This window comes from Actinomyces massiliensis 4401292 (assembly GCF_000269805.1).
In the GTDB taxonomy this organism is placed as follows: Bacteria; Actinomycetota; Actinomycetes; order Actinomycetales; family Actinomycetaceae; genus Actinomyces; species Actinomyces massiliensis.
Window position 1 is genome coordinate 510156 of sequence record NZ_JH711483.1, and the last position, 52168, is coordinate 562323.

General features: G+C 69.0%; 30 protein-coding genes and 1 CRISPR repeat array. Of the genes, 18 read left to right on the forward strand and 12 right to left on the reverse strand.

Annotated elements, in window-relative coordinates; translation table 11 throughout:
• Positions 1-163: 163 nt before the first annotated feature.
• Both W5W_RS0113885 and W5W_RS0113890 read left to right on the forward strand, forming a co-directional pair.
• Positions 164-1174 (forward strand): DUF8094 domain-containing protein, encoded by a 1011-nt coding sequence (locus W5W_RS0113885; RefSeq protein ID WP_017195840.1) that lies wholly within the window; start codon positions 164-166, stop codon positions 1172-1174.
• Positions 1175-1261: 87 nt separating this feature from the next.
• Entirely contained in the window at positions 1262-2233 is a 972-nt protein-coding gene (locus tag W5W_RS0113890) for a tetratricopeptide repeat protein (protein ID WP_029574351.1), read from the forward strand.
• 105 nt (positions 2234-2338) lie between these two features.
• Here W5W_RS0113890 and W5W_RS0113895 read toward each other — a convergent pair whose 3' ends face one another.
• From W5W_RS0113895 to W5W_RS0113930, 8 genes are all read right to left on the reverse strand, one after another.
• Entirely contained in the window at positions 2339-4702 is a 2364-nt protein-coding gene (locus W5W_RS0113895) for a glycogen/starch/alpha-glucan phosphorylase (protein WP_017195842.1), read from the reverse strand.
• A gap of 431 nt (positions 4703-5133) precedes the next feature.
• A complete protein-coding gene (glgB, locus tag W5W_RS0113900) occupies positions 5134-7353 on the reverse strand; it encodes a 1,4-alpha-glucan branching protein GlgB (RefSeq protein ID WP_193760093.1) in 2220 nt (739 codons plus the stop codon).
• Between the two features lie 103 nt (positions 7354-7456).
• Positions 7457-8992, reverse strand: a complete 1536-nt coding sequence (locus W5W_RS15140) for a hypothetical protein (RefSeq protein WP_017195844.1) — start codon at positions 8990-8992, stop codon at positions 7457-7459.
• A complete protein-coding gene (gene treS, locus W5W_RS0113910) occupies positions 8989-10860 on the reverse strand; it encodes a maltose alpha-D-glucosyltransferase (protein WP_017195845.1) in 1872 nt (623 codons plus the stop codon). The genes W5W_RS15140 and treS overlap by 4 nt, the downstream gene beginning before the upstream one ends.
• A gap of 85 nt (positions 10861-10945) precedes the next feature.
• On the reverse strand, positions 10946-13030 hold the full coding sequence (locus W5W_RS0113915; protein ID WP_017195846.1) for an alpha-1,4-glucan--maltose-1-phosphate maltosyltransferase: 2085 nt from the start codon (positions 13028-13030) through the stop codon (positions 10946-10948).
• A gap of 134 nt (positions 13031-13164) precedes the next feature.
• A complete protein-coding gene (locus tag W5W_RS0113920; protein WP_008731346.1) occupies positions 13165-13662 on the reverse strand; it encodes a GNAT family N-acetyltransferase in 498 nt (165 codons plus the stop codon).
• 11 nt (positions 13663-13673) lie between these two features.
• The gene (trpS, locus tag W5W_RS0113925; RefSeq protein WP_008731368.1) at positions 13674-14786 is read right to left on the reverse strand and encodes a tryptophan--tRNA ligase; all 1113 of its coding nucleotides are present in this window, start codon (positions 14784-14786) and stop codon (positions 13674-13676) included.
• Between the two features lie 120 nt (positions 14787-14906).
• Entirely contained in the window at positions 14907-16652 is a 1746-nt protein-coding gene (locus W5W_RS0113930; RefSeq protein ID WP_017195847.1) for an alpha/beta hydrolase, read from the reverse strand.
• A 129-nt stretch (positions 16653-16781) separates the two neighbouring features.
• On the opposite strand from W5W_RS0113930, the gene W5W_RS0113935 reads away from it, so the two are divergent.
• From W5W_RS0113935 to W5W_RS0113945, 3 genes are read left to right on the forward strand one after another with little or no spacing between them, the layout of a single operon-like run.
• The gene (locus tag W5W_RS0113935) at positions 16782-17690 is read left to right on the forward strand and encodes an ABC transporter ATP-binding protein (RefSeq protein ID WP_017195848.1); all 909 of its coding nucleotides are present in this window, start codon (positions 16782-16784) and stop codon (positions 17688-17690) included.
• Entirely contained in the window at positions 17687-20263 is a 2577-nt protein-coding gene (locus tag W5W_RS0113940) for an ABC transporter permease (protein WP_017195849.1), read from the forward strand. Before W5W_RS0113935 ends, W5W_RS0113940 begins: the two co-directional genes overlap by 4 nt.
• Before the next feature lie 42 nt (positions 20264-20305).
• The gene (locus W5W_RS0113945) at positions 20306-21217 is read left to right on the forward strand and encodes an MBL fold metallo-hydrolase (RefSeq protein ID WP_017195850.1); all 912 of its coding nucleotides are present in this window, start codon (positions 20306-20308) and stop codon (positions 21215-21217) included.
• 155 nt (positions 21218-21372) lie between these two features.
• Here W5W_RS0113945 and glgX read toward each other — a convergent pair whose 3' ends face one another.
• The gene (gene glgX / locus W5W_RS0113950) at positions 21373-23694 is read right to left on the reverse strand and encodes a glycogen debranching protein GlgX (RefSeq protein WP_029574352.1); all 2322 of its coding nucleotides are present in this window, start codon (positions 23692-23694) and stop codon (positions 21373-21375) included.
• Between the two features lie 246 nt (positions 23695-23940).
• Here glgX and W5W_RS0113955 point away from each other — a divergent pair, with 246 nt between their 5' ends.
• From W5W_RS0113955 to W5W_RS15145, 6 genes are all read left to right on the forward strand, one after another.
• Positions 23941-24699: an electron transfer flavoprotein subunit beta/FixA family protein gene (locus W5W_RS0113955; protein ID WP_017195852.1), complete on the forward strand. Its 759-nt coding sequence runs from the start codon at positions 23941-23943 to the stop codon at positions 24697-24699.
• A gap of 81 nt (positions 24700-24780) precedes the next feature.
• Positions 24781-25791, forward strand: a complete 1011-nt coding sequence (locus W5W_RS0113960) for an electron transfer flavoprotein subunit alpha/FixB family protein (RefSeq protein ID WP_017195853.1) — start codon at positions 24781-24783, stop codon at positions 25789-25791.
• Positions 25792-25870: 79 nt separating this feature from the next.
• On the forward strand, positions 25871-27052 hold the full coding sequence (locus W5W_RS0113965; protein ID WP_017195854.1) for an ATP-binding protein: 1182 nt from the start codon (positions 25871-25873) through the stop codon (positions 27050-27052).
• A 95-nt stretch (positions 27053-27147) separates the two neighbouring features.
• A complete protein-coding gene (locus tag W5W_RS0113970) occupies positions 27148-29640 on the forward strand; it encodes a DUF5682 family protein (protein ID WP_238533366.1) in 2493 nt (830 codons plus the stop codon).
• On the forward strand, positions 29637-30839 hold the full coding sequence (locus W5W_RS0113975; protein ID WP_017195856.1) for a VWA domain-containing protein: 1203 nt from the start codon (positions 29637-29639) through the stop codon (positions 30837-30839). The genes W5W_RS0113970 and W5W_RS0113975 overlap by 4 nt, the downstream gene beginning before the upstream one ends.
• The gene (locus W5W_RS15145) at positions 30836-33067 is read left to right on the forward strand and encodes a hypothetical protein (protein ID WP_193760094.1); all 2232 of its coding nucleotides are present in this window, start codon (positions 30836-30838) and stop codon (positions 33065-33067) included. The genes W5W_RS0113975 and W5W_RS15145 overlap by 4 nt, the downstream gene beginning before the upstream one ends.
• A 77-nt stretch (positions 33068-33144) precedes the next feature.
• On the opposite strand, the gene W5W_RS0113985 is transcribed toward W5W_RS15145, so the two are convergent.
• Entirely contained in the window at positions 33145-35475 is a 2331-nt protein-coding gene (locus W5W_RS0113985; RefSeq protein WP_238533367.1) for a PQQ-like beta-propeller repeat protein, read from the reverse strand.
• 303 nt (positions 35476-35778) lie between these two features.
• On the opposite strand from W5W_RS0113985, the gene W5W_RS0113990 reads away from it, so the two are divergent.
• The 4 genes from W5W_RS0113990 (at position 35779) to W5W_RS15150 (ending at position 47072) form a co-directional block, all read left to right on the forward strand.
• Positions 35779-39279 (forward strand): DUF4132 domain-containing protein, encoded by a 3501-nt coding sequence (locus W5W_RS0113990; RefSeq protein ID WP_017195858.1) that lies wholly within the window; start codon positions 35779-35781, stop codon positions 39277-39279.
• 154 nt (positions 39280-39433) lie between these two features.
• The gene (locus W5W_RS0113995) at positions 39434-43138 is read left to right on the forward strand and encodes a DUF4132 domain-containing protein (RefSeq protein ID WP_238533368.1); all 3705 of its coding nucleotides are present in this window, start codon (positions 39434-39436) and stop codon (positions 43136-43138) included.
• The gene (locus tag W5W_RS0114000) at positions 43135-46074 is read left to right on the forward strand and encodes a DUF4132 domain-containing protein (protein WP_034499144.1); all 2940 of its coding nucleotides are present in this window, start codon (positions 43135-43137) and stop codon (positions 46072-46074) included. Before W5W_RS0113995 ends, W5W_RS0114000 begins: the two co-directional genes overlap by 4 nt.
• A 116-nt stretch (positions 46075-46190) precedes the next feature.
• Positions 46191-47072 carry a hypothetical protein gene (locus tag W5W_RS15150; RefSeq protein ID WP_017195861.1) on the forward strand — a complete coding sequence of 294 codons (882 nt, stop codon included), beginning with the start codon at positions 46191-46193 and terminating at the stop codon, positions 47070-47072.
• A gap of 149 nt (positions 47073-47221) precedes the next feature.
• Here W5W_RS15150 and W5W_RS0114020 read toward each other — a convergent pair whose 3' ends face one another.
• Positions 47222-47503: a DUF1540 domain-containing protein gene (locus W5W_RS0114020; RefSeq protein ID WP_017195862.1), complete on the reverse strand. Its 282-nt coding sequence runs from the start codon at positions 47501-47503 to the stop codon at positions 47222-47224.
• A 457-nt stretch (positions 47504-47960) separates the two neighbouring features.
• On the opposite strand from W5W_RS0114020, the gene W5W_RS0114025 reads away from it, so the two are divergent.
• The 3 genes from W5W_RS0114025 to W5W_RS0114035 are packed head-to-tail and all read left to right on the forward strand — an operon-like array spanning position 47961 to position 49941.
• Positions 47961-48347, forward strand: a complete 387-nt coding sequence (locus tag W5W_RS0114025) for a GntR family transcriptional regulator (protein ID WP_008731344.1) — start codon at positions 47961-47963, stop codon at positions 48345-48347.
• Positions 48344-49120: an ABC transporter ATP-binding protein gene (locus tag W5W_RS0114030; protein ID WP_017195863.1), complete on the forward strand. Its 777-nt coding sequence runs from the start codon at positions 48344-48346 to the stop codon at positions 49118-49120. Before W5W_RS0114025 ends, W5W_RS0114030 begins: the two co-directional genes overlap by 4 nt.
• Complete coding sequence (locus W5W_RS0114035) at positions 49120-49941, forward strand: hypothetical protein (protein WP_008731347.1); 822 nt, start codon at positions 49120-49122, stop codon at positions 49939-49941. Before W5W_RS0114030 ends, W5W_RS0114035 begins: the two co-directional genes overlap by 1 nt.
• 141 nt (positions 49942-50082) lie before the next feature.
• Here W5W_RS0114035 and mnmA read toward each other — a convergent pair whose 3' ends face one another.
• A complete protein-coding gene (mnmA, locus tag W5W_RS0114040) occupies positions 50083-51204 on the reverse strand; it encodes a tRNA 2-thiouridine(34) synthase MnmA (protein ID WP_017195864.1) in 1122 nt (373 codons plus the stop codon).
• A gap of 415 nt (positions 51205-51619) precedes the next feature.
• Positions 51620-52135: a CRISPR direct-repeat array (repeat unit 28 nt; unit sequence GGATCATCCCCGCTTACGCGGGGTTAAC).
• Positions 52136-52168 lie beyond the last annotated feature (33 nt).

Below are 52168 nucleotides of genomic sequence, written 5' to 3' on the forward strand. Positions count from 1 at the left end.
TGCAGGGCTACTCGGGCGAGGGCTACGTCGATTATGCGGGTCAGGCTGAGACGCAATCCTTCTCCTTCCCGGCACAGGCATGGCCGGCGGAGCACCGTCGGCCTCGCCGCGCCGACCGCAATGCCGACGCCCCCAGCGGTCCCGAGTCTGACGAGGAGCACGCATGATGACCAGCCGCCGAGTTTTTCTCACGTCCACCGCCGCTACCGCCGTCGGCCTGACCCTAGCGGCATGCTCACAGGATCTCCCGCCGGAGCCTGCGTCCAATGGGACGCCCTCGGCCTACCCGGTTCTGGACGACGAGCGCCTCACCAAGGCGCTCGACCGGATCCAGACGGGCTTGGACGATGCCGATGCCCAGAAGAACTCCGATCTCTTGTCCGGTTACCTCACCGGGCCCGCCTTGCGCGTGCGCACCGAGGAGTACGCCCTGGCCTCGGCAGCTCAGGACGACAGCAAGATCGAGCATTTCACGACCACGAGTGAGGCTGGGACTGCGGGACGGGAAACAGAATTCCCGCGCGTTGCCCTGACAGTCACCGGAATCGCCGAGGGCGACGACGTTCCCTATCTGCTGGCGATGTCCCAGGACTCCGCGCGGGACAACTTCGAGCTGTGGGCGTGGGTCCGGCCATTCGCAGGGGTGGAGGTCCCCGCGACCGCGACCGCGACAGTAGGCAGCGACCAAGTGGATGCCGACAGCGATGGGTTGGTCTCCACGCCGCAGGAAGTCCTGGACGCCTATGTTGATGCGTTGAACAACCCTGACGGAGACAACGGGAAGGCCTTCGCCGACGACCTTCTGCGCCAGCAGCTGGCGTCGCTGCGCAGCAAGGACGTCTCCGCAGCCGGTGAGATCAAGGTGAGCGCTCGCAGCGGGTCCGACGGTTTCCGCGGATTGCGCAGCTCCAACAATGGCGCGATCGTCTTCACGACACTCTCCTACGATGTCGTGTACAAGCGCACAGTCGCCAAATCCACTCTCAAGATGCTCCCGGAGGTCGCCTCCCTGCTGGGAAGCGGCCCCGAGATCACCGGTGAGGTCACATCGACCTACGACGTCATGGTGGCCTTCTCAATACCTCCTGTTGATTCCAATTCCCAGGCTGTCGTGCTGGGACGGAGCGCCGTCCTGGCCTCGGCCTCCAAAGACGACTCGCAGTCACCCGGCTAGCAGCAGGGCGACTGCACCCCGTCTCCGGCTGCACCCCTTCGTATCAGTTCGACCCATTAGCGGGCTCAGCCCGGGAAAGGCTTCTCCATGAGCATGTTCGGCGCCGTGGACCTGTCCACTCTCGCATCCCGACAAGATGCTCCTACCACAGGCGGTCCGGCGAGTCCCGGAGCGTCCGCGAATCGTGCGGCCGGCCCTGCGGGCGCGGTTGCGGGCTCTGCCGGCCCTGCGGGTTCTACGGTGGCGGCACCACTGGTTGTGGATGTCGATGCCGCCTCCCTGCGCGGTGTCGCCGAGCTCTCCATGCAGGTGCCAGTGGTGATCATCCTCCACACCGCACGCTCCCAGGCATCCGCAGAGCTCGCCGGCCAGCTCGAAGCACTGGCCCAGGAGCACGGCGGTCGATTCCAGCTGGCGCGTGTGGATATCGACGCAGCCCCGGAGGTCGCCCAGGCACTGCAGGCCACCAGCGTGCCCACCGTCGTTGCTCTGATCGGCGGACAACCGGTGCCCATGCTCCAGGGGGCGATCCCGGTCGACCAGTTGCGCGGGCTGCTCGACCAACTGCTCGAGCTGGCGGCGCGCAACGGTGTCACAGGGCGTCTAGCGCCGCCGGACGCGAATACCGAGCCGGTTGAGCCCGAGGAGACCGAGGTGGAGCGTCAGGCGCGCGAGGCCATGGAGCGCGGCGACTACGCGGCTGCCGAGAAGGTCTACGACCATGCCATCGCTCAGAGCCCGGGGGATGCCGAACTCAAAGCGGCACGGGACCAGATCCGGTTGCTGAAGCGGATGGACGGCAAGGACCCTCACGCTCTGCTGGCCGCGGCCGACGCCCCGGGAGCGAGTGTGGAGGACCAGTTGGCCGGCGCGGATGCCGCTGTGGCGCTGGGGGACATCAGTGTTGCGCTGGGCCGTGGACTCGAGGCGGTTCGTTCTCATACCGGGCAGGAGCGGGAGGACGCACGGCTGCGGCTGCTCGAACTCTTCGATGTCATCGGCTCCTCATCCCCTGAGGTGGCCCGCGCTCGCCGCCAGCTGGCCGCACTGCTCTTCTGACACCGCATCTGGACTCACCGAGATATCCGGCCCGCTGCGGTCAGCCATGAGGCTGGACGCAGCGGGCCGGATTCTTACCCGATGACGGGGCGGGAGGGCGGGCGATCAGGCGATCGGCTGGGGCTGGATGTTCCAGACTTTGGCGTAGTCGCTGATCGTACGGTCCGATGAGAAGCGGCCGGATCCGGTGATGTTGACCCACACCTTGCGCTGCCAGGCGCGCTGGTCCGCATAATCAGCGGCCATGCGGTCCTTCGTCTCGCGGTAGGCGGCGAAATCGCCCAGCACGTAGTAGACGTCGGCGGGCTCGTAGGAGGCCTCGAGGAGGCTGCGTCGCAGGTCGGCGAACCAGCCGAAGCCGTTGTCGTTCAAAGTGCCGTCGATGAAGGCGTCGAGAACACGCTTCAGGCCGGGGACGGTCTCGTAGGTCGCGTGCGGATCGTAGGTCTCGCGCAGAACAGGGAGCTCCTCCTCGGTGGCGCCGAAGATGTAGGCGTTGTCATCTCCCACCGAGTCCAGGATCTCCACGTTCGCGCCGTCCAGCGTGCCCAGGGTCAGGGCTCCGTTCATCATGAACTTCATGTTGGACGTGCCCGAGGCCTCCTTGCCCGCCATCGAGATCTGCTCGGAGACGTCGGCGGCCGGGATGATGTGCTCTGCGGGGGAGACGTTGTAGTTGTGGACGAAGACGACCTTGAGCGTCTTGGAGATGACGGGGTCATTGTTGACCAGCTCGGCGATGGCGTTGATGAGCTTGATGACTCCCTTGGCCCGGATGTAGCCCGGGGCTGCCTTCGCGCCGAAGATGAAGACCCGCTTGGGCACCTGCAGCGAGGGGTCCTCCTTCATACGGAAGTACAGGTCCAGGATGTAGAGCGCGTTGAGCAGCTGGCGCTTGTACTCGTGAAGGCGCTTGATCTGGACGTCGAAGATGGCGTCGGGGTCGATCTCGACGCCCTCGCGGGCGGAGATCCAGGCGGCGAAGTCGGCCTTGTTGGAGTGCTTGATCTCGGCCAGACGATCGAGAACGGCGTTGTCCGCGGCATCGGCGTAGCCCTCAAGGAGGGACAGGTCCTTCACCCAGGCGTCGGACCCGGTGACATCGTCCAGGAGGGCGGACAGGCGCGGATTGCACTGGCGCAGCCAGCGGCGCGGGGTGACTCCGTTGGTCTTGTTGTTGAAGCGCTCCGGCCAAATCGCATACCAGTCCTTGAGCGTGTCGCGCTTGAGGATGTCGGTGTGCAGAGCGGCGACGCCGTTGATGGCGTAAGAGGCGTAACAGGCGATCCAGGCCATGCGAACGCTGGAGCCCGAGATCGGCGCGATGTAGTCGATGACGTCCTGGCTGATTCCGCGCGAGGCCAGATCCTCGCGGAAGCGGCGATCGATCTCCCGGACGATCTCCATAATGCGCGGGAAGAGCTGCTCGAAGATCGAGGACTCCCAGGTCTCCAGGGCTTCGGCGAGCACCGTGTGGTTGGTGTAGGCGAACGTCTTGGACACGACGGCCCAGGCGTCCTCCCACCCCAGGTGGTGCTCGTCCATGAGCAGTCGCATGAGCTCGGGGATGGCCAGAACGGGGTGGGTGTCGTTGAGCTGAATGGAGTTGAAATCGGCGAAGCCGGTGAGGTCGTCCCCGTGGTGGGTCACGTAGTTGTCGACGATCTCCTGAAGGGAGGCCGAGCAGAAGAAGTACTGCTGGCGCACGCGCAGGACCTTGCCCTCGTAGCTGGTGTCGTTGGGGTAGAGGACGCGCGAGATGTCCGCTGTGCGCTCGCGCTCGACGATCGCATCGGTGAAGCGCTGGGAATTGAAGGCGTCGTAGTCGAACTCCTCCAGGCTTTCCGCCCGCCACAGGCGCAGCGTGTTGACGTTCTTCGTGCCGTAGCCGACGATCGGCATGTCATAGGGGACGGCGCGCACGACCAGGTCGTTGTAGCGCACCACCCGCTGCGCCTCTTCACGGCGGATGACGAAGGGATAGCCCTCCTCCATCCACGGATCCGGGTGCTCGGTCTGGAAACCGTCGGAGAAGAGCTGCTTGAACAGGCCGTAACGGTAGAGGATGCCGTATCCGGCGACCGGGAGATCGAGAGTTGCGCAGGAATCGAGGAAACAGGCGGCGAGGCGTCCAAGGCCTCCGTTGCCCAGGGCGGCGTCGGGCTCCTGCTCGAGGATGTCGGAGAGGTTCTGACCGAAGGCGCCCACCGCCTTCTCCGCATCTTTGACCAGACCGAGGTTGGTCAGGTTGTTCAGGAGCGCGCGACCCATGAGGAACTCGGCGGAGAAATAATGCTCCATCCTGCCGGCGCGGTACTTCTGCTCGGTCGCATGCCAATTGTCCGCAATGGCGTCGACGACGGCGGCGGACAGGCCCTGCCACACCTCCATCTGAGTCGATGCGGCGGCGGGGTGACCCGAGACTGACCGCACCTGGGACGGCACGGTCTGGACCAGGTTCTGCGTCATCTTTCTTCCCTTGTCTGACTGCATGAGGATCCTGCTGCAGCTGAACTGCAACGACTGCAAAGTTGTACATCGAGGGAATTGGGTCGAGCGGCGCAGGAGCACCACTGGCCGAGCTCCTTCGCGAACTCTTCGAGTCTAGCCGCCCGGCTGTGGACCCGCTCGTTGAGGCAGTGTCATTCCGGACACGGACGGACCTAAGGCTCATGTGCAGAGCGATGGTGGGGATTTTGATGCTTTGCTGACTGAACCTGGACCGATCTCGGGGCGGAGGTGGACCGATCTCGGGGCGGAGGTGGACCGATCTCGGGGCGGAGGTGGACCGATCTCGGGGCGGAGGTGGACCGATCTCGGGGCGGGAAGGTGAGGGGGGCGGCACCGGATGATCCGGTGCCGCCCCCCTCAAGCCGCGTCGTCTCGGCTCCGCGTCCGCCTTAGTTCTGCGACGGGCGCAGGAACACCGCGCCGAGCGGGGGAACGCGCAGCCGCACCGAGGCGGGGCGTCCGTTCCACGGCAGTTCCTCGGCCTCGACATGCCCCAGGTTGTCCACCCCGGAGCCGCCGTACTCGGGAGCGTCGGTGTTGATGACCTCGTCCCAGTCGCCCGCGAAGGGTAGACCGACCCGGTAGTCCTCGTGCGGGGTGCCGGCGAAGTTGACGATGCAGACCACCAGGTCGGCGCGGCCGTCGGGGCCGGTGCCCTTGCGCAGGTAGGACAGGACGTTGTGGTCGCCGTCGCCCGCCTCGATCCACTCGAAGCCGCGGTGGGAGAAGTCATCCGCCCACAGTGCGGGGGAGTCGGTGTAGAAGCGGTTGAGGTCGCTGACCAGGTGCAGCAGGCCCTGGTGCCCCGGGTCGTCCAGGATCCACCAGTCCAGCGAGTTCTCCGCGTTCCACTCGGCGCCCTGACCGAACTCCTGGCCCATGAAGAGCAGCTGCTTGCCGGGGTGCGACCACTGGTAGGCGAACAGGGCGCGCATGCCGGCCAGCTCCTGCCAGGGGTCGCCGGGCATCTTGGACAGCAGGGAGCCCTTGCCGTGGACGACCTCGTCGTGGCTCATCGGCAGGACGAACTGCTCGGAGAAGGCGTAGACCAGCGAGAAGGTCAGCTCTCCGTGGTGGTAGCGCCGGTTGATGGGCTCCTCGTCCAGGTAGCGCAGAGTGTCGTTCATCCACCCCATGTTCCACTTCAGCCCGAAGCCGAGCCCGCCGTACTCGGTGGGGGCGGTGACGCCGGGCCATGCGGTGGACTCCTCGGCGATCATGACCGTACCGGGGTTCTTCCGGTAGGCCGTCGCCGTGGCCTCCTGGAGGAAATTGATCGCCTCGAGGTTCTCCCGGCCCCCGAACTGGTTGGGGTGCCACTGCCCTTCCTTGCGCGAGTAGTCCAGGTACAGCATCGAGGCCACCGCGTCCACGCGCAGACCATCGATGTGGAAGTCCTCCAGCCAGTACAGGGCATTGGCGACCAGGAAGTTGCGCACCTCGTTGCGGCCGAAGTTGAAGACGTAGGTGCCCCAGTCCGGGTGCTCGCCGCGCTGGGGGTCCGGGTCCTCGTAGAGCGCCGTGCCGTCGAAGCGGGCCAGCGCCCACTCGTCCTTGGGGAAGTGGGCCGGCACCCAGTCCAGGATGACCCCGATGCCCGCCTGGTGGAGCTGGTCGACCAGGTAGCGGAAGTCATCCGGAGTCCCGAAGCGCGCGGTGGGCGCGTAGTAGCCGGTCACCTGGTAGCCCCACGACCCGCCGAAGGGGTGCTCGGCGACGGGCAGGAACTCCACGTGAGTGAAGCCGGCCTCCTTGACATAGGGGACGAGCTCCTCGGCCAGGCCGCGGTAGCCGAGCCCCTGACGCCAGGAGCCGATGTGCACCTCGTAGATGCTCATGGGGCCCGCGTGGGGGTCGGACGTGGCGCGCTTGGCCATCCAGTCGTCGTCGCCCCACTCGTGGAAGCGGTCGGTGACGACGCTCGCCGTGGCCGGGGGCACCTCGGTGGCGCGGGCCAGCGGGTCGGCCTTCTGGTGCCAGGAGCCGTCCCCGAAGCACAGCTCGAACTTGTAGCGCGCGCCGATGCCCACGCCAGGAATGAAGAGCTCCCACACGCCGGAGGAGCCCAGCGAGCGCATGGCCGAGGCGGTGCCGTCCCAGTAGTTGAAGTCGCCGACGACGCGCACGGCGCGGGCGTTGGGGGCCCATACGGCGAAGGCGACGCCTTCAACATCGCCCATGGGGCCGGAGTAGTGCTTCACATGGGCGCCCAGGACATCCCACAGGCCTTCATGGCGGCCCTCGGAGATGAGGTAGGTGTCCATATCCCCCAGGGTGGGCAGGTAGCGGTACGGGTCATCGACCGTGGTGGTCTCCTCCCCGTAGGTCACTTTGACGCGGTAGTCGGGCACGGAATCCCCCGGCACCACGGCCACCCATACCCCTTCCTGCTCGTGCTCGGCGGGGTAGGCGCCTTCGGCGGTGACGATGGAGACAGCATCGGCCAGGTGCCGCACCGTGCGGATAGTGACGCCCTCGTCGCCCACGTGCGCACCTAGGACTTCGTGCGGATTGTAGTAACGCGCATAGGCGACATCCGCGAGGACCCAGGGGTCGACTTGGACGGGAGTACGGGCGGGGACGGGCTCGGGTGCAGTGACGTCGGTCATGGTCACACTCTTCCATGTGGGAGGCCGGTGAGGGGAGACTTTGTGCAGGGATTTATCGGGACGTGTCGGGATGAGATGGTGACCTCTCCCTCGGCTCATGCTCTCATGTCGGGGCGGGCCCGTTGAGAAGGCGCTGCAGCCCCCGCAGGGGGATCTCGAGCCAGTCGGGGCGGTTGCGGGCCTCGTAGACCGCCTCGTAGAGGGCCTTGTCCAGCTCGAGCGCGGTCAGCAGGGTGGTCGCGACGCGCCGACCGGTTCCATCGCGCTCGGGGGATGACTCCTCGTAGGCGCTGAGATAGGCCGCGCGCACGGCGTCGAGCCAGCCGCGGTCGGCGACCCCGCCGACCGCGGCCGCGTAGTCGAAGGACCTCAGCATTCCGGCGACGTCGCGCAACGGCTGATCCGCACGGCTGCGCTCGGCCAGGGGGCGCAGCGGCTCCCCCTCGAAGTCCAGGACGAACCAGCGGCCCTCGCCGGCCTCGGGGCCCGCGACCTCGTGAAGGACCTGCCCGAGGTGGTAGTCGCCGTGGATGCGGGTGGGTGGATCGAGCCGGTCGAGTCCGGCCACCCGGGCCGGGACCTCATCGACCGCCTCATGAAGGCCGGGCAGGCGCTCGGCCAGTGCCGGGACCTCCTGGAGCGCCCAGGCGGCGCGTCGGCGCAGGGCTCGTGCCAGCTCGGCCGGCGGCTGCGGCGCGCCCGCGCCCAGGGCCGCGGCGAGGTGCCGGTGCATCTGGGCGGTGGTCGTCCCCAGATCCGCCGCCAGGGCCAGTGCCCTGGCGCGCACCGGGCCGTGCGGCCCGTCGTCATCGGCGGCCAGGGAGCAGAACAGCTCGAAGCCGTCGTCGGCGCGGGGGATGAAGGTGCAGGCCACCGCCGAGTCGGTCGAGTTGCGGGCGCCGGTGGCCGGATCGTGCCACTCGAAGGCGGACCAGGCCACCGGCGCGGGCACCCGGTCCCAGCCGTCTCCGGCCAGCGCCACCGAGACCTCCACGTCGGGGTTGCGACCCGGAGCCAGCACCCGGAAGAGCTTGACGATGAGTCCGCCCGTCGCGGCGTCCTCCGGGCCGCCCGCGTCCCGGTCGGATGCCGGGGCGGGCAGCACGACGCTGGTGTTCGACTGCTCGCCGGTGATCACCCGTAGTCGTTCGGCGCGCTGGGCGATGGCGCGCGCGCCGGTGCCGTCCAGGATGGTTCCCGCCTCCAGGACGGCCTGCGCCCAGGCCCGCCAGAAGGCGGGGTGGTGGGGGCCGTCGATGAGGGAGGTCTCGGCGCCGTCGGGCCCCGTGACGGTCAGCCCCTCGCCGCCGGGGGCCTCCCCGTCGACCCGGTAGCGGGCCAGCGCTTCGCCGGTCTCGAGCACCAGCGGCACGTGGACGAGCACGGACGGGGCCCCGGCGCGGGGAACGGCCACCAGCAGATCGCGCACACCCGGGGCCAGCTCTCGGTCGCCGATCAGGGTCAGGTCGCGGGGCTCGGGCGAGGAGCCCCCCTTGAGCGGGTACCAGCGCCGCCGCGCCATCCACGGGGCCAGCGCCGCCAGGAGCGACGCGTCGGCGGGCCAGACCGGGGCCGGGCCGGCTCCGCGCCGGACTGGTTGGGTGAGTTCAGGGGGATCAGTCGATTCGGTGGGTGTCATCGTCCATTGCCTCCTTGCGTTTCGGGATCGACAGTCAACCAGTAGTAGCCGCGGGCGCCCAGCGTGAGTGTCAGGCGGCCGTCCGACCCGACCGCCGGGAACGCCGCCCCGCCCAGGACGTCGGTGGTGGTCCGGCCCGCCAGATCGGGCAGCGCGATGATCGCGCAGCGCGGGGAGTCGGCCAGGTTGGCCACGCACAGCAGGGTCTCCCCGGGCTCTCCGCTGGGGCCCTCCTCCTCGTGGCGCGTGTGGGCCAGCACGGCGTCGTCGGAGACGTCCCGCATGAGGAACTTCCCGCGCCCCAGCACGGGGTGGGCGCGGCGCACGTGGAGCATGCGGCGGGTCCAGTGCAGCAGCGAGTCGGGTCGCCGCAGCTCGGTGGACACGGTCATGTGCCGGTAACCCGGCACCTGGATGATCGGCAGGGTGAGCGCGCCGGGGTCGGGGGCCGAGGAGAAGCCCATGTTGGGCGACTCGTCCCACTGCATGGGCGTGCGCACCGCGTCGCGGTCCTCCAGCCAGATGTTCTCGCCCATCCCGATCTCGTCGCCGTAGTACAGGCACGGCGAGCCCGGCAGCGACAGCAGCAGCGCCATGGCGAGCTCGGTCTCGGCCCGCGAGGCGTCCAGCAGGGGCGCCAGGCGCCGGCGGATGCCGATGTTGGCGCGCATGCGGTCCTCGGGGGCGTACCACTGGTACATCATGGTGCGCTCCTCGTCGGTGACCATCTCCAGGGTCAGCTCGTCGTGGTTGCGCAGGAAGGTGCCCCACTGGCCATGGGCCGGGATGTCCGGGGTGGCTGCCAGGACGTCGCGCACCGCCCGGGAGGACCCCTCTCTCAAGGCGTAGTAGATCCGCGGCATGACCGGGAAGTGGAAGCACATGGTGCACTCCGGGGCCTCGGGGGTGCCGAAGTACTCCACGACATCGACCGGCCACTGGTTGGCCTCCGCGAGTGTGATCGTGCCGGGGAACTCGTGGTCGAGCATCTGCCGGATCCCCGCCACGACGGTGTGCGTGTCCGGCAGGTTCTCGCAATTCGTGCCCTCGCGCTCGGCCAGGTAGGGGACGGCGTCCAGGCGGAAGCCATCGACCCCGGTGCGGGCCCAGAAGCGGATGATGTCGTGCACGGCCTCAATGACGGCCGGGTTGTCGTAGTTGAGGTCGGGCTGGTGGGAGAAGAACCGGTGCCAGAAGAACTGGCCGCGCTCGACGTCGTAGGACCAGTTCGACTCCTCGGTGTCGATGAAGATGATCCGGGTGTTGGCGTAGCCGGAGTCGTCATCGGCCCATACGTAGAAATCACCGAAAGGACCCTCGGGGTCGCTGCGCGAGGCCTGGAACCAGGGATGGGCGTCCGAGGTGTGGTTGAGGACGATGTCGATGACGATGCGAATGCCGCGCTCATGGGCCTGGTGCACCAGGTCGCGGAAGTCCTCCATGGTGCCGTAGCGCGGGTCGATCTCCGTGTAGTCGGAGATGTCGTAGCCTCCATCGCGCATGGGGGAGGGGTAGAAGGGCGGGATCCAGATCGCATCCACACCCAGCCATGCCAGATAGTCCAGACGGGAGGCCAGTCCCCGGAAATCGCCGACGCCGTCACCATCGGAGTCCGCGAAGGACCGCAGCAGCGCCTCGTAGAAAACGGCCGTGCGGAACCACTCCGGGTCCGGTGACAGGCCCGGTCTGGGCGGGGCCGGCAGGTCGGGGACGCCGGGGATGAACGCCGGGGGCGCGAAGGCCCGCCCCGTCATGGCGGACGCACTCGATATGCCGGCGGCGGGTGTTGCGGCGGGTGCGGGATGAAGGGCGTGATGCGCGCCGAGAGCGGAAGCGATGCCTGGTGCCGGAGTGACGGGAACGGACACGATGACCTTTCAAGGATGGACGGCGATCTGGGCTGTCCAGTGGCGTGCGGCCGGGGAGGCGCCATTGCCGACCACACGCCGGGACTCAGAGAGGTTCGACGCGCAGGACGTGCGCGACCCGGCCTGCGAAGGGGTCGAGACGCACATAGTTCGTGCCGCTCCACTCGTAGGCGGCGCCGGTGAGCTCGTCGGTCACCCGCAGGCAGGGGAACGAGCCGTCGGTGTCCCCGGGCAGCCCCAATTGGACCAGGTTGAGATAGACCTCGCCCTCGCGGACGTTGCTCGGATCAAGACTGACCACGGTCAGCACGACATCGTCCTCGCCCGTGGGCGAGTGTGCGGCATCGATGCGCTTGGAGTAGGCGATGAGGGCGTCATCGCTGGTGGGGTGGAACCAGATGTCGCGCAGCTGCTGCAGGGCGGGATGCGCGGCACGGGCGGCGTTCAGGCGCGTGAGCAGATCTTCAATGCCGTTGGCGCGGGCGGCGACGAAGTCGCGCGGCTTGTACTCGTACTTCTCGTTGTCGATCTGCTCCTCGAAGCCCGGGCGCGGGGTCGACTCGGCCAGCTCATAACCGGAGTAGATCCCCCAGGTCGGGGACAGGGTGGCGGCCAGGACGGCGCGCAGCTTGAAGGCCGGCACCTTTCCATTGGTCATGAAGGGGGTGAGGATGTCGTGGGTGGTCGGCCAGAATGCGGGGCGCAGGACGTGGGCGGTGTCCTGGGAGAGCTCGACCATGTAGTCGATGAGCTCCTGCTTGGTGTTGCGCCACGCGAAGTAGGTGTAGGACTGGTGGAAGCCGATCTTGCCCAGGGTGCGCATCATGGCCGGCCGGGTGAATGCCTCGGCCAGGAAGAGCACCTCGGGGTTGGTGGAACGGACCTCCCGGATGAGGCGCTGCCAGAAGTTCAGCGGCTTGGTGTGCGGGTTGTCCACGCGGAAGATCGTCACGCCGTGGCTGATCCAGGTGCGCACGACCTCCAGGATCGCGGTGTAGATGCCCTCGGGGTCGTTGTCGAAGTTCAGGGGGTAGATGTCCTGGTACTTCTTGGGCGGATTCTCCGCATAGGCGATCGAGCCGTCGGCCAGGACCGTGAACCATTCGGGGTGCTCACTGACCCACGGGTGGTCCGGCGAGCACTGGAGGGCCAGGTCCAGGGCGACCTCCATGCCGAGCTCACCGGCACGGGCCACCAGGGCGTCGAAGTCGTCGAATGTGCCCAGGTCGGGGTGGATGACATCGTGCCCGCCATCGGGCGAGCCGATGCCGTAGGGCGAGCCCGGGTCATCCGGACGCGCATCGAGGGTGTTGTTGCGGCCCTTGCGATTGGTGGCGCCGATGGGGGAGATCGGGGTGAGGTAGAGGACATCGAACCCCATGGCGGCGATGCGGTCGAGCCGTTCGGCGGCGGTGCGCAGAGTGCCGGTGTACCAGTTGCCCTGCTCGTCGGAGCCGCTGCCGAGTGAGCGCGGGAAGATCTCGTACCAGGATCCGGCCAGGGCGCGGCTGCGGTCCACCTGCAGTGGATAGGTGGCGGAGGGGGAGACGTGATCGCGCAGCGGCAGACGATCCAGGGCCCCGACCACGGGAGCCGCCAGGCCGGCGCTCAGGCGCTCGCCGTCGGTGAGGGCCTCGTTGCGCAGCTGCTCGGCGGCCGCCGTCAAGGCGGCCGCATCCCCGGAATCGCGACCGGGAACGGCGGCGGCGCGGTCCAGGACGCGGGCGCCCTCCTCCAGCATGAGAGGGACGTCGATGCCCGCGGGAACCTTGATGCCGGCATCGTGGGCCCATGTGGCGTAGGGGTCGGACCAGCCCTCGACCCGCAGACCCCAATCGCCGGGGGCGTCGGCGGCCAGGCGGGCCTCGTAACGGTCCAGGCCGGGCAGGATCTCAACCATGCGCGCGCTGGGCCCGTCGGTGCCGTCGGGGCGCACGAGGACGGCGGTGGCGCCGAAGCGATCATGGCCCTCTCGGAAGACGGTGGCCCGGATCGGGATCACCTCGCCGGGTACGGCCTTGGCCGGCCAGCGCCCGTCCTCGACGACGGGGAAGACCTCGGTCACTGGAATACGGCCGATCGGCGCGTACGGAGCCGGCTGCGGAGCGGCTGTGTCGGTGGCTGGGGCAGGGGGCTGAGGCGCGGCGTCGCGCGTGGTGTTCGCGGTCACAGGCCAAGCCTACGGGCTCCCGCCCGTTGCGTCATTTTCAGACGCGCCTGTCCTTCCGCCGAGATCAGTTGTATTCCATCCTGAGATCGGCCCGTATCGGGATCGGTCGGGTCGGGGCGAGTGCGTCGCGGGCGTCAGAGTGCGTCGAGGACGTCGAGGACGCAGTCGTAGCGCCGCCTCTCCGGCCAGCGCGGGTCCCGCGGGGCAGGATGATCGAGGAAGCCCAATGCGCGGTAGAAGCCGATCGCATCGTCATCAGTGCTCGCCCGCAGGACGGCGCGCGGGTGGCGGCGACGGATCTCCGCGATGAGCGCTCGCGCGGTACCGGTCCGCTGGTGCGTGGGGGACGTGGCGATGTACTCGATGGTCGTCGAGGGCGATGGCCGCGGCTCCTGGGGTCCTGCTTCAGGCTCTCGAACCGCCTGGCCGCCCGGAGGCGCGTAGGCGGCCAGGGCGATGGGGGTGCGACCGGCGTCGTCGTCCATTGCCGCCAGAACTGTGAGCCGGGGCAGTACCTCGCTCACGAGACGGTCCAGGGCGCCGTCATCGAAATCGGTGGCCAGACGGAGCAGCTCACGCACCTCGGGGCCTGTCAGCTCGGAGGCGGACAGGTTGCGCAGAACCGGCGGCATGGCGAGCAGGCTCAGTAGTCCATGTGCATGGCGGTGCGCACGTCCGCCAGGGTCCGCTCGGCCACCTCGTTGGCGCGCTCGTTCCCGCCGCGCAGGACCTGGAGCAGGTGGTCCTCGTCTGCCGCCAGCTCCGCCCGGCGGGCCCGGATGGGGGCGAAGAACTCGTTGACCGCCTCGGTGGCCACCTTCTTGAGCGTGCCCGCGCCGCCGTCGCCGATGCGATCGGCGATCTCCTCCGGCGCCCCGGCCCCGCACAGGGAGGCCAGCATGAGCAGGTTGGAGACCTCGGGGCGGGCGGCCGGGTCGTAGGTGATGACGCGATCTGAGTCCGTCTTGGCCTTCTTGAGGGCCTTGGCCGTCTCGTCCGCGCTCATGCGCAGCTCGATGGTGTTGCCGCGCGACTTGCTCATCTTCTCCCCGTCCAGGCCCAGCAGCAGGGGGGCCTCGCTCAGCAGCGCCTCAGGACGGCGGAAGACCGGGTGCTCCTTGACGGCCCGCCCGTAGCGCTTGTCGAAGCGCTGGGCGATGAGACGGGCCTGCTCCAGGTGGGGGAGCTGGTCCTTGCCCACCGGCACCAGGTTCGCCTGGCAGAAGAGGATGTCGGCCGCCTGGTGGACCGGGTAGGTCAGCAGCAGGCCGCTCATGGCGCGCCCATCGGTGGCCTCCAGCTCCGACTTCACCGTGGGGTTGCGGTGGAGCTCGGCCTCGGTCACCAGGGACAGGAAGGGCAGCATGAGCTGGTTCTGGGCCGGCACCGCCGAGTGCGTGAAGATCGTCGAGCGCTGCGGGTCCACGCCCACGGCCAGGGCGTCGGCCACCAGTGATAGGACGCGCTCGCGGATGGGGCCCACGGCGTCGCGGTCGGTGATGACCTGGTAGTCGGCCACGAGGATCCAGGTGTCCACCCCCGCGTCCTGGATCGTGGCCCAGGAGTGCATGGTGCCGAAGTAGTGGCCCAGGTGCATGTTGCCGGTGGGGCGCACGCCGGTGAGCATCCGGTAGCGGCCCGGGTTGACGGCGATGTCCGCCTCGATCTCGGCGGATCGGGCCTTCGAGCGGGCCAGGGAGGCGTCGTCGGCGGAGTTGGCCAGGGCCTCCTCGGCCATGGAGGGGGGCTGTGTCATGGGCACATCCTAGGTGCAGATCAAGGCGCCCCACGCCGCCCCGCCCCGCGTTCGCCCCATTCGTCCCCGAGCTCGCCCTGAGATGGGCGGGGAGGCGACGCCGAGCCGCCGCCCTGCCTCTCAGTCGTCGCTGGGCTGAGCGGCCAGGGCCAACTCCAGCTCGTGGTGCGCCTGGGTGATGCGCTCGGCGGTGAAGGCGTCGTCGCAGATCAGGGCGAGTCCGTCCAGGATCTCGGTGCCGTAGTGGTGCCCGTGGCCGTGGGGGACATTCGTGGCCCGTGGCAGGTCGGTGCTGACCTGGAAGAAGGTGATGTAGGGCATCCAGTGCATGGCGGGGGAGCGGTCGGCGCCCGCCGTCTCCCGCAGCCAATCGGGCTGAGGGGCGCGAATGAGCCGGGGGGACCACCACACCACCGGATCGCTGGGGTGCTGGATGTAGAGGATGCGGCTGTCGCCCCAGGTGTCGTCCCCGACGAAGGACTGCAGTTGACTGCTGTCCTGGGCGAAGCGGACTGTCATCCCCGCCGAGTAGGTGGGGTCCGCCTCCCTGGTGCCCGGGTCGCGACGGGCGACCAGATCGTGCCACAGTCGAGAGGAGTTGGGCGGCCCCACCCAGAGGACGCCGTCGACGCTGTCCACGACGTCGCCCAGGTCGGAGAAGGCCGCCTCGCCCGCGATCACGCCGAGCGATTCCCCGTACAGCAGGAGTCGGGGGCGGTCGTCCTCGGGGAGGGTCTTCCACCAGGCGACGACGGCTCTCACCAGCGCCCTGCCCGAGGCCCGCGCCTTGTCGGTGTCGGCGATGAACTGCACGCCCGAGGGCAGGTAGGAGTACTGGGCGGCGGCGATGGCGGTGTCGCCGTCGTAGAGGAGCTCCAGGGACAGGGCCGCGATCGGGTTCACCCAGCCGGTTCCGGTGGTGGGGGCGATCATGACGGCGGAGCGCGAGGCCGCGCCGGTGCGCTTGAGCTCCTCCACCACCAGGGCGGCCCGCGCCTCGTCGGTGTCCGCGCTCTTCAGGCCCGCGTAGACGCGGATCGGCTCGACGGCCGGACGGGAGGTGATCTCCTGCAGCCCCTGGGCGCTCAGGCCGCGTCCCACGAAGCGCTTGCCGTATGCCCCCAGGGTCTCCCACGGCACCGATGAATCCGACGAGCCCGACCGCTCGGCGGCCATCGGCCGGGCTGTGTTGGGAGGGTCGGCGTCGTTGCGCATGGAGAAGGCCGATTCCGCGCCGCTGATGATGAGGCCCGGAATCGCATGGTTGACCAGGGCGAAGATCAGGACGATCACGATGATCCAGGCCGACATGGAGCGCACCGGCATCGGCAGGCGCTGCGGCAGGTGGCGGCGCAGCCAGTCCTCCAGGCGCAGGAAGCCGCGGCCGACCATGACCAGCAGCATCCACAGACCGAATCCCACTGGGAAGACCATCAAGTACTGGGCGGGGGTGTAGGCCCGCGAATCGGTCAGTGCGGCCACCTCCTGCTGCCAATGCACCGCGCCCAGCAGGATCCCGTTGAGCAGGAGGACCACGACCAGGCTGAGGACTATCTCCACGCGCCGCTTCCAGCGGGGCCACCACGCCGGCAGGCTCCATCCGCTGGAGGCCCACAGGGCTCGAACCGCTGTGCGGATCCAGGTGCGCCAGTTCCAGGACAGCCAGACCCCCAGCAGGTAGCCGGTTCCCGCGCACAGCCCGCAGGCGACCCCCTGGACGAGCAGATCGCGGGGGAGCAGCGAAGGGGTCAGGGCGAGTACGAAGAAGACCGCGCCCAGCAGGAGTCCCGCCGGATCCGGGCCAAGCCGATCCCAGATGCGCTCGAGGAGAAGCGGCTTGATCGGCGATGATGTCGAGCGCGTCACGGCTTGAGATCCTCAGAGGATAGACGGCTGAGGCAGTGCTGAGGCTGAGGGACTGGCGTCGTAGACTCAGGTGTCACTCCGGGAGGTCCCCGATTCGGCTCAGGGTAATCCCCATGAAAAACTCGCGCCATGACTAAGCACGTACGACAGGGCAATGGCGACTCCCTCCCACGGACCCCCGGAGGGCCCGGCTCCCCGGGGCGCGAGGAGGGACGCCCGCCCGGCGGCGGGGGCTCCGGTCTGGTCGCGCACAGTCCGGTTGAGGACCCGGTCGTCACGGCACGCGCTTTGTCCAAGATCTTCGGTCGCGGGGAGAACGCCGTGACTGCGCTGGATGCGGTGGACGTCTCCATCGCGCGCGCCCGCTTCACCGCGATCATGGGCCCGTCGGGATCGGGCAAGTCCACCCTCATGCACTGCCTGGCCGGCCTGGAGTCCGCCACGTCCGGGACGATCACCCTGGACGGGCAGGAGATCACCTCCATGAGCCAGCGCCGCCTGACCAAACTGCGGCGCGAGCGCATCGGCTTCATCTTCCAGTCCTTCAACCTGGTGCCCTCCCTGACGGCGGGGGAGAACATCACCCTGCCCCTGGATATCGCCCGCCGGAAGGTCGACTCCAGCCGCTTCGACCAGGTCGTCGACGCGGTGGGGCTGTCCGACCGCCTCTCCCACCGGCCCGCCGAGCTCTCCGGCGGGCAGGTCCAGCGCACGGCCTGCGCCCGCTCGCTCGTGGGGCGCCCCGCCGTCGTCTTCGCCGATGAGCCCACCGGGAACCTCGACTCCCGCGCCACCCAGCAGGTCCTGAAGGTACTGCGCTCCAGTGTCGACGACTTCGCCCAGAGCATCGTCATGGTCACCCATGAGGCCGAGGCGGCGGCATGGGCCGACACCGTGCTCTTCCTGCGCGACGGCAGGGTCGTGGCGCAGATGGACGAGCCGGACCAGGACCGGGTGCTGGAGGCCCTGCACGACCTGGGCCGTTCAGAGGGCGGGTCCATCCCCGAGCCCACCGGCGAGCGGGAGCCGGCGCTATGATCCGGGTCGCTCTGCGCTCGGTGCGCACTCATGCCGGGCAGTTCCTGCTGACAGTCCTCGCCGTGGTCCTCGGCGTGACCTTCCTATCGGGCACCCTCGCTCTGCGCGGCGTCCTGTCCGACACCTTCAAAGCGCTGACGTCCTCCACCTTGACGGCCGACCTCTACGTGACGGGGCAGCCGTTCGAGGACACGAAGTCCAGTGGAAACAGCGGCGCCCTGTCGGAGAAGGTCGATGGCGCGCCCGCTGAGCAGATCGCGCAGATCGACGGCGTCAGCGCCGCTCATGCGGCCTCCTCACTGTCCGGGACGCTCGTCGGAGCGGACGGCGCGCCCGTGACCTCGATCGGCGCTCCGACCGTCATCGCCCCCATCTTCCCCGATGACCCGGGGCATCGCATGGTCGCGGGTCGGGAGCCCTTCGGGGCCGAGGAGATCAGCTTGGAGTCGGACGCCTTGAAGCGCTCTGGCCTGGCCATCGGAGACCGCACGCACCTGGTCATCAACGGCACCCCCTCGGAGGTGACGGTGGTCGGGGAATTCACCTTCGACACTTCCTTGGCCGGGGCCACGCTCGTGGGCGGCGACCCCTCCTGGGTGATGGGGATGGCCGCTCCGGACGGGAAGGTCTCCCAGATCGAGATCACCCTGGAGGACGGCGCCGATACCGCCACCGTCCGCCAGCAGATCACCGACCTGCTCCCCGACTCGGCGCGCCTGCAGACGCGCGCCGAGCGCATCGATGAGCAGAACGCCTACGTCGAGTCCATACTCGGCTATATCCAGACCTTCCTGCTCGTCTTCGTGGTCCTGGCGATGTTCGTCGGCTCGTTCATCATCATGAACACCTTCGCCATGAGTGTGCGTCAGCGCCAGAAGGAGTTCGCCCTGCTGCGAGCGGTCGGGGCCTCACCCGGCTCCGTGTTCGGGACGGTGCTGTTCCAGGCGATCATCATCGGCATTGTCGGATCGCTCATCGGGGTCGCGGGCGGGGTCGGCCTGACCCGCCTCCTCGTCGTCGTTCTGGAGGCCTACGGCATGCCTCTGCCCGGTGGGGGAGTGCCCATGACGAGCAGCGTCATCGCCACATCCATTGTCATCGGTCTGCTGGTGACCGTCGTCGGCGCCCTCCTGCCCGCGCGCGACGCCGCCCTCACCCCGCCGGTGGAGGCCATGCGCGGCACCGCGGGGGCGCGTGAGAAGTCCCTGTGGGCGCGCGGCATCATCGGCGCCCTCCTGATGGCCGCGGGCCTGGCGGGCGTGATCGCCGCTTGGACCAATGAGGACCTGTCCCACCGGACGGTCGTGCTGGGCGCGGGAGCAGGCGCTCTCGCTCTCGGACTGCTCGTCTGCTCCCCGGTCCTCGCCCGTCAGACCATCGCGGTTCTCGCCATGCCGCTGCGCCTTCTGCGCCCCGTCGGGCGCCTGGCGGCCCGCAACCTCGCTGCGGCGCCCCGCCGGACGGCCGCGACCTCGGCCGCGCTGGTCATCGGCATGGCGCTCGTGAGCGCCGGGACGATCATCGCCTCCTCCATGCAGGCCTCGATCGGCCAGATCGTCAACGACTCCATGCGGGCCGACCTCCTGGTGCGGGCGCCCGCCACGTCGGGCCAGCTCACTCCTCTGCCCTCCGAGATGACCGAGCAGATCAATGCGCTCGACGGCGTCAAGGAGACCACCGGTTACGCCGTCTCCTCGGTCACCACCACCATGCCGGATGAGAATCAGGACATGGGCTACATGGTCGCCATCGACCCGCAGCGCTACACCGACTTCTACGACCCGGGCGTGACCGCCGGTTCCATGGGCTCCCTCGACGACACGCATGTGGCTGCCTTCGCAGAATCCGGCCTCGAGCTGGGCGACGAGGTCACGGTCACGGGGCCGACGGGCTCGGTGAGTGCCACCGTCTCCGCGATCGCCGATTCCAAAGGGCTCACCGGTACGCTCTACGCCACGCCCGACGTCGCTGCTGCCGTGGGCTCGTGGATCATTCCGATCGCGTCCGACCCGGATGAGGTCCTGGACTCTCCGCAGGGGCTGTTCGTCACCCTGGACGACGGGGCCGACACGAGCGCCGTGCAATCAGAGATCCAGGACATCGTCAAGCCGGCGTACGTCTTCGAGGCCCTCGATGCCAGCCAGCTCTCCGACCAGACCGGCCAGATGGCCAACCGGATGCTCTCCGTGCTCTACGCACTGCTGGGCCTGTCCCTGGTCATCGCCGTCCTCGGCATCGTCAACACCCTCGTCCTGTCGGTCAGTGAGAGAACCCGGGAGATCGGGCTCATGCGCGCCGTCGGTCTGGGGCGGGCCCAGGTGGCCGGCGAGATCATGTGCGAGTCCGTCCTCACCGCCGTCTACGGTACCGTCCTGGGCGGCGCCATGGGTGTGCTGCTGGCGGGTGCGCTGCGCTCGGTCCTGGCCGACCAGGGCCTGACAGAGCTGTCCATCCCATGGCTCCAGTTGGCGATCATGCTCGCGGTCGCGATCCTCGTCGGAGTCCTCGCGGCATTGTGGCCGGCAGTGCGGGCCGTGCGAATGCCGGTCCTCAAGGCCATCGCCACCGAGTGATCGAGTGATACCGAGTGATCGCCGTTTGGAAAAGATGAGCCCATGAGTGAGCGCGAGCTGATCGCCCTAGGCACCGGCAGCCTCGTGCCCACCAGGGAACGCAACCAGAGCGGCTGTTTTCTGCGCTGGGGCCCCACCGGTATTCTCTTCGATCCCGGTGAGGGCACCCAGCGGCAGATGACTCTCGCCGGCATCTCGGCGCATCGCATTCAGATCATCTGCCTGACCCATCTTCATGGCGATCACTGCCTGGGGCTGCCCGGGGTCCTTCAGAGGATCAGCCTGGATCAGGTGCCCCATCCGGTGACCCTCGTCTATCCGGCCAGCGGCCAGGAGTATGTCGATCGTCTGCGCGCCGCCAGCATCTACCACGATCGGACCGACCTGCGTCTGCTGCCGGTCGAGGTCGGGGCTGAGCCGACCGAGATACTGCGGTTGTCCGGTCTCATCCTGCATGCCGCTGCCCTGGACCACCGGGTGGACGCCATCGGATATCGGGTCCAGGACGCGCCCGGTCGAGTATTCGATACCGGGGCCCTGGCTGCGCGCGGCATTGCCGGGCCCCTGGTGGGGCGACTGCACCGGGAGGGCCGGGTGAGCGTCGACGGGGTCATCACTCGCCTGGAGGAGGTCACCCGCGAACGCACTCCCGCCTCCTTCGCCCTGGTCCAGGACACCCGGCCCTGCCGGGGCGCCGAGCTGCTGGCCGACGGCGTCGATCTTCTGATGATGGAGGCGACCTACCTGTCCGATCTGGCGGGCAAGGCCCGCGAGTACGGGCACTCCACAGCTCTGGACGCCGGGCGGGTTGCTGCGGCGGCGGGCGTGCGCAGGCTAGCTCTCACGCATTTCTCCTCGCGCTACGGCTCGACCGAGCCTCACGTGGCCGAGGCGGGCAGCATGCACGACGACGTCGTCGCACTCGCCGACCTGGACCGTCTGCGGATCCGCTGAATTCCTGCAAGCGCCGTTCCGGACCGATCTCGGCGCGGATTGCGACCGATCTCGAGCCGGAACTCGACCGATCTCGGCGCGGAGTGCGACCGATCTCGATGCGGAGGTGGACCGATCTCGGTGGTTGCCGCCACCGCGGCATCCCGACCGGCGGGTCAGCTCGACCGGGGCTCGAGTACCTCGCCGGACATGTAGATCCGCATGCTCAACGCGTCCAGGGTCGTGGTGTCCCCGGGTCGGTCGTGCCGGCACTCGGCCGAGCGCTGGGGTCGGTCCTTCGTGGGCCTGATCACGCGGGTGCGGGCCGCTCCACGACTGACCCGGCGGGCCAGGGCGAAGGCCGAGGTGTGGGGGCGCGGAACCGCCCAGGTGGAGTCCCAAGACAGATGCCAATCCGTGCCGTGGCCGTCAGGCAGTGTGACATCGACCTGGTCGAGCCAGCCATTGATGATCACCAGCAGGTCGTTGTCCTGAAGAGGTCCGCCGTTGCGCAGCATCTGGATCACGCGGGTCCACGGATCGTGCCAGGCGTCGGTGTCCATGGGGACGCCGTCGGCCCGGTACCAGGAGAGGTCGGGCAGCGTGTCCCCCTCCGGCGCGGAGCCGGTGGCGAAGCTCTCCGGCCGCAGGACGGGATGGGATTCGCGCAGTTCGACGAGGAAGCTGGCGGTGGCCAGCAGGTCGCGCTGCCATGGCGCCAGATCCCAGTCGTACCAGGAGATCGAGGAGTCCTGGCAGTAGGAGTTGTTGTTGCCCTCCTGGGTGCGGCCCATCTCGTCGCCGCCCAGCAGCATCGGCATGCCGGCGCTGATGAACAGGGTGCCCAGCACATTGCGGGAGGAGCGGCGCCGCAGCATCTCGATCGGGCCCCCGCCCATGCCCTCGGCCAGCGGCCCCTCGAAGCCGTGGTTCCAGGAGCGGTTGTCATCGGTGCCGTCCCGGTTGTCCTCGCCGTTGGCGAGGTTGTGCTTGTAGTCGTAGGAGACCAGATCGCGCAGGGTGAAGCCGTCATGGGCGGTGACGAAGTTGACGCTGCCCAGCGGTCCGCGCCCGCCGGGACACTCCCCGTAGCTGAACGTGTCGGCACTGCCCGACAGGCGCGTTGCCAGGTCGCGCAGATCGGAGCCCGGGCGTCCCTTGGACATCTCCGAGGCGTCGTGCAGCCAGAAGGAGCGCACCGTACCGCGGTAGCGGTCGTTCCAGTCGTGGAAGGGCAGAGGGAAGTCACCGGTGCGCCAACCGCCCGGCCCGATGTCCCAGGGCTCGGCGATGAGCTTGACGCCGCTCAGGACCGGGTCGGTGGCCATCCCGACCAGCAGGGGGTGACGGGCGTGGAACTCTGAGGCGTTTCGTCCCAGGGTCACGGCCAGGTCGAAGCGGAAGCCGTCGATGCCGACCTCTCCGGCCCAGTAGCGCAGCGAGTCCAGCGCCAGCTGGACCGCCCGAGTGGAGCGGAAGTCCACCGTATTGCCGGTGCCCGTGACATCGAAGTACTGGGCAGGACGATGCGGGGAGTGGAGGTAGTACTCCAGATTGCCCAGGCCGCGCAGGGACAGGCTCGGGCCATCGACGCCCGACTCGCAGGTGTGGTTGTAGACCACGTCCATGATCACTTCGAGGCCGGCCTTGTGCAGCAGTGAGACCATGCCGCGCAACTCGTCCAGAACCGCTTGGGGCCCGGCGGCCTGTGATGCGGCGGTGGCGTAGGAGGGCTCGGGTGCGAAGTAGGACAGCGTCGAATAGCCCCAGTAGTTGGTGCGCCCGCGCTTCAGGAGGAAGGCCTCGGAGAAGGCGGCGTGGATGGGCAGCAGCTCGACCGCGGTCACCCCCAGCGAGAGCAGGTGCTCGATCGCGGCGGGATGGGCCATGCCCGCGTAAGTGCCTCGCAGCTCGGGGGGCACGTCGGGCATGTCGTGGGTGAAGCCCTTGACGTGGGTCTCGTAGACGACGGTTCGGCCCTCGGGCACTTTGGGCCCGGGCACGATGGGGAACTGCTCGCCGGTGACCACGCCGAGGGCGACATTCCCGGCGGAGTCGAGTTCCGAGGGGATGAAGGGCATGCACGTGGGGGAGAGGTCCTCGTCGACGGCGTGCGCGTACAGCTCGGGACCCAGGACCGGCTTGCCGTCCAGTGCCCGCGCGTAGGGGTCGAGCAGGAGTTTGCGGGGGTTGAACAGCAGCCCCCCGGAGGGATTCCACGGCCCGTGGGCCCGGTAGCCGTATCGCTGGCCGGCCTGCACATCGGGCACATGCGCGTCCCACACGCCGAGTCGCGGGCCGTGCAGGCCGACCCGGCGCTCTGAGACGACGGCGCCGTCCTCGTCAGTGTCGATCAGGCACAGATCGACCGCGCTCGCGTGCGGTGCGACGACGGCGAAGTCTGCCCCGTCCTCGGTCAGGGTAGCGCCCAGACGGGTGCGGTCCGATGCATTGGAGAGCGCTCGGGCGGCCGGCTGGGGCTCTGACGAGGGGGACATGGCTCCATTGTCGAGGTACAGCCGCGCAGCGGCCACTCGAGGCAGACGTGGTACATGCCTCGTACATGCCGCTGCCCGCCTCGGGTTTCGGTTTGTGATCCGTGACATTTCGGGAGGTTAGGGTGAGCCCGCCTCGCCCGCTCTGGGCCGAGGAGTGCGGCAAGGCGGGGCGGGTCGAGTCGCGTGATCCAGTGCTCACTGGTGCGGATATCCAAATCGGATATCCAATATGGCAATCTTGGACGCATGAAAATCGTGGTCTGCATCAAGCACGTTCCCGACGTGCAGTCGGAGCGACGCATTGAGGATGCCCGCCTCGTCCGGGGCGAGGACGATGTCCTCAACGAGCTCGACGAGAACGCCGTCGAGGCCGCCGTCAGCCTCGTCGAAGAGCTCGACGGAGAGGTCGTGGCCCTGACGATGGGGCCGGAGGACGCCGAGGACGCCATCCGTCGCGCCCTGCAGATGGGGGCCGACTCCGGGGTCGTCGTCAGTGATGACGAGCTGGTCGGGGCGGACGTGGTGGCCACCGCCCGCGTGCTGGCCGCCGCCATCGAGCGCATCGGCGACGTGGATCTGGTGGTCACCGGCATGGCCTCCCTGGACGCCCTGACCTCCATGCTGCCGGGAGCCCTGGCCGCGGCTCTGGGCATGCCTGCCCTGACCCTGGCGAGCTCTCTGGAGGCGAGCGCCGAGGGCGTCACCATCACCCGTACGACCGGCACGCTGAGCGAGGTCCTGTCCGCCCCGCTGCCCGCACTCGTGTCCGTGACCGACCAGGCCAACGAGCCGCGCTACCCGAACTTCGCCGCCATGCGCGCCGCCAAGAAGAAGCCCGTGGACACCTGGGACCTGGAGGATCTGGGGCTGGAGCCGCGTCCCGCCGCTGTTCGCGTCATCGACGCCGAGCAGCGGCCCGCCCGCCAGGCCGGCACCATCCGCACCGACGCCGGGGAGGCCGGGCGCGAGCTCGCCGCCTGGCTCGTGGACTCCAAGCTCGTCTGAGCGCGCGTTATTAAGACGCATATAACGCATATAAGACGTATGGCCCCGCGCGTGCGGGGATGATCCCCCAAGGAGAAGATCATGTCTGAGGCCCTCGGGACTCTCGATGCCCCCGTCCTCGTACTCGCCGATCTCGACGGCACTCGTCCGACCGATCCCGCCCTCGAGCTGGTCGCCGCTGCCCGGACGCTGACCGGCGGCGGTGGCGATGTCGTGGCGCTGACCCTGGGCCCGGTCGAGGCGGAGGCGTCCGCCGCCCTGGCCGCTGCGGGCGCGAACCGTCTGCTGGTCGCCGACCTGGGCGGGGAGCGGGCTCAGGCCGCGGCTGGGGCCGACGCCGTCGTCGCTGCCGTGCACGAGGTCGCTCCCGGCGCGGTCCTGGTCAGCAGCGACTACCGCGGCAAGGAGACCGCCGGCCGCGCGGCCGTCCTCCTGGATTCCGCCTGCGTCAGCGACGTCGCCGATCTGCGCGTGGTGGATGGGGCGCTGCACGCTGATCGACTCGTGCTGTCCGGCTCCTGGTCCACCACCATGTCGGCGAATGCCCATACCGTGCACCCGCCGATCCTCGCCGTGCGCCCCGGGTCCGTCGAGGTGCCCGATGCGTCTGTCGACGATGCTGCGCCGCTGCCGGCCGTGGCGCTGGAGGTCGCGGTGAGCCGTGAGGCGGCCGCGGTCCGGCTCGTCTCGCGCGAGAGCACCGCGGCGGCGGCCGGACCCGATCTGGCCGGGGCGCGCACCGTCGTCGTCGGCGGGCGCGGTGTGGACGGCGACTTCGACCTCGTGCGCTCCCTGGCCGAGCCGCTGGGCGCGGCCGTCGGCGCCACCCGTGTGGCCTGCGACGAGGAGTGGATCGAGCGGTCCGCCCAGATCGGCCAGACCGGCGTCTCGATCGCCCCGCGTCTTTACATCGGCCTGGGCGTATCCGGGGCGATTCACCACACCAGTGGTATTCAGGGCGCCGGTACCATTGTGGCGGTGTGCGACGACTCCGAGGCCCCGATCTTCGAGATGGCCGACTTCGGGGTCGTGGGGGATGTGACCGAGGTCGTGCCGCAGTTGGTCGCCGAACTCGATCGGCTGCGCGGCTGAGCACCTGGCGGTTCAGCCGATCGCATCACCGATCGGCTGGTTCTCGGCCGGCTCAACTCCGTGTCCGAAGGAGAACAAGATGACTGCCAGATCCGCCGCCTCCCGCTCCGCCGCGTCCGATGCTCCTGATGCCGCCGACTCCGAGCCCGTCGAGCCCGTCGAGTCCGACGGCTCGGCGGGGGAGCTGCGCCCGCCCGCCGAGGAGCGCTGGGCCCACGAGCTCGCCGCCCTGGCCGCCGCCGATGCCGACTCCGGAGCCGAGATTCCCGCCGGCTGGCGGCTGTCACCCCGCTCGGTGCGCGCCTTCATCGTCGGTGACGAGGCACTGGGGGTCACCCGCAAGTTCTACGGCGATGACCCCCTGGTCGACCGCGCCGTCGTCACGCTGCTGGGGCGCCAGGGACTCATGCTCGTCGGGGAGCCGGGCACCGCGAAGTCGATGCTCTCCGAACTGCTGAGCGCGGCGGTCTCGGGGATCTCGACCCTGACGATCCAGGGCTCCGCAGGCACGACTGAGGACCACATCCGCTACTCGTGGAACTACGCGCTCCTCATCGCCGAGGGCCCCTCGCGCCGCGCCCTGGTGCCCTCCCCGGTCTACCAGGCCATGGAGTCGGGTCGCCTGGTCCGCTTCGAGGAGATCACCCGCTGCCCACCCGAGATTCAGGACACTCTGGTGTCGGTGCTGTCCGAGAAGCAGCTCATGGTGCCCGAGCTGGGCGACGGCTTCCGCGTCTCGGCATCGCAGGGCTTCAACGTCATCGCCACCGCGAACCTGCGCGACCGCGGCGTCCACGAGATGTCCGCCGCGCTGAAGCGCCGCTTCAACTTCGAGACCGTGCGTCCTCTGACCGATCGGGCCTTCGAGGCCCAGCTCATCACCAGGGCGCTGGAGGCCGAGCTCGGTCCGCAGCGCGCCCCCATGAGTCCGGAGGTGCTCGACGTGCTGGTCACCGCCTTCGCGGACCTGCGCACCGGCTCCACCGCCTCGGGGGTCCCGGTCAAGCGCCCCGATGCGGTCATGTCCACCGCCGAGGCCGTCAACGTCGGCGTGGCCGCCTCCATGAGCGCCCGCTACCTCGGCGACGGCCGCGTTCGCGCCGCCGACATCGCCCGGCAACTCATCGGCGTCGTCCTCAAGGGGGAGGCGGAGGATGCCCGTCGCATGAACTTCTACGTCGACTCCGTGGTGCGCGAGCGTGCCCGCACCTCCGCGCACTGGAAGGACTTCTTCAGCGCTGCGCAGGGGTTGTGGGAGTGAACGTCCGCATGGCGGAAACCGGGGCTTCGGGGGCTTCAGGCGCTTCGGGGGCTTCAGACCCCGCGGCGACGGCCGTGCGATCCGGCTGCGCCCCCGTGGCGTCCGCCACCCCGCTCCCGCCCCGGCTGCGGCGCGCACTGGAGGCTCAGCGCACCTGGGCCGACCGCGGAGTCCACCTCGTCCCGATCCGCCACCACTCGCCGGCCTGCGCCCTGGCCCTGAGCGCGCTCCTGGAGCAGGTGCGGCCCGGAAGAGTCCTCATCGAGGGGCCGGCCGAGTACACACCCCTTCTGCCGGCTCTTCAAGATCCGGCCACCGTCCCCCCGATCGCGGTGCTCTCGCTGACCGGTCGCACCGCCTCCTACTACCCGCTCGCCGAGTTCTCCCCGGAATGGGTCGCCCTGCGCTGGGCCGGCGAGCACGCCGCCGAGGTCGCCTTCATCGACCGCAATCCCGGCTCGCGCGGCACTTCCGCCACTGCCGCCGGGGGAAGCGCCGCCCGCACCCTGCAGGCCGAGTACCACCTGGCCCACTCCACCACCTTGGACGCCCTGGCCAGGCGCCTGGGCTGCCGCGACCACGACGAGGTCTGGGAGCAGCTCTTCGAGAACCGCGGCACATCCGACATCCGCGCCTGGCAGGGCTTCTTCGCCGACACCCTGGCCTGGGCGGCCCTGGCCCGTCTGGACGCCGAGCGGGAGGTCCTCGACGCGGACTCCACCCACGCTCGCGAGGCCGTCATGGCCGCGGCTCTGCGCGAGCGCCTGCCGGAGCCGGAAAGCGGTGGCAGTGGATCCGGCGCCCCGATCGTCGTCGTCACCGGGGCCTTTCACACCATGGCGCTTCTCGACGCTCTCGATTCCACTCCCGAGGCCGCCTGGCTGCCCGAGCCCGAGGCGCGGCCCGACGGGGAGAGCTGGCTCATCCGCTATGACTTCGCCCGCTTGGACTCTCTGCGCGGTTACGGGGCCGGCATGCCCTCCCCGGGTCTGTGGCAGCGCGCCTGGCGCGCCCGCATCTCGCAGTCCTCCGGGAGGGCCGACGCGCCCACCGGCCCGCACGGCTTCGCCACCACGGTGATCCTCGACGTCGTCAACGCTTTGCGCGAGACGGGAGAGCCTCTGGGCACGGCCCAGGCGCGCGTCGCCGTCGAGCAGGCCCTGGGCCTGGCCGCGCTGCGCGGGCGCGCCTGGCCCGGACGCACCGATCTCCTGGACGCCCTGACCAGCTGCCTGGTCAAGGACGACACCGGTCTGTCGGGCAATCTGGGGGCTGCTGTCGCCACTGTCTTCGCCGCCTCCGATCTCGGGCGAGTCCCGGCGGGCACCGCCAGTCCGCCGCTGGTGGCCGAGGTGCGCGCCAGACTCCGCGCCCTGCGCTTCACGCTCGACGATGCCGCGGAGCGCCGCGTCAGCCTGGACACGGCCCGCAAGCCCCGCCACCGCGAGCGCCGCGAGCTGCTCGCCCGCCTGCGCTTCGTCGGGGTGGGCCTGGCCCGCCAGGTCGGTGGCGCCGACCTCGTGGCCGGCACGGGCCTGGGGCAGTTCGTCGAGGAGTGGGCCTACGCCTGGACCCCCATGGTGGAGGCGTCCCTGGTGCGCGCCGCCCAGGAGGCGCCCACTGTCGACATCCTGGTCCGCCTGCGTCTGGCCGAGCGCCTGAGCGGCGAGATCGGAGCCGCCGCCCTCGCCGGGATACTCACCGAGCTCGCGCTCATGGGAATGGACGAGGCCGCGGAGCAGGTGTGCGACGCCCTCGAGGCCGCCTTGACCGACCTGAGCGATCTTGGCGAGCTCGCCGAGGTCCTGCATCGTCTGGTCGCCCTCGTGGAGGGCTCGGGGCGTCTGCGTCTGGACCGTGCCCGCCCCCGATTGCGGATCATGCTTCGCCGGGGCACTGCCGCAGTCGCCCGCCTGGTGGCCGAACTGGCCGGGCTGGCGGATGACGAGGCGGCGGAGGCGGTGGACGCGCTCGTCGCGGTGCGCGACCTGCTCGTTCGACTGGCCCGGGCCGATGACAGCGACGGGGCCAACGAATCCGACGCCCTTGGAGCGTGCGGAACCGCCGAGGTTGTTGATCCCGGACGGGAAGCCGTTCTGCGCGAGATCGACGCCCTGCGCCGTGCCCGGGCCACTGCGCCGGTGCTCGCGGGCTGCGCCACCGGCATTGCCGCGACCATCGGAACCCTGACTCGCCAGGAGGTGACCGCCGCCGTCGTCGCCCGCCTGAATCCTGGGGCGGACCCGGCCGTCCTGGCCGATTTCCTCGTGGGATTGGTGCGCACGTCGCCGGACGTGATCCTTCGCGCCCCCGATACCCTGAGAACGATCACCCGCGTTCTGACCGGCTTGGATGAATCCGGCTTCCTGGCCGTCCTGCCGGATCTGAGACGCGCCTTCACCGCCTTGCGCCCCACCGAGACCCATCGTCTGGCTGAGCAGATCGCCTCGCTGACGGGCGCCGATGCCGCCCGGATCGACGTGGTGTGGAACGTGGACTCCTCCCAGGCGGCGGTGGGGCGGCAGGTCGAGCGGGACCTCGTCGCCTCACTGGTGCGCGACGGCCTGGAGGAGTGGGTGGGCCGATGACGACGCCCTCGGCTCCTCAGGAAGGTTCCGAGTACGGCCCGCAGGCCGATCTGGATCACGATCTGGCCGTGCGCCGCTGGCGCATGGTCCTGGGGCGATACGCGCAGTCCGCTCTGCCCCGCCATCCCGAGGACGCCGATCTGGATGGCACGCTGGGATACCTTTACGACCGCGAGTACACCGAGCGCGGACACCGTCTGAGCGATTCGGGGGCGGCGAATCGGGATGGAGCCGGCCGAGGCGGAGGACTGGAGGCCTCCGCGCTGCGGGCCGTCGACTGGCTGGACGGCGCCCGCCGACTGTTCCCCGCCTCCACCATCGAGCGCCTTGAGCGCGACGCCCTGACCCGCTACGGGCTCAGCGATCTGCTGGCCGACCCCGACGCGGTGGACTCCATTCGAACCAGTCCCGAGCTCGGTGCTGCCCTCCTGCGCATCAAGGGCACGATCTCACCCGCTCTGGCCGATGGGTTGCGGACACTCATCGCCCGCATTGTCGCCGACGTCCTCGAGCGTCTGCGCCGCCCCATGACCACGGCCCTGACGGGCGCGCGTCAGCGCCACCGCCGCAGCCCTCACGCCTCGGCGCGCAACTTCGACTGGCGCCGCACCATTGCCGCGAATCTGGGGCATGCGGATCCGCGGACCGGGCGCCTGCTCGTGGAGGAGGTGCGCTTCATGTCTCGACAGAGGCGCCACAACGTGGCCTGGGACATCATCATCGTGGTCGACCAATCCGCCTCCATGTCCTCCTCCCTCCTGCACAGCGCCGTCATGGCCTCGATCCTGGCCGCTCTGCCGGGCATGTCAGTGCGCCTGATCCTCTTCGACACCTCCGTGGTGGACGTCAGCCATCTGGTCCACGACCCCGTCGAGATCCTCATGACCTCCCAGCTCGGCGGCGGCACGGATATCGCCAATGCCGTCGGCTACGCCGCCGCCCAGGTCACCCAGCCCACCCGGACGGTGCTGGCGCTCGTCAGCGATTTCGAGGAGGGAGGATCGGTCTCCTCCCTTGTGACGCGGGTGCGGGGCCTGGCCGACTCGGGGGTGACCATGCTGGGGCTGGCGTCTTTGACCGACGATGGTGCGCCCTGGTTCGATCGGACGGTCGCCGACAAGCTCGCCGCAGTCGGCATGCGGATCGCGGCGATGACCCCGGACCGCTTCGCCGACTGGCTGGCGGAGGCGACCGCATGAACCGTATGAGTGGCCTGCCCGCCTGGAGCGCGGTCTACGCCGCCTTCGACGACGTCGCCCTGGAGGCCTTGGCCAATCGCGGGCTGGTGCGGCGCGGACGCGCCGAGGTCGCCGCCGGGCGCGTCGGGGTCCAGGAGGCGGGGCGACCGACCGGGAGCGCTAACGAGATGGTCGCTGAATCCGCTGAATCCGCTGAATCCGCTGAGACGCTCACCGTCGCGGTCGGGAGGCCGGCGGTCCCGGTGGTGCTGACGGCCGGTGGCCCGCAGGATGCGCGCTGCCCCTGCCCGGTCGCCGGGGTATGCGTTCATGTGGTTGCGGCCTGCCTGTGGATGCGCGAGGCCGTGGCGGCCGAGGCGTCTGCAGAGCCTGATCCCGGCGGGCCCGCTGCCGCTGTCCCCGGGACCGGCGGCGCGGCTGAGGACGAGCAGTTGGTCGGTCCTTCGGAATCCCGCGCATTCTCGGGGGAGGGCGTCGGTACAGCCGGTACAGCCGATGCGGAAGACGCTGAAGACGCAGAAAATGCAGAAGATGCAGAAGATGCAGCCAACACAGCTGCCGATGGGGATGATGAGGATCCGGTCCTGGCGGAGGTTCTCGCCTGGGAACCGGCCGTCGTCGAGAAGGCTCTCGGTGTGGCCGCACTGCGTCGCGTCACCGCCGCGCTGGCGGGTACCGACCCGGATATCCTCGCCGCCGACACTCTGGTCACCCGCGCACCGGGGCGCCTGAGCGTCACCTGGCCGAACGCTCCCGAGGTGGTCGTCATCGCCGGCCTGGGGCCCAGGGGAATGATCGTCGCCGGCCGCCACGCCCAGGTGACTCATGCCGCCTGGCGTCTCCAGGCCGTTGTGCGTCTCTTCGCCCGGGCGGGCAGGGCCTGGCCCTGGCCGACCCGAAAGATTGTCCTGTCCGCCGATCAGCGCCGATTGCTCGCCTCCGCCGCAGACGCGGTCGAGGGCCTTATCGCCGCCGGTATCTCTCATGCCGGCCCCCGCAGTGCCGATGAGCTCGATCGCCTCGCCCAGGCCGCCCGACTCGAGGAGATCCCGCGTCTGGCCCGGCTCCTGACCTCCACTGCAGCTGCAGTACACGCGGTGGCCCGCCGCGATGATGCGATGGACGAGTCGGCCGCGCTCAGCGCCCTGGCCGCCGCCTGGTCCCTGACACGGGCGCTGGAGACGACCAGCGCCGCTCCCGACCCCGCCCTGCTCGGTCGCGCCGATGCTGAGCGGGTCCAGCCCGGCCTGCTCATGCCGTTGTCGGCCACCTGGTGGCTCGCCCCCTCGGGCAGCCGTGGTCTGACCGCCCGCTTCTGGGACGTGGAGAATTGCCGGCTGGAATCGGTCACCACGGGCCGGGCGGCCGGCACCGACCCGACTTTCCAGCGCGCTGACAACATCCCGCTGGTATGGGGAGCCTCCGTCAGGGCGCTGCTGTCCGGCCCGCTCCGCCTGACGGGGGCCACCCGCCGCACCGATGGCGCTCTCGCCCCGTCCGCCCGCACCACGGTGAGGCACTGCGGTGGTTATGACGATATCGACCTGGCTGCCATCGCCCACGAACTCCGGGCTCTGCAACGCGGCCCCGGAGCCGCGAGCTTCGAGGCTCCGCTCCCACCAGTCAGGCTTCTGCTGCCCGATCCGTCCGGGCTGGGCAGGATCGATCTCGATGAGATCCACCAGCAGTACGTGTGGCCGGTGTGCGACATGGCGGGCGAGGAGCATCTGCTCCGGCTGGTTCCCGACAGTACTGAGGCCGCCCTGATCGCTGCTGTCCTGACTCGCGATCTGCCCGTGGTCGCCATGACCGTGGAGGGAGATCGTCCCGCTGGGATCTATGTGCGCCGCGAGGGCGGCCTGGCTCTGCTGTCACCCTCCATCTCCTCGATCCGAGCGGGCAGGCTCGGCTTCTACCACCGTCTTGCCGAGCGTCTGGAGCGGCTGCGCGCCGAGACTGCTGCGCCGACACCGCCGCCTTCCGTCTCGGGACTGATCGAGTCCTTGTGCGAGGACCTGCACGAGGCCTTGACGGCATTGGCGGCCTCCGGGGCCCTGCGCGCGCAGGGGCGGACCGCGCATGTTCTGACCAGCCGCGCGCGTCGGGCCCGCGAACTCCAGTTGGAGACCCTGGCGGCGGCCCTGACCCGAGTCGAGGACGAGCCCGGGCCGCAGGCGATTCTGCGCGCCTGCGCCGTGGTGGATCGGATTCGGGCGCTGACGCGCTGATCGGGCCGCGCACAGGCGGGCTCCCTCACTGAGTCGGCGCTGGTGCGCGGTTGTACGGGCGAGCAGTGTGCGGCGCCTCAGGCGATGGTGCGGCCGATGCCGATGACTTTGTAGTGGCCGCGCTCGTCGGCGTGCAGGATGAGCCAGGATGCGTAGGTCCGCCTGCCGTACTGATCCGGTTTGGGGTGCAGCCAGGGCTTGGTCGGGTCGTCCGTGGTGACCGGGCAGGCGATCGTGCCCGCTGATACGGCTTGGCCGTTGCCGCTCATGCTGTACGGAGTCCCGTCGGGGCCGGCCAGTTCGCATCCCACGACCCTGCCGCCCGTGGGGAACTGCACGGCTCGCACCGTGGAGGCGGGGTCCTGGCCCAGGCCGAGGTGCTGGTCGAGTTCATTGAGGACTGATTGCTCGACCAGGTCCTCGGCCGTCGCCTCGTCGTCCGAGGCGATGGCGTCGTAGGCGACCTGGACGTCCTGGGTCGCGGGTATCCGAACCGCTCCCGAGGGCAGGCGGTAGAGGACGTCGGCCACCTCGAGGGAGTCCCCGTCCCATTGGGCGGTGACCGTGGCCTCGGCGCCTCCCGCGCACGCATGGCAGGCGGTGTCGCCCGCCACTTTGATGCCGGGCACGCTGTAGATCACGGTGTTGCCCACGGAGCGCAGGTTCTCGATGACCAGGTCCGGGGTCTCGCCGATGTCGTCCTGCATCACATGGTCCACGCTCCCGATGAGCGCCTTGTCGGAGTCGTACACGGCGATCGCGTCGAAGGCCGTATTGCCTCCTCCGTAGCACCTCAGGACGGCGATCATCACCGGCGAGCCGTCGAAGACTCCCGGCTGCAGCGCTCTCATGGTGGCGCTGGGCGGCGCCGCACCCGGGGCGGTCCCGGTGGCCGTGCCGTCGACGAAAGCGGCCAGGGTCTTCCCGGTGGCCGGGTCCTGGGATCCGGCGGACTTGCAGAGGTCGGGGACCTCGAGCGTGGAGTTCTTCAGGTCCTCCTGGTCGGGCGCGGAAGCGGTGGTCGGGGCCGACGACGGCAGAGCGGTGGCGGTGGCGGAGTTCTTGCCGAAGGACAGCAGGGACGCGGTTGAGCCGTTGAAGACCACCAGCGCGTCGCCGGAGGCGGACCAGGAGATCACCGGCCCGGCGACCCGCCACACGGTGCTGCCGTCCACGGGATCGAGGGCCACGATCCCGTCAGGGTGCGCCATGACGATCGCGCCCTGGTGGACCAGCCACCTCGGCGGATCCTGAACGCCCAGGCTGTTGAGCTCCGCGGCGCCCTGGGGCAGTGGAGAGGACCACAACAGGGTGGAGCCGTCGATCGCCGCCATGGTCGTGCCGTCGCTGACCACCCACACCCGGCGGGTCATGGGCATGGCGATGCCGATGAGCGTACGGGGCACCTCAAGGTGGGCCGCCCACACCGGTGCGGCGCCGTTGAGCTCAAGTCCCTTCACCGTCGCTCCGTCGGCGGTGAGAACACCGTCCGGGCTCACGGCCAAGGGCGTCGGGTCGGAGGTTGAGCCGGCGTCGGAGTCGTTCAGTCGCACTGAGCGTGCCGAGCGCGCCGAAGTGGTCGAGGCAGTCGGGGCAGTCGAGGTGGTCGAGGTCGAGCTGGCGGCGGGGGAGCGGCTGCCGTCAGCCGAGGGATCGGGTGAGGCGTCCGGGGCTGAGGTCTGAGAGTCTCCGGAGGATGCCGGACCGGGGACGGAGGCCGACAATGCGCTGGGCTCGGAGGCCCGATTCACGCCGGTTGCCAGGTCGATGCTGAGCAGGTCGCCGCAGTCGAGGACGTCCTGCGCGAGGTCGCAGTTCAGCGCCTGCCCGACGAGTTCGTCCGGCACGGGAGCCTGCCATGCCGGGTAGCCCGATGCCGAGGCGAGGTCGATGCCGACCAGTGCCTCGCGGCCGTCCTGAGCGACGCGCAGTACTCGCGTCTGCCCGGAGGCGAGGACGACGGTCTCTTCTGAGTCCTCTGAGTCCGGGGAGTCCTGGGAGTTCTTACGGCTCTCAGGACCTTCAGGGCCGATGGGGACGGGTGTCGGGCTGTCGCCGAGGTTCGACAGGTCGAGGGCGGCCTGGACGGTCGGCGGCGTCCTGTGGGTCTGGATGCTCCTGGCGCGCACCGCTCCCCAAGCGGTGCCGCCGACGAGGGCGAGCACGATGACCACGGTGACCACGACGACGGCGCCGCCGGTGCGTCCGAACCTGCGCAACCTGTTGAGGGGGCGACGACGAACGCGCGGCGGGGGTGGCGGTGGCGGAATGGGAGGGCCCGGGGAAGCACTGGTGACGGTGGGAGTCGGCGGGGCCGGTGCTGCGGAGGGAGCGGTCTCGTCGGGCGGGGGCGGTGGCGGCTGCGATCCAGTTCCGACGGGCGCTGACGACGGAGACTCGGTGGACATGGGGCAAGCGTAAGACTGTTCCGAGGTTGCCGATGGCGGCGAGGCTCCGGTGGTCCGGTGCTCTGGTGAGCCGCCCGCCGGCGGGCTGCGGGGCGGACGTGCTCGATGCCTGGGAGCTATTTGGGGAGCTCTGGGGGAGCTCTACCCCACGGATGAAGGGCGTTCCGGACAGGTGGGAGGTTATTCTCCGATGAGTTCGATCGGCCTGATCGGGTCGAATTCATGTCGCACCCGCTCCCTACCCTTCATGGGAGCCGCCGTCGCCGGTGGCGAGTCGGCGATGACTGAAGCAAGGAGACCGCCATGACCGATCCCGTTGTCCGTGAGATCCGTGACCTCGTCAATCGAGCGCTGTTGCCGCTCAAGGCGGTTGACGAGGGCCTATACACCTGCGCGGTCGGCTACGTCGTCGAGGGTACGAATCCGGAGGTTCTGCGGGCGGTCGCCTCTTTCGGAGATGATCCGGACAAGTGCCTTCTGCCCGCGAGCCCAGGTGCTTCCTCTCCTCTCTTCGAGCTGGAGGAGGAGCGGTCTGCGCGTCTTCAGGCGGTGGGCATCACGTGGACGATCGAGAAGTATGCGGGGCGCTCGATCGTCGTGCTGCGCGACTCCCTTTACCGCAGCAATGCGGTCGGCTCTGCTCAATGGGTGCGCCTCGGTCGGCTCTTGGACGCCGTTCTTCAGACTGGAGCCAGCCGTGGCGCGCCCGTTCCCGACAGTTCCGACAATTCTGACAAGGTGCCCGGCTGGTTCGGTGCTCTCCTGACCGATGTTGTCTGGACTATTGAGCGAGAGCGGCTTGTTGGTCTCGCCGAGCGACTGGTCGAGGAGCGACCGGCCTGGGATGCCCGACGTCTGGTGTCGCTGCTGGAGGGCGAGGGCGTGGAGGGCGCGGATATTCCTTCCATCCTCTTCCTGGCCTCCTATTCCGACGTCACCGACAGATCATCGTGGGTGAAACATGCGGCACCCGCAGACCTGCCGGGTGTTACCGAGTATCTCACTCGGAATGCGAGTGCCCTGCCCGGTTCTCTCATGCAGGCGCTGAGCCTGGACGAGCAGCGCAATGTGCTTAGGCACATGGCGGCCAGCGCACCGTGGGCAGCTGCGGGAGCCCACCTGATTGCGGTCCTGAGTGTGGGGACTTCCAAGCAGCTGCGCCGGAAGGCGATCGACATGCTCGGCGACCTCGAGCCGGCCGTGAGAGCAGAGGGGCTCGCCCCGGTCCTGGCCAAGGCCCCGGCGTACCGCTCCTCGGAGCTGGTGGAGTTCCTGACCTCGGCCTCCGGCGGTGATGATCTGCTTGTTCAGGCTGCCGCGGTGAATCGAAAACTGGCCGATCTGATCACCCGCACCCGGGCCCGCCATCATGCGATCAGCCCAGGAGCTGAGGAGCCGATTGAGCTGCCGCCTTTCCCGCCTCTGGAGATGGGGCCGAGCGCCGCTCCTATCAAGGCCGAGTTGCGTCCTGTCCTGGAACGCATGGCCAACCGCGCCGATGGGCGCCGGTACTCATGGATTCATGGGCAGATGAGAGAACTTCTCGAGGTCATGGATGACCTCCTGGATGTGCTGGTGTCCGTCGCCGATGGCAAGAGCGATCGGCCTCCCGTGCTCCTGAACCTGTTCAATACCTTCTGGTTCGTCCAGCATGCTCCGAGCCTCACCCTGGCGCATGCGTTGCGGCTCCACGCCGTGGAGAAGAGGGCCTGGTGCTGGCGGACGCTGGAGCACTATGCGGGGTCGCGGACCGATCCTCGGGCCATTGAGGATCTCATGGCGCGCCTGGGCTTGGCCGCCGATGCGGCTGAGCGCCTCGGCGGTTTCCACGGATACATCTTCAATGCCGTTGATCCTGAGGTGTCCTGGCCGTGGTATGCCGAGCACCTCGAAGTGCTGCGCAAATCCCTGACAGACACCGAAACAGCCCCGCGCGCTCTGGAGATCATCGAGGCCTTCCCTCGAATTCCTACCGAACTGCTGCCCGTGATCGCTGAGATCGCCGTGGGCTCCTCAAAGGTGAACCGTCCGCTGGCCCAGGCAGCGCTGCGCTCCCATCCACGTGTGCGCGAGCTGGCCGAGCAGGGTCTTGCCGCCAGAACCGTGGAGGGGCGGGTCTCGGCCGCCGCCTGGGTGGGCTCGTTGGGGCGGGCGGCCTCGGTGCCGGCTGTGCGCACGGCGCTGGCCAAGGAGAAGAAGGAGGTCGTGCGGGCCGCTCTGCTGAGCGCCCTGGGCCGCTGCGGCGGTGATGCCAGGGAGCTCCTGTCCCCTGAAGTGCTGGGGGCCGAGGCTGTCAAAGGCTTGACGGGCGGCATTCCGGCGTCATTGACCTGGTTCGACATGGAGGCGCTGCCGGCCGCGACATGGGCTGACGGATCAAGGGTTGATCCGCGCATTATTCAGTGGTGGGTGGTACTGGCGGACAAGTTGAAGAACCCGTCCGGCCGCGGGCTCATCGACCTGTACCTGTCTCTCCTGGAGCCGGCGGACGCCGCTGCGCTCGCCGCGCATGTGACCCGTTCCTGGATGGTGAAGGACACTCATTTGCCGAGTGCGGCGCATCGGCGGACCTATACGAGTTCGGCCATGGCCGACAAGGGGCTGCTGGCCTTCGCGGTGCGTATGGAGGGCGGCGAGCTGGCGGGGCTGGTGCGCTCCTACATGCGGGACAATCCGAGCCGCCGGGCCCAGTTCGAGGCGCTGGTGCACGCTCTGCATGCCAACTCGAGCCCTGAGGCGCTCCAGGTGCTTCTCAGCATTGCGCGCCGCCACAAGATGTCCAGCGTTCAGCGGACCGCTGAGGCTCTGGCGCAGGAGGTGGCCGAGGAGCGGGGCTGGAGCGCGGAGGAACTGGCGGACCGGACGATCCCGACCGCAGGATTCTCCGACGACGGTCTGCTGCACGTGTCCTACGGTCCGCGTGAGTTCATGGGCCGACTCACCCCGGACTTCAGGATCGAGCTGGCCGATTCCGCCGGGAAGACTCTCAAGTCCCTGCCTGCTGCCCGTTCCGGTGAGGACGGGGACGCGGTCAAGGCGGCGAAGAAGCAGCTGACGGCCGCGCGCAAGGAGGCCAGGGCGGTCCTGACTCTGCAGTCCGGGCGGCTGTATGAGGCCATGTGCGCCGGCCGCACCTGGCCGGTCCCAGAATGGCGCCGTCACCTGGTCTCGCACCCTCTCGTCGGCCGGCTCGTCACTCGGCTCGTGTGGCTCATGATTCCTGCCGATGGCGGCGAGCAGGTGGCCTTCCGCCCCGCCGAGGACGGAGCGCTCATCGGAATCGACGATGCCGAGCTCGACCTGAGCGATGACGCAGCCGTCGCCCTCGCCCACCGCACCGCCGTCAGCGCGGACCAGGCGGCGGCGTGGCAGGCGCACATGGCCGACTACGAAGTGACGCCTCTGTTCGACCAGTTGAGCGCGACCCTCCCGAATACTGCCAGGGGGCAGAAGGTGCTCATCGACCTCCAGGGCCATGTGACAGACACCTTGACTCTCCGGGGTGCGGCAACCACACGCGGCTACCGGCGCGGAGCCGTCATGGACGGGGGCACCTTCGACACATACATCAAGGACTTCGCCTCCGCGAACGTGACCGCGGTCTTGAGTTTCACCGGCTCCTGGGTTCCCGAGGGGAACATGGCCTGCGCCATCATCGGCCTGTCCTTCGCCTGCCAGGGTCAAGAGATTGAGCTCGCCGCCGTGCCGTCCGTGCTGCTGGCCGAGTGCTACGCCGACTACAAGGCCATGGCGGCTCTGGGGCCATTCGACCCTCAATGGCAGAAGAATGCCAGTCCGTGGTGAGGAGACGCGCGGTGGATGTCATGCTGAACCCCTACCGCCCCTGCGGCGATAGTCCTGAGTCCTGTGCGGCGCCCGTTCAAGCTCCGCATCCGGGAGATCGGCAGAAGGTTGGCAGGCGGAATTAACAGATGGACAGGTGGAATGGGGAATGCAGATGACTGACACGACGCCCGCCCGCGAGCTCGTCGGACGTGCGCTCCTGCCCCTGCGCGCCGTCAGCGACGACCTGCATGCCTCCGCCGTCGCCTACGTGCTGGACAGCACCGATCCGCAGGCGCTCCCGCACATCCCGGCGCAGAGCGATGTCCGCAGACTCTTGAACAACCCCGGCAGGATCGAACCGGACGTAGAGCTGAGCGCCCAGATGCGTCGGCGCCTGCACGCGGCCGGCGTAAGTGCTCCGGAAAGGCATGCTGGACCCGAGCCCGGGGAACCCGAGGAAGAGAGCCTTGTGCGCTCTCTGCGAGCCCTGCTCTACCTGCGTGGTTCCCTCACGCCCGAGCAGTGGGAGCGCTTCGGCCGGCTCCTCATCGCCCTCGGCGACGCTCCCAACCGGTGTGCTGCAGGTGTGCCCGAATGGCTGTGCGCGCTACTCAACGACGTCGCCGTGACCGCTGCCTATGCCAGATACATGCTCCCGCCGGGTGAGAGCGAGAAGAGGAGCGCTCAGGAGCTGCGGGAGCGTTGGAGCCCGACGGCGGTCGCGGCTCTGTTTGAGGCCACGGGCGCGCCCGCCGAGCAGGTTCCCGCCGTCATTCTCCTCGCCTGGATCGCCGAGGCGAATGGGGGTTACGTATATGCGTCGGCCGAGGAGCCCAAGTACTGTCTCCCGGGCATCGAGGACTACCTGGCCGCGCACGATGGTCAGATCCCGGCCGACGCACTGACCGCACTGTCCGCCAGGGCGAGGGCGGACATCGCCAAGCGCCTGGGTGCCCACCCGCAGGCCGCTGCGGGCTGCCCACGTTTCCTGGCGATGCTGGCAGTGGATAGCGCCGCCACCGTACGGCGCGCGGCGATCACTGTGCTCGACGAGCTGCCCGCCCGGGCGCGGGATGCTGCCCTGGTCGAGCAGCTTGCCACCACCAGAACGCCACGCCTCAAAGAGGCCGTCACCTGGCTCGCCTCGACGCCAGCGGGCGAGCGGATTCTCGAGGAGGTCGTCGCCGTCAACCCCGCAGCGGCTCGTCTGGCGCGCTCGTTGACCGAACGCCGCGACACGCTCCTGACCAATGCGGAGTCGGATCGGGCTCCCGACGTGCCTCCCTTCGAGTCGGCTCTGGACGTGCCCTCGGCCGCGTCCGCAAAAGCAGTGCTGCGCAGGCGGATCGCTGCCAGAATCCAGGAATTGACGGGCGCCGATGCCCTCTACCTCAAGTCCCAGCGGTACGAGCTGGAGAAGATCACAGACGACATCCTCGACCGCATTGTGGCGATCGCCGACGGCACGAGCGATGAGCCCCTGGGCATCTCCGGTGGTCACGCGATCTGGGACGAGCTGCTCACATGCCCCGAGCTGCGCCTGCTGCACCTGTGCCGGCTCCAGGCCCACGCCGACGACCCGAGCGTCACACGGCTGCTGTACGGCGATGTCGCGCGCCGCCTCGACCCGCGCACCGTCGAACAGGCTCTGCTCGAGGCGGGCATTCCCATCGGCACGGACTTCGTGCAGTGGGTGTGGCAGTGGCACGATCCCGAGCAGATCTGGGCATGGGCGGCCACCCATCCCGACCTGGTCGGTGAGCGCCTGCGCGATACCTCCGATGCGGTCGATGCCCTGAAGGCTCTGGAGTTCTTCCCCGTCCTGCCCGCCCAGCTACTGCCGGCGGTGGCGGACGCGGCCGTGGGCGCCGCGGCCACCAACCGGCGCTTGGCGCAAAGGGTTCTGCGCACCCACCCCGGTGCGCGCGAGCTGGCGGAGCGGTCGCTGACCGGTACCGCCTCCACCCGTGAGGCCGCGGCGCAGTGGCTCGCAGATCTTGCCGACCCGGCGGCGATCCCCGCCCTGCGCAGGGCGGCCGCCAAGGAGAGGACTCCGGCGGCCCGGGCGGCAATCCTGCACGCGCTGGTGGCCTGCGGCGAGGACGCCGGCGATCTGCTGTCACCCGAGGTCTTAGGAGCCGAGGCCGCCAAAGGGCTCAGGAGCAAGCCGCCGGCTTCGCTGGACTGGTTCGACTTCGATGCCCTGCCACCACTGCGGTGGCGCGACGGGGGCGCCGTCACCCCCGAGATCGTGCGCTGGTGGGTGATCATGGCCGACAAGCTCAAAGATCCGAGCGGTCGCGGCCTATGGGAGCTCTACCTGGACCGGCTCGAGCCCGCCGACGCCGCGGCACTTGGCTCTCACATCCTGCAGGCCTGGATCGCGCAGGACACGCGAGGCCTCAGCGAGGACGAGTGCCGCACCCGCGCCCAGACCGCGGGACGCCAGGAGTACGACGCCTGCCAGCGCTACCTCGCCAGAACGAAGGAGCCGGAGTGGCTTGTGGAGCGTGCGCGCCAGGAGGCCGCGGTTCCTCTGGAGGAGCACGTTGCTCGCGCCCTGCGCCACTACCGGGGGCTATTCGTGGGCTCCGCCATTGCCGACAAGGGACTGTTGGCTCTGACCGTGCGCATGGACGGCACTGAACTGGCGGTTGCGGTCTCCGCCTACATGCGTCAGGCGCAGCGTCCCCAAGGCGGGCACCGCGCCCAGCTCGCAGCTCTTCTGGCAGCCTTGGCGGCCAACGGGCATCCCGATGCTCTCGCCCTGCTGCAGGCCACTGCCAGCAGGCACAAGATGCGCACCATTCAGAAGACCGCTGTCGGCCTGGTCGAGCAGGTTGCGCAGTGGCGCGGCTGGAGCGCTGAGGAGCTTGCGGATCGGACCGTTCCCACCGGTGGCCTCGATCCTGACGGCCTGCTGCGCCTGAGCTACGGGGAGCGCGAGTTCACCGGGCGGCTCACTCCCGAGCTCAGGATCGTGCTGACCGATTCCTCCGGGAAGACCCTCAAGACCCTGCCCGAAGCGCGCGTATCCGAGAGCAGTCTCAACGCTGATGCGGCTAAGAAGCAGCTGCGCGCAGCGCGCAAAGACGCTAAATCGGTCCTGACCCTCCAGTCCGCCCGGTTGTATGAGGCCATGTGCGGTGGACGGACCTGGACCGGTGCCGACTGGCGGACGCTGCTGCGCGGACACCCTCTGGTGGGCCGGCTCGTCACTCGGCTCGTGTGGCTCATGGCTCCTCCCGGTGGCGGCGAGCAGGTGGCTTTCCGGCCCGTCGAGGACGGAGCACTGCTGGATGCCGATGACGCCATCGTCGAGCTGAGCGATGAGGCTGTCATCCGCCTGGCTCACGGAACCCTCATGGGCAGCCGGGAAGTAGCCGCATGGCGGAGCCATCTGGCTGACTACGAGGTGGCCCCGCTGTTCGACCAGTTGACCGCCACCGCACCCCGGGTGGAGACGGGCGTGAGTCGGCTCGACGACTTCAGCGGGCGGCAGACCACGGCCCTCGTCCTGAGGCGGGCGGCGACCGGGCGCGGCTACCGGCACGGCCAAACCGTCAGTGGCCCCTGGTTCGTGGACTACACCAAGGACTTCACCTCCCTGGGCCTGACGGCAGTCCTGGGATTCTCCGGTGCGGATCTGCCGGAAGGGGAGACTCGCTGCACCCTGGGCGGTCTGAGCTTCCGTCGCGGTCACCGCGAGACGCTTCCGGCCGAGGTGCCGCCCGCCCTGCTGGCCGAGTGCCATGCCGACTACCGCGCTGTGGCGGATGCGGCCGCGGAGGCCGACCCGAGCCGTCGTCGCAGCGATCCCAGCAATCACAGCGATCCCAGCAATCACAGCGAGCACAGCGGAAAGGTCCCCGCATGAGCCTGTCATCCCGTCCCTGGGGCGTCACCGACCGAATGACGCGTGCCCTGGAAGCCCTGGACGACCTGGACGACGGCCTGCGTCAGGTGGTGAGCGGCTACCTGGTGGATCCGTCGGACTCGCCCACGCCCACCATCGGGGACAGGCTCGCTCTTGTCCGCACCGCTCAGGAGACCCTTCCGAGCGCCCCCGACCTGGTCCTGGTCCTGACTGCGCTCAGTGTCGACCGGGCGCAGGAGGTGCGCCGTGCTGCGGCTCAGGCGCTGGGCGAGGTCGGGTCCGCTGCGCCCTCCACGCCCGATATCTGCCGCCGGGGACTCCTCAACGCACTTCGAGCGAGCCCGCTGATCCGGGCCGACGAGGCGATCACCCTCCTCCTTCACTGCGACGGTGGGGAAGAGAACCTCGTCCGCCTCGGCGCCGAGCGCCCCGACCTGGTGGCGCTCGCCGACGAGCTGCGCGGGCGCGAGAGCATTCTGTCCGCGCTTGCCGAGGACGCGCCGGTCCCTCTCCCGCCCTTCACGCCCTTTCCCGTCACGAGTGCGGCGCCGGCGGCCGATGAGCTGCGCGCGGCCCTGGAGGGACGGGGCGGTGCCGGGTCGCCGAGCCGCTGGGGGCAGGAGTCGGCCATGACGTCGCAGGACATCAGTGATTCGGACCTGGACGGATTCGTCGCCGTGGCCGAGGGGCGTGCCAGTGAGCCGCCCGCATCGATACGCGCTCTCGGAGTCTGGTGGATCGCCCGTGAGGCTCCCAGCCTCGACCTCATCCACCTCACCCGCCTGTTTGCAGCCTGTGGTGAGCGCGTGGAGCGGCACCTCCTGGAGTCTCGTTCGGGCTGTGACACCGATCCGCGCGCCGTCGTGGACGCACTGGAGCGCGGCGGGCTGCCGCTCGACCAGGCTCAGGAGACGACTGCCGATTGGGCCCTGACATGCGCTGAGCCCGAGGTTGCCTGGCCGTGGGTCCTCCAGAGCCCCGAGTCGGTTCTGGAGGCGATGGAGGACTGGTACCTGGCGAGAGCGGTGCTGCGGACCCTCGCCTACGCCCCCACGCTGCCGTCAGTGCTCCTGTCCGCCCTGGCGCAGGCGGCCGTCGGGCGCTCCGAGGGCAACCGCGTCCTCGCCCAGAGGCTGCTCGCCCGGACTCCTGTGGCCGCCGAGCTCGCCCTCCAGGCTCTGGCGAGCCCGCACGCCGCCGTGCGCAGGGCCGGCGCCGCCTGGCTGGCCGACCTGGGTGTCCCCGACGGCGTGGAGCACCTGCGCCGGGCCCGCGCCGGGGAGAAGGACCAGCTTGTGCGCGGTGACATCCTGCGCGCCCTGGTGTCCTACGGCGATGACGTCACCGACCTCGTGTCCGCCGAGGCCCTAGCGGCGCCCGGACGGCGGCCCCGCGCCCTGGCGGCACTGGCCTGGTTCCCCTTCGACGCGCTACCGGTCGTGCGGCTGACCGACGGAACCGTCCTGGACGCCGGTACCGTGCAGCGCTGGGTCCTCCTGGCCCACAACCTGAAGGACCCCGATGGGCGCGGCACGATCGCCGCCTACCTCGACTTGCTCCAACCCGGCGACGCCCGCGAGCTGAGCGCCGTCGTCGTGGGATCCTGGATCGCCCGCAATCGGGAGGTGAAGAAGGGCGAGAGCCTGAAGACCAAGGGCCTGCTCGCCTTCGCCGCGGGGATGGACGGCCCTCGCCTCGCCGCCGATGCGAGGTCGGCCATGCGGCGCAACGCCACCTGGCGGGCCGAATCCGAGGCTGTGCTGACCGCCGTCGCCGCCAACCGGGCGCCCGAGGCCCTGCAGGTGGTGCTCGCCATGGCCGCGAGCCACCGGCTTCCCCGGGTGCGGGACTTCGCCCGGTCGCTGGCCGACGCTGCCGCCGCCGAGCGCGGCTGGAGCCCCGCCGAACTCGGCGACCGCAGCATCCCTACCGTCGGGTTCTCCGACGACGGCCTGCTGCACCTGTCCTACGGGGAACGCGAGTTCCTCGGGCGCCTGAACTCCGAGATGACCATCAGCCTGACCGACGCCGACGGGCGGCTCCGCAAGTCCCTGCCTGCACCCCGCAAGACCGAGGACCGCGAGCGCGTCGCCGAGGCCAAGGCGAGCCTGGCCACGGCGCGCAAGGAGCTGCGCGCCGTTCTGAGCGCCCAGACGCGCCGGCTGTACGAGGCCATGTGCGCTGAACGGACCTGGACGCCGGCCCGGTGGCGCGAGCTGCTGGCCGCCCATCCGATCGCCAGACATCTGGTCACCCGCCTGGTGTGGATGATTGACAGCCAACCCGATGGTGGAAGCGGGTGGCGGGGCGTTCCCGGGACCGGTGCTCCGGATAGCTCCACGGCGCATTCGAGGGTCTTCCGCCCCACTGAGGACGGCGAGCTTCTCGGAGTCGATGACATCGCCCTGGACCTGCCGGATCATGCCGTCATCCGCCTCGCTCACGCCATGCTCCTGACCGATGCCGAGGTGACGTCCTGGCGGGATCATCTGGCCGACTACGAGGTTGAGCCCCTGTTCGATCAGTTCTCGGCTCGTGCCCCTGACGTCACTGCCGGTCAGACCAAGGTCCGGGACGGGGAGGGGCTGCTGATCGACGCCCGTGAGCTGCGCAGGGCGGCCGAGGCCCGCGGCTATGCCCGTTCCTCGAACATCTACCGGTACAGCACGTTCCTCAAGGACTTCCCGGACATGGGCCTGCGCAGCGTCATTGACTTCGCCGGCGCGTACGTCCCCGAAGACGAGATGACCACCACGGGCGCTCTGAGCCTGTGCCGTGGCCGACGGGAGGTGCCCCTGGACCGGGTGCCACCCGTCCTGCTGGCAGAGTGCTATGCGGATTATCGTGCTGTCACGACTGTCATGACTGCCACGCCTGTCGCAGGTGCTGCTGCGGATGTCGGCGCGGAGGCCCCTTTGCGGGGATCGGAGTGTTAGCCGGATCGGTCCCGATTCGACTGCGGGAACGTCCGGTGAGCGGTCTTCACTCGCCTTTGCCTGTTTGCCAGGCTAGCCTTACTTCAATGATCCGTGGCGACCGGGAAGGGAGAGCCGTGACGTACACCAATGAGAGTCGCACGCCGCAGGCCGCCATCGCCTCACGACGCATGGCGCGTCGCCTCCTGTCCGGCGCCGGCTGCGCCTCTCTGACGGCCTATCGGCTCGATGCCGACGCCTCCGCCCAGCTCGTTCTTCACGCGCTTGATGTCACCGGGAGCATCATCGTGGCCGCTCATCCGGCGGCCGATCATCCGATGGCCGAGGTTCCATGTGAGAGCCCGATCGAGGTGCGCCTCGATGTCGCCCTCGAGGCGGCCGAGCCCGGCCTGCGCATCACCACCGCCACCGTCCACCTTCTGGGGGTGCTCACCTGGCTCGATGACATCGAGAGCGATGCCGTCCTGTCCGGCTCAGTGGCGGGGTGCCACTGTGCGATCACGGGGGAGGATCCGTTGACAGAGCTGGCCGAGCTTGCCAGTGCACCGGGCGGGCGCCTGGGCGTCATCGAGACGAGCCGGATCATGGTTCACGACGCCATGGGTGTCAGCGGGCACACCATGGAGGAAGTGCTCGATCCCGAGGCCAAGGGTGTCCGGCCCCTGCTGTGGTCCGCTTTTGAGACCTTCAGCGCGCAGGAGGAGGTCAAGGCCCTGGGAGAGGGTGCACTCGAGGTGCTGTGCGACGGCGTTGAACAGGGCAGTGTTCCCGGGATCACCTGCTCCAGGCGCCCGTCCGATGGATTGTCCGCCTCACTGTGGGGGCGGGTGCTGTGCGTGGACGTCTCTCCTCACACCGTTACGCTGCTGCGGCTGCAGCGCGAGAGCACCGACACCCTGCAGATCTTCCTCCCGGCCGGCACGACCCGCGCCCACGAGGCCGGCCGACAGCTGCGGCGCCTCGTCCAAGACGCACTGGTCGGTGGGCTCCTTCCGTGAGGGTCCGCGCGACTGCGGTGTAAGGGCCATGATCATGATGTGATGGGGAGGCCGCTGCGGGCCTCCCCATCGCTGTATCCCGACCGCTGCGACGCCAGGAGTGCGACCTTGTGCCGCAGGGGTCGCGAGGGGTCGCGCTGCCAGGGCGCTCAGCGAGTCTCGTAGGACAGGCAGGTGGCCGTGTCCGTCCCAATGGTGACGGCGTCGGCGGTGCACATGAGGTCGGTGTTGTGGACGCATTCCAGGCGCTGGCAGGCGCCGACGTGGCCCTCGGCCACCGGCAGGCCGCCGCGGGCGTCAAGACTGACGAAGGTCGAGCAGGCCGGGGCGGCGGAGTCGCCGCCGACTGTGATGGCGAAGGCGGTGCAACCGCCATGGTTGTAGGCGCAGGCAGTGGTGGTACAGGACTTGATGGCGGTGACTGTCGACATGGTGGATGCTCCTTTGAGCGAGGTGCGATCACTGACGTAATTCACGGTAGGGACGGGCTGCGAGGCTGGCAACACACGCTCGTCCAGCCATATGCATGAGGTCTTGAAATGGCGTTATTTCAGTGAAGAAAGCGTTCTCCGTCGACGTGTGGACCGCGGTGTCCGGAGGGTGCGGGCGCGGCCTCTTACATACGTTCGGAATTCGCTTAACAGGTGAGCCGAACCTGCGTGTCGGGGCGTCGGTGCGGTGCGTCGGCGGTGGCGAAGGAGCCGGAGAAGCGGGTCCTCATTACGCCCTGACTGCCCTGCGCACCTACCGCTTGACCACCCCGATCATCTGTGTCACTGTATTAATGCAGTCATACAGACGGTCTGACGAGGCCGTCCGGCTGCGCTCATGAGCTGTGTTTTATCCATGTCTTACCCATGTCCTATCCACCCACTCGAAGGAAGGCCTATGCCGATCGACGACTCGCGTCCGATCTGGATCCAGTTGGTCGATGACTTCCGCATGCGGATCGTCACCGGCATCTGGCCCGCCGGAACCCGGATTCCCAGCGTGCGCGATCTCGCCACGCAGGCCGGAGTCAACCCCAACACCGTTCAACGCGCCCTCGCCGAGCTCGATCGCAGCGGCCTGACCGTTGCCGAGCGCACAGCCGGGCGCTTCGTCACCGCTGATGCCGCGGTGCTCGACGCCGTCCGACGTGAGCTCGCCGTCGGCGCCACGGACACCTTCATCGCCGCTGTCACCGCCATCGGTATGGATCTCGCTCAAGCGGGCGAGACCCTTGCCGAGCGGTGGCCGGCTTCCACCACTGACGAATCAGGAGAGCCCTCATGAGCAGCTCGCTGACGGCGGCGCCGTCGGATGCGCAAAGCTCCGATGCACGCCTCAATACCATTCCGTCCCTGGACGGCGCCCCGCCCCTGGTGACCGTGCGCCACCTGAGCAAGACCTATCGCGGGCGTCCTGCCCTGCGCGATCTGAGCCTGTCGCTGCCCGCCGGACGCATCGTTGGCCTCATGGGCGCCAACGGCTGTGGCAAAACCACTCTGCTGAAGATTCTCGCCGGCGTCCTGGCCGACTACGAGGGTCAGGTGCGCGTCGCCGGGCATGCCCCCGGGCCGCAGTCCAAGGCGCTGGTGTCCTTCCTGCCCGACGCCGACTTCCTGGCCACCAGCCTCACCCCGCCTCGGGCGATCGCTCAGTTCTCCCGGCTCTTCGCCGATTTCGACGCCGCCAAGGCCCGCCGGCTGGTCGATTTCTTCGCTCTGCCCGCCGACCGCTCCATCAAGGAGATGAGCAAGGGCATGGGGGAGAAGCTGCGCATTGCACTGATGATGAGTCGTCGCGCCCGGGTCTACCTGCTCGACGAGCCCATCTCCGGTGTGGACCCGGCCGCCCGCGAGATCGTCCTCGACGGCGTCCTGCGCGACTTCGAATCGGATTCCCTCATGATCATCTCCACTCACCTCATCGCTGACGTCGAGCCGATCGTCGACTCCGTCGTCTTCCTCAAGGACGGTCGCCTGCTCCTGGCCGGCGATGCCGACGATCTGCGTCAGACCCATTCCACGAGCCTGGACGCCCTGTTCCGGAAGGAGTACCGCTGATGCTTCGCACGCTCTTCATTGAGGAGGCCCGCACCCAGTTGGCGCGCAATGCCGCTGTGACAGGGGCTTGCTGCCTTATTCTGCTCGGGTTCCTCGGCATGTGGTGGCTGCTGACCGACGTGCCGGCACTGGCCGGCCTCATGCAGGTGGCATCCATGGTGGTGATCATCGCGATACCGGTCGTCGTCATGGTTCAGGTCGCCGTCGAGTACTGGCAGTCCATGTACGGGCAGCGCGGTTACCTCACCATGGCCGTCCCGGTTCGCGGACGGGTGCACTTCGCGGCCAAGGCCCTTTACGCCTGCGTAGTGGTGCTGGTCGAGGGCGTGATCTGCCTGGGCGGTCTCATCGCCTGGTTCGCCGTGTTCGCGCACAGCATCGACTCCACCACCAGCGACGTCCTCCGGCCGGTGCTCTGGGCCATTGAGACGGCCGGAGCGGGCAAGACGACCCTGTTCATCCTGCTGGTCCTCATCGGGCTCTTCTCGCTTGTCATCGAGGTCGGTGCCGTGATGAGTATCGGTGGGCAGGGCCGTTTCAACCACCTCGGGTTCGGGGCGCCCATGGTCGGGCTCGTCCTGCTCTACGCGGTCAATCAGGTGCTTGCCCTGATTGCCGTTCTCTTCGTGCCGCTCAGCATGGATGTCACCACCGGCGATTTCACGAGCCAGATGATGTGGCCGCAGTTCCTTGAGGCGCTTCGAACCGGCGCCCAGCCGTCGGTGATCGGTGTCGGGTCCGTGGCCATCGGGCCGGTGCTGGCGGGAGTGCTGACCTGGTGGGCGGTGCGCGCGATCGAGCAGCACACCTCCCTGCGCTGAGGCGGGGGGCGTGATGCGCCGGTCCGGCATCGGTTCTTCTGCTGATGCCGGACCGGCGCATCACCCGTGCGGCTGCGCCTATCCTTCGCGCTGGCAGGCAGGGGATCGTCGGCTGAACACTCTTGTCTTGCGACGCGCAGCTCAGGCCACGGTGGCCTGAGCAAGGACTCGGTCGCCGGAGTCGCCGCCGTAGACGACGACGGACTGGCCGGCCGCCAAGCCGCGTAGAGGTTGATGCAGCCGCGCCTGCAGCGTCCCGGTACCGGGGGTGACGACGACGTCGGCGGGCACGGGGCGGCCATGGGCGCGCACCTGCACGGTCACGTCCGGCCAGCCGACCTCGCCGTCGTCGAGCGGGGCGGGCTCGGCCAGGAGGATCAGGCCGTCGCCGTCAATGCTTCTGCGCTTGAGCAGTTCTTCGGGGCCGACGACGACTTCATTGGTGGCGGGTCGGGTCTCGATGACGTAGCGGGGCCGTCCGTCGGGGGCCGGGCGGGTCAGGCCCAGGCCCTTGCGCTGGCCGACTGTGAAGCCGAAGTAGCCGTCGTGGGTTCCGAGGACGTCGCCGTCGGGGGAGACCAGGGCTCCTTCGTGAACGCCGAGACTGCGGGTGAGGAATCCGCGGGTGTCGCCGTCGGCGACGAAGCAGATGTCGTAGGAGTCGGGCTTGGAGGCCACCGGGAGGCCGCGGCGCTCGGCTTCGGCGCGTACATCCGCCTTGGAGGGGGCGTCGCCGAGAGGGAAGAGGGCCCGGGACAGGCCCTCGCGGCCGGAGACCGCCAGGACGTAGGACTGATCCTTGGCCGCGTCGGCCGCACGGCGCAGCGTCAGGCCGGTGGTCTCGCCGGGGCGGCTGGAGGCGGCGCCGCCGGTCAGGCGGGCGTAGTGGCCGGTGGCGACGGCGTCGAAGCCGAGGGCCAGGCCGCGCTCCAGGAGGGCGTCGAACTTGACCCGCTCGTTGCAGCGCACGCAGGGGTTGGGGGTGCGACCGGCGCGGTATTCGTCGAGGAAGTCGGCGACGACGCGCTCCTCGAACTGCTCGGACAAGTCCCACACGTAGAAGGGAATGCCGAGGATTTCGGCGGCCCAGCGGGCATCGGCGGAGTCCTCAATGGAGCAGCAGCCGCGCGAGCCCGAGCGTGTCTGGGCGCGATTGCGGGTGAGGGCCATGTGCACCCCGACGACGTCGTGTCCGGCGTCCACGGCGCGCGCAGCGGCGACGGCGGAGTCCACTCCGCCGGACAGTGCCGCGAGCACGCGCATGGGGGCTCCTGTGGTTCTGGGATGGGTAGTTGGGTAGATGGCGCACGCAGACTACCGCGATGTAGGTGACTACGGTCAAAAGGAGGTGCGGGGTCTGGGGAGAAGGGTAAATGTTGCCGTGTAATCACGGTGAGCAGATCAATAGATGTTTCGGTTTTTAATTTTGAGGGTTATTCATGTTTTTATTTGTGGGGGGTGTTAGGTATTCATAGATATATTTCTTCTTCTGAGAAAGTCGTCTTCTGTTCGGGTAGGATTAATGGCCGAGTATGCGAAACTTGCGGCATGCCGATCGAATCATCCCATGCGAGTTGGGGTAAATCGCTGATACAGATATGTCCACTCACCCTCATGCAGATCATCCCCGCTACGCGGGGCTAACACGTCCGTCGTCTGCGGGTGTCCACACCGGAGCGGATCATCCCCGCTTACGCGGGGCTAACTCGGCGGCGATCAGGTCCACCAGCTCAGGCTTGGGATCATCCCCGCTTACGCGGGGTTAACGCCGTAGGCCATGGTTTTCTCCTCTGTCGGCCAGGATCATCCCCGCTTACGCGGGGTTAACCTCCGCCTCCGCGGCAGCGCGGGCAGCCCGCTCGGATCATCCCCGCTTACGCGGGGTTAACACTCCTGCGCCGGAGGAGCTTCATGAGGACGCAGGATCATCCCCGCTTACGCGGGGTTAACATCAAACAGTCCCAACCCAAGCAAAAGACACAGGGATCATCCCCGCTTACGCGGGGTTAACGTTCCAGTGCGGGTTGTGTGAAAAACGGATAGAGGATCATCCCCGCTTACGCGGGGTTAACCTCGTGTGTGGCGTAAACGGGCCAGACTGCGTCGGATCATCCCCGCTTACGCGGGGTTAACGACGGGCCGGACTCAGTCCGGTGGGAAGCGGAGGGATCATCCCCGCTTACGCGGGGTTAACCCATTGTCTAGCACCTCCAGGGTCACCGAAGCC

Coding starts and splice junctions, on each gene's coding strand:
- W5W_RS0113885 (WP_017195840.1), top strand. CDS start 164: ATGATGACCAGCCGCCGAGTTTTTCTCACGTCCACCGCCGCTACCGCC.
- W5W_RS0113890 (WP_029574351.1), top strand. CDS start 1,262: ATGAGCATGTTCGGCGCCGTGGACCTGTCCACTCTCGCATCCCGACAA.
- W5W_RS0113895 (WP_017195842.1), bottom strand. CDS start 4,702: ATGACGCAGAACCTGGTCCAGACCGTGCCGTCCCAGGTGCGGTCAGTC.
- glgB (WP_193760093.1), bottom strand. CDS start 7,353: ATGACCGACGTCACTGCACCCGAGCCCGTCCCCGCCCGTACTCCCGTC.
- W5W_RS15140 (WP_017195844.1), bottom strand. CDS start 8,992: ATGACACCCACCGAATCGACTGATCCCCCTGAACTCACCCAACCAGTC.
- W5W_RS0113920 (WP_008731346.1), bottom strand. CDS start 13,662: ATGCCGCCGGTTCTGCGCAACCTGTCCGCCTCCGAGCTGACAGGCCCC.
- trpS (WP_008731368.1), bottom strand. CDS start 14,786: ATGACACAGCCCCCCTCCATGGCCGAGGAGGCCCTGGCCAACTCCGCC.
- W5W_RS0113935 (WP_017195848.1), top strand. CDS start 16,782: ATGACTAAGCACGTACGACAGGGCAATGGCGACTCCCTCCCACGGACC.
- W5W_RS0113940 (WP_017195849.1), top strand. CDS start 17,687: ATGATCCGGGTCGCTCTGCGCTCGGTGCGCACTCATGCCGGGCAGTTC.
- W5W_RS0113945 (WP_017195850.1), top strand. CDS start 20,306: ATGAGTGAGCGCGAGCTGATCGCCCTAGGCACCGGCAGCCTCGTGCCC.
- glgX (WP_029574352.1), bottom strand. CDS start 23,694: ATGTCCCCCTCGTCAGAGCCCCAGCCGGCCGCCCGAGCGCTCTCCAAT.
- W5W_RS0113955 (WP_017195852.1), top strand. CDS start 23,941: ATGAAAATCGTGGTCTGCATCAAGCACGTTCCCGACGTGCAGTCGGAG.
- W5W_RS0113960 (WP_017195853.1), top strand. CDS start 24,781: ATGTCTGAGGCCCTCGGGACTCTCGATGCCCCCGTCCTCGTACTCGCC.
- W5W_RS0113965 (WP_017195854.1), top strand. CDS start 25,871: ATGACTGCCAGATCCGCCGCCTCCCGCTCCGCCGCGTCCGATGCTCCT.
- W5W_RS0113975 (WP_017195856.1), top strand. CDS start 29,637: ATGACGACGCCCTCGGCTCCTCAGGAAGGTTCCGAGTACGGCCCGCAG.
- W5W_RS15145 (WP_193760094.1), top strand. CDS start 30,836: ATGAACCGTATGAGTGGCCTGCCCGCCTGGAGCGCGGTCTACGCCGCC.
- W5W_RS0113985 (WP_238533367.1), bottom strand. CDS start 35,475: ATGTCCACCGAGTCTCCGTCGTCAGCGCCCGTCGGAACTGGATCGCAG.
- W5W_RS0113990 (WP_017195858.1), top strand. CDS start 35,779: ATGACCGATCCCGTTGTCCGTGAGATCCGTGACCTCGTCAATCGAGCG.
- W5W_RS0113995 (WP_238533368.1), top strand. CDS start 39,434: ATGACTGACACGACGCCCGCCCGCGAGCTCGTCGGACGTGCGCTCCTG.
- W5W_RS0114000 (WP_034499144.1), top strand. CDS start 43,135: ATGAGCCTGTCATCCCGTCCCTGGGGCGTCACCGACCGAATGACGCGT.
- W5W_RS0114020 (WP_017195862.1), bottom strand. CDS start 47,503: ATGTCGACAGTCACCGCCATCAAGTCCTGTACCACCACTGCCTGCGCC.
- W5W_RS0114025 (WP_008731344.1), top strand. CDS start 47,961: ATGCCGATCGACGACTCGCGTCCGATCTGGATCCAGTTGGTCGATGAC.
- W5W_RS0114030 (WP_017195863.1), top strand. CDS start 48,344: ATGAGCAGCTCGCTGACGGCGGCGCCGTCGGATGCGCAAAGCTCCGAT.
- W5W_RS0114035 (WP_008731347.1), top strand. CDS start 49,120: ATGCTTCGCACGCTCTTCATTGAGGAGGCCCGCACCCAGTTGGCGCGC.
- mnmA (WP_017195864.1), bottom strand. CDS start 51,204: ATGCGCGTGCTCGCGGCACTGTCCGGCGGAGTGGACTCCGCCGTCGCC.